Below are 57,671 nucleotides of genomic sequence, written 5' to 3' on the forward strand. Positions count from 1 at the left end.
CTTCGACGCCCTGATGGACGAGATGGGACGACTGCAGACCGAGCTCGACCACCGTCAGGCCTGGGACATCGACGCCCAGCTGCAGCAGGCCATGGAGGCACTGGGTTGCCCTCCCGGGGACTCTCCCGTCGACGTGCTCTCCGGTGGCGAGCGCCGCCGGGTGGCCCTGTGCAAGCTGCTCCTGCAGGCCCCCGACCTGCTGCTGCTCGACGAGCCCACCAACCACCTCGACGCCGAGAGCGTCAACTGGCTCGAGAGCCACCTGAAGAGCTACCCCGGCGCTGTCCTGGCCGTGACCCACGACCGTTACTTCCTCGACAACGTCGCCAGCTGGATCTGCGAGATCGACCGCGGACGTCTCCACCCCTACGAGGGCAACTACTCCACCTACCTCGAGACCAAGCGCAAGCGCTTGCAGATCGAGGGCCAGAAGGACGCCAAGCGCGCCAAGGTGCTCGAGCGTGAGCTCGAATGGGTGCGGTCGTCCCCCAAGGCACGTCAGGCGAAGAACAAGGCACGTCTGGCCCGCTACGAGGAGCTGGCCACCGAGGCCGAGCGCAGCCGCAAGATCGACACCGCCGACATCAACATCCCCGCCGGTCCGCGACTGGGCAGCGACGTGCTGCAGGCGATCGACCTCACCAAGGGTTTCGGCGACCGACTGCTGATCAACGACCTCGACTTCACCCTCCCGCGCGCCGGGATCGTCGGCATCATCGGTCCCAACGGGGTGGGCAAGTCGACGCTGTTCCGGATGATCGTCGGCGAGGAACAGCCGGACTCGGGCCAGCTGAAGCTCGGCCAGACGGTCAAGATCAGCTACGTCGACCAGGGCCGCTCGGGGCTGGACCCGCAGAAGAATGTCTGGCAGGTCGTCTCCGACGGGCTCGACTTCATCAAGGTGGGCAACTTCGAGATGGCTTCGCGTGCGTACGTGGCCAGCTTCGGTTTCAAGGGTCCCGACCAGCAGAAGTTGTCCGGGGTGCTGTCCGGTGGTGAGAGGAACCGGCTCAACCTGGCGCTCACCCTGAAGATGGGCGGCAACCTCTTGCTGCTCGACGAGCCCACCAACGACCTCGACGTCGAGACCCTCTCGGCTCTCGAGGACGCCCTGCTCGAGTTCCCGGGCTGCGCCGTCGTGATCAGCCACGACCGGTGGTTCCTCGACCGGGTCGCCACCCACATCCTCGCGTGGGAGGGCCACGAGGCCGACGAGGCCGACTGGTTCTGGTTCGAGGGCAACTTCGCCGACTACGAGGCCAACAAGATCGAGCGGCTGGGAGCCGAGGCGGCTCGTCCGCACGCCTCCAAGCACCGCCGCCTGCGCCGCGACTGAGAGCTGACGCCGCCCGTGCGCACCGGACTCGACGCCCTCGCCGAGCGCGATTTCGCGGAACTGCGGGGGCGTCGCGTCGTCGTGCTGTCGAACCCGACCGGTGTGATGGTGCGGGAGGGGCGTGTGCTGCACGGGGTCGACGCCATGGTGGCCGCGGGCGTCGAGGTGGTCGGCGTGTTCGGGCCCGAGCACGGCTTCCGGGGAACGGCCACCGCCGGTGAGTCGGAGGCCGATGCGTTCGACCCGGTGACCTCCGTCCCGCTGCTGGACGCCTACCACGCGGGTCCCGAGCACCTGGCCGAGGCATTGGTGCGGCTCGGAGCCCACGTGGTGGTGGTCGACCTTCAGGACGCGGGCGTCAGGTTCTACACCTACGTCTGGACGATGTACCGGTTGATGATGGCGGTCGCCCGCGTTCCCGCAGTGGCGATGCTCGTGCTCGATCGCCCCAACCCCTTGGGCCGGGCCCGCAGGGGAGGGCTGCTGGCTCCCGGTCTGGAATCGAGCATCGGCCGGAGGTCGATCCTGCACCAGCACGGCCTCACCCTGGGTGAGCTGGCCCGCGTGCTGAATGCCCATCACCTGCCCGAGGAGCCGGGTGGGACGAGCATTGACCTGTCCGTCGTGCCCGTCGAGGGCTGGGACGGCTCGGCACGTTCGTCCGGGGCTCCGGGATGGCCACTGTGGGTGGCACCGAGCCCCAATCTGCCGACTGTGGAGTCGTGTCTGGCCTATCCCGGAACCGGGCTGCTGGAGGCTGTCACGCTGTCGGAGGGGAGGGGGACGACCCGTCCGTTCACCCTGCTCGCGGCGCCCTGGGTGGACGACCGCTGGCTGGCCCGCCTGGACGAGGGCCGACACCCGGGCGCGTTGCTGCGCGAGGCCGCGTTCGAGCCGTTGGCCGTGCCCCACTTCGAGACCCATGCCGGCCGCCTCTGCCGAGGGGTCGAGGTGCATGTCACCGATCCCGACGAGTTCGACGCGGTCCGGTTCGGGGTCGACCTGCTGACCAGTGCGCGTGACCTCTACCCGGAGCTCACCCACCGCGGGGACCAGTGGCGATGGCTCGACCTGATGACCGGACGCAGGCAATTCGCCCGGGACCTGCTCGCGGGGGCGGGCACCGACGACCTGCTGGGAGGCTGGCTGCCCGACCAGAGAGCCTGGGATGAGCAGGTGGGCTCGCTCAGATGAACTCGAGCGGGTCGAACTCGTCGATCTCGATGATCCGCACCCGGGGCAGACGCTCACGGAACGCCGCCACGTCGTACTCCAGGTCGAAGAACTCCACCCCATCGATGCGACGCAGCGACGTGGCCAGGAACTCGCCGAACCCGACGATGCCCACCCGTCGATCCGGATCCTCGGCCAAGGCCTCCATCTGCGGGGCGAAGTCGGCGTCGTGGCTCACCAACATCACGTCGGCGGGTCGACCGGCCAAGGCCTCGGTCGTGCGCTGGATGGCGATGTCGACGACCTTGCCCTCACCCCGCAGCGGCACCGGACGGTAACCGATGGCCAGCAGGGCCTGCACGAACGAAGCCGGCAGTTCCGCCGGAACCGCGAGGAAGAACAGCCCCTTCACCGGCTGGCCCCAAGCCCGCTCGGTGTAGTCGAGCAGGGTGTTCCACCGGGGTCGCTCGTGGGGGTCCGGGCGGCGTCCCAGAACCGAGTTCCCCAGGGTCGCGTCGATGTTCTCGCCGTCGACCAGCAGGTAGGTGGTGCGCTCGCTCATGCAGGGAGCCTAGTGCGTGCTGTGCCCGCGCTCGCTGCGGTCAGACGGTTCAATCAGGGGGTTCAATCGTGCGGATCGTGTGTTCTGACGCCAGATGTTGCTCCAGGGACGGAAGAGTCGGCGCCAGCGCACACGATCGGCACGATTGGCCGGGGGAGCAACCCGCCCGGCACGAGGTGGCGGCGATCGGGAGAGTCCCGCGTCACGGGTCGTCCTCCCCACCCGGTGCCAGACTGGGACGATGGACCTGCAGTTCACCGCAGAGGTGATCGAGTGGCGCGGCCCTGCCCCCTTCTACTACGCGGTGGTGCCGAACGACGAGGCCGACCTGATCGCCGAGGTGGCCCAGTCGATCATCTACTGGGGGTGCGTGCCGACGATGGCGACCATCGGTCACCACACCTACAGGACGGCCATGTTCCCCAAGCAGGGCACCTATCGGGTCCCGATCCGCAAGAACGTGCGCGAAGACCTGGGCATCGGGGTCGGTGACAGGATCGAGGTCTCACTCTTCCTCGACGTGTGAGCGATGCTCGGCGCCCGGTGGATCCCTGCTGCCGAGTGCGCACTCAGCCCTGCTGCGAGGCGAAGACTCCTTGGCGGCTCCAGCGTTGCCAGGTCACGCCCCGTCCGGTGGCCATGCGAACCAGCGTGCGCACCAACGCACGGAACTCGGTCAGGTCGACCAGGTAGAACACCAACCACGCCATCGGTGCCAGCGGCAGCAGCGCCAAGGACTCCCTGCGTCGGGTGTCAGTGAGCACCTGCCACCCCACCACCAGCGTGAGCGCGCCGATGTAGACCAGCGCCGGACCGTAGTCCCCGACGGCGATCGTCCACGCCCACATCACGGTCACCAGAAGGGGTTCGGCCAACAACAACACCTCCGAGAGCAGGGCGACCGGCAGGATCAGCATCGTCAACACGCGCTTGCGTGGGAGGGCGGGGTTGAAGAACAGGTGTCGGTACTGCCGGAAGGTGAGGAACCGTCCGAACTTCCAGCGCAGGCGCTGTCGCACCAAGCCGTCCCAGTCGGCCGGAGCCTCGGTCGTCACGACGGCGTCGGGAGCGTAGACGATGCGGTGCCCGGCCGCCTGCAGTCGGGTCGACATCTCGATGTCCTCGGTGATGTTGTCCTCGTCGAACCCGGCCAGGGCCCCCGATCGTCCCCGGTCGATCAGCTCGTGCAGCACGTCGGCCCGGTAGGCAGCGGCCGCGCCCCCGACTATGTAGATCGAGTCGAGCACCGAGTCTGCCTTCTTGAAGTAGAACCCGTAGAGGTACTCCAGGCGCTGCACCAGCCCCAGCACGCCGGGCCGGTTGCCGATCTTCACGTTGCCAGCCACGGCCATCACCCGGGGGTCGTCGAACCGGCGGGCGAAGTTCGTGAGGGTGTCGGCTGCCACCGCGCTGTCGGCGTCAGTGGTGACGATGATCTCGCCCGAGGCCACGCCGAGCCCACGGTTCAGCGCCGAGGCCTTGCCGCCGTTGGGTTGGCTGACGTACACGAGTCGGCCCGGTCGTCCGGACGCCTCGTGCTCGGCCACCAGCGCCTGCATCACGGCGTGGGTGTCGTCGGTCGAGCCGTCGTTGATCACGACGACCTCGACATCGGGGTGGTCGCTGGCCAGCAGCGAGCGCACGGTCAGCGCGATGCCGACTTCCTCGTTCCAGGCGGGGACGAGCACCGAGACGCGCTGGGCGGGGATGGCGGCGCGGCGGGGGGCGCGACGACGGCGCCACCAGCTCTGCACGTCGAACCAGGGTGCGACGAGCAGCTGCAGGGCGTACTTGAGCAGGCTCGGCAGGAAGAGCAGGGTCAGGGCGATCTGCCAGGTCTCGGACGGCCTCGCGGCGCTCCGGTGGCCGAACAACACCAGCCATCCCAACGCCAACGTGATCCCGTATCCCAGCAGGTAGAGCAGAGCAGTCACGCCTCTCAGGATACTCTCAGACTTCGGCTTCTCCGATTCGAGCGACCGACCGCCCGTCCAGCGTCGCCCTCAGGAGTGGGTGAGCAGCAGCTCGGCCAAGGTCATCGCGCGTCGTTGGGTCAGGTCGTCGACCTGCTTGCGGCAGCTGAACCCATCGGCCAGCACGATCGCTCGGGGGTTGGCACGCAGCGCCGGCAGCAGGGCCGTCTCGGCCACCGCGACGGAGGTCTCGTAGTGTCCTCGTTCCACCCCGAAGTTGCCGGCGAGGCCGCAGCATCCCCCCAGGGTGGTGACGGTGGCACCGGTCCGCCCGAGCACGTCGGCGTCGGCCGACCAGCCCAGCACGGAGGCGTGGTGGCAGTGGGGCTGGGCCACGACCTCGTGCCCACTCAGGTCCGGAGCCTGCCAGTCGGGCGTCGACGACAGCACCTCGGCGAGGGTCCGGACGGCGCTGGCGACGATGCCGACCCTGGGGTCGTCGGGCAGCAGTTCGGGGGCGTCGGAGCGCCAGACAGCCAGACAGGAGGGCTCGGCCCCCACGATCGTCACGCCCGCCTCCGCGATCGGTGCGAGCACCTCGAGTGCGCCACGCAGTTGGGCGCGGGCTCCGTCCAACTGCCCCGTGGTGATCCAGGTCAGGCCGCAGCAGGCACGATCGCTGATCACCTCGGGCTGGTACCCGGCCCGTTCCAGCACCGCCATCAGCGACGCCACCTGGGTGCCCTCGAAGGCGTCGGTGAAGGAGTCGACCCACACGGCGACCCGCCCGTGGCGCCCCGGCACACCGCCGCCTGCGTCAGCGGTCCCAGAGCCGGTCGAGCGACCCCGGTGCGCCGCACGTCGCCGTTGCGAGCCCCCGGGGTTGAACCGCGGCAACGGACGACGACCGTCCACCCCGGCCAGCCGTTTGGCGAGCGATCCCACACCGGGCACGGACAGTGCCACGTTGGCCAGTGCCGAGACGCCCGGCACCACGTGCACCAGCGAGAGCCAACGGGGCAACTGGCCGAGGGTGTAGTGCGACAGGGGGCGGAGTCGACCCTTGTAGGACTCGTGCAGCACCCTCGACTTGTAGGCGGCCATGTCGATGCCGGTGGGGCAGTCACGCCCGCAGCCCTTGCACGACAGGCACAGGTCGAGTGCCTCGTGCACCTCGGGGGAACGCCAGCCCCCTGCGACCAGGGACCCGTTGACCATCTCCTGCAGTACCCGGGCCCGGCCGCGCGTGGAGTCCTTCTCGTTGCGGGTGGCCTGGTAGCTCGGGCACATCACCGCTCCGGGTCCCAGGGTCGCGGTCACACACTTGCCCACCCCGGAACACTGGTGCACCTCGCGCACGAAGTGGGGGTCACTGAGCCGCAGCGGTGAGCCGACGGTGGCCGCGACCCGAACGTCGGCGTCGACGGCGACGGGGTCGACGAGCACGCCGGGGTTGAGCAACCCACGCGGGTCGAACAGGGCCTTGACCTGCCCGAACAGTGCGATCGCCTCGGGGGAGTACATCGCGGGCAGCAGGGCCGAGCGGGCCCGCCCGTCACCGTGCTCACCCGACATCGAACCCCCGTGGCTGGCGACCAGGGCCGCGGCTCGCTCGACGAACTGCCGGTAGACGGCCGCCCCACCCTCTCGTTCGAGAGGGAAGTCGATGCGGACGTGCACGCAGCCGTCGCCGAAATGTCCGTAGGGCAAGCCGTGCAGGCCGAACTCCTGCAGCAACTGGTCGAACTCGCGCAAGTAGGCCCCGAGCCGTTCGGGCAACACCGCAGCGTCCTCCCAGCCCGGGTAGGCCGGATCGGCGAGGCTGACCCCGGCCAGTCCCGCCCCGTCCTCGCGGATCTTCCACAGTCGATCGGCTGCTGTCGGGTCGTCCACCACCCAGCCGTCGAGACAGCCCGAGGTGGCCAGCAGCGCCTCGGCGCGGGAGCGCACCTCGGCCTCGTCCTCGCCCACGAGTTCGACGAACATCCAGCCGTCGCCGGCGGGGAGTGCGGGGACGGCGGCCGGCCCCTTGGTGCGCGCCACCACGTCGACGATCCGCCGGTCCATGCCCTCGGCGGCCACGGGACGATGGGGCAGCAGCGCCGGCACCGCGTCGGCGGCGTCGGCCATCGACGGGTAGCCCAGGGCCACCACCGCCGCGTGCGGCAGGTCGCGGACCAGCCGCACGGTCGCCGAGAGGATGACGGCCAGCGTGCCCTCGGTGCCGGCCAGGAAGCGGGCCAGGTCGAACTTGCGCTCGGGCAGCAGGTGCTCCATCGAGTAGCCCGAGACCTGGCGGCCGAATCGTCCGAACTCGGTTCGCACCAGGCCGAGGTTGGCGCCCACGAGTGCCCGCAGGTCGGTGGCCAGACCACCCGTCGACGGTTCACCCGAGGTGACCGTGACGATCTCCCCGGAGCCGGTCAACACCTCAAGCGAGACCACGTTGTCGGCTGTTCGTCCGTAGCCCAGGGCGCGTGGACCGCATGCGTTGTTGCCGATCATGCCGCCGATGGTGCAGCGGGTGTGGGTCGACGGATCGGGCCCGAACCGCAGCCCCAGTGGCCGCGCCTGAGCCTGCAAGGTGGCGTGCACCACGCCGGGTTCCACGGTGGCGGTGGCCGCGTCCGGGTCGATCGACACCACCCGGTTGAGGTGGCGGGCGACGTCGACGACCAGCCCCGGCCCGACGGCATTGCCGGCGCAGGAGGTGCCCGCGCCGCGCACCGTCACCGACACCTCGGCCTCGAGGGCGGCCCTGACCACCTCGACGAGTTCGTCGCGCGTGCGTGGGAAGGCCACCGCGAGGGGCTCGACTCGGTAGAGGGAGGCGTCGGTGGTGTAGAGGGCCCGGGTGAGGGTCGAGTCGTCGACGCAGTCGAACCGGGCCAGGGTCTGCGGGACGGTGGCGCGGGTGGTGACGGTCATTGCCTCAGTCTGGCACCGCGAGGATGGCCTGCATGCAGCGTCCCAGTGCCACGAAGTCATCGGGATCGACGGCGTCGACCAGCACCCGACGTACCTCACGCACGTGACCGGGTGCTGCCCGTTCCAACAGTGCGTAGCCCTCGTCGGTCAGCGAGGCGATCACTCCCCGCCGGTCATCGCTGGCCTGACGACGGATCACCCACCCGTTGGTCTCCATCCGGTTGATGGCGTGGGTGAGTCGGCTGCGCGACTGGTGAACCATGGCCGCCAGGTCTGACATCCGGCGTTCCCGGTTCTCGCCCTCGACCAGCGACACCAGGATCTCGTAGTCGCCGAGGTCGAGACCGACCGTGCGCAGTTGGGCGTCCAGTTCGTCGTTGACCCGTGCCACACCGTGCAACCACGCCCGCCAGATCTGTTGCTGTTCATCGGTCAGCCAGACCACGTCCGCGTCGCCCCCCGCGCGTGGATCGCTGGGATCCAGTGCCTCGCTCATGGCGAGCATGCTATCTGCTGGCGACCCGGTCACCATCAGGCACCCCGCCTGAAACCCGTTGTGGCGCGCGGCTGACGCTAGGATGCCGACTGACGAACTCCGCCCCGCCGCGAGGAGAGAACATGACCCCCGAGCCCGCCGAGCCGACACCCTCCTCAGCACGAGCCAACTCCACCTTCGGAGACTTGGCCGAGCGGGACCGGTTGTTGGCCGCCTGCTCGCAGAACCTGGGCACCATGCTGGCCGATCGCACCCGGGCCACTCCCCACAAGGTGGCCTTCCTGGTGCCCGACCGGGCCCCCGTCGGCGTCAACCAGTGGCATGAGCTGACGTGGACGCAGACCCAGCAGCGGGCCCATGTGATCGCCGCCGGGCTGATCGGGCTCGGGCTCCAACCGGAGGACCGGGTGGCGATCGCCATGACCACCCGCATCGAGTGGGTGCTCACCGACCTGGGGATTGCGTGCGCCGGGGGAGCGACGACCACGATCTACCCCAACACCAACGTCGACGACGTCACCCACATCGTGGCCGACTCCGACTCGCACATCGTGGTGGTCGAGAACTCGGCCCAGCTCGACAAACTGCGCAAGGCCACCGAACTCGACCACGTCGTGCGCCACATCGTGATCCTGGACGACGACCGGTCCCTGGAGGACTCCGACGACAGGGTGATCACCTTCGACGACCTCGAGGAGGCTGGGCGCAGGGCCCTGCACGGCGACCACGACCTGGTCACCCGCACGGTCGCGGCCATCGCCCCCGACCAACTGTCGACGCTGATCTACACCTCGGGCACCACCGGTCGTCCCAAGGGGGTCGAGCTCACCCACCGATCCTGGACCTACGAGGGCGTCGCCATGCAGGCCACAGGCATCGTCCGGGAGGACGACCTTCAGTACCTCTGGCTGCCGCTCAGCCACGTCTTCGGGAAGTGCCTGCTGGCGGTCCAGCTGACCAGCGGGTTCGCCTCGGCCGTCGACGGTCGTCTTGACCGGATCGTGACCGGTTTGGGCGAGGTGCGACCCACCTTCATGTGCGGTGCCCCCCGGATCTTCGAGAAGGTGCGCTCGGCCGTGATGACCAAGGCCGCCCCCGGTTCGACCGTCGACAAGATCTCGCGCTGGGCCTTCGCGGTCGGCCGCGACTCCCGCCAGTACCGGCTCGCGGGCCGACGGCTGCCGGTCGGACTGAAGCTGAAGTACGCGCTCGCCGATCGGCTGGTGTTCTCGAAGCTGAAGAAGACGATGGGTGGCCGGATCCGGTTCTTCATGTCGGGCTCGGCCAAGCTCTCTGAGAAGGTGCAGGCGTGGTTCTACTCGGCCGGCATCACGGTGGTCGAGGGCTACGGCGCCACCGAGACCAGCGCCATCGCCTTCGTCAACGACCCTGCCACGCCCCACTTCGGCACCGTCGGGAAGGTCACGCCCGGCATGGAGGTGCAGATCGCGGATGACGGTGAGTTGTTGCTGCGCGGCCCCGTCATCGCCCGCGGCTACCACGGACGATCCGACGCCACCGCAGCCTCGTTCGATGACGAGGGCTGGTACCACACGGGCGACATGGGCGTGCTCGACGACGACGGCTACCTGTCCATCACCGACCGCAAGAAGGACCTGATCAAGACCTCCGGGGGCAAGTACGTGGCGCCACAGAAGGTCGAGGGCGCGGTCACGGCCGCGAGCCCACTGGTCTCGCAGGTGGTCGCCCTCGGCGAGAACCGCAAGTACGTGGTTGCCCTGCTGACCCTCGACGAGGCGGCCGTGAAGACCTGGGCCGAGCGGCACGGTCACGCTGGTTCCACCCACGCCGACCTGCTGGCCTCCCCCGATCTGCGGGCCACGCTCGACGACCAGATCGCGCACGCGAACTCCACGCTGGAGCGGTGGGAGACGGTCAAACGGTTCGAGGTGCTGCAGCGCGAGTTCTCGGTGGACGACGGCGGGGTCACCCCCAACATGAAGGTGCGCCGCAACGTGGTCGAGTCCCAGTACGCCGACGTGATCGCGGGCCTCTACGACGAGGACCCGGCCGACCTGTGACCACCACGATGCGGGTCGAGGTGCCCCTGCGGTGGGGTGACATGGACGCGCAGGCGCACGTCAACAACGGCATGGTGGCGGAGTACCTGCAGGAGGCGCGCGTCGACTTCCTGCACGCCGCGGGCGTGACCGAGATGCTCGAGACCGGGGTGGTGGTGATCTCACACCAGATCGAGTACCTCGCACCGATCACCTACTCGCCCAGGCCGGTGGTGGTCGACCTGGGCATCACCCACATCGGAGGCGCTCGGTTCGAGGTGGCCTACCTGCTGAGCCACGACGGGGTCGAGTGCGCCCGGGCCCGCTCGGTGCTGTGCCCCTTCGACCTCGCCTCCCAACAGGTGAGGCGGCTCTCCGCGGGGGAGCGGGGCTGGTTCGAGCGGCACCGCATCGAGGTCGAGCCCTTCCGGGATCTTCAGGCTCCGGCCCTGCTCGGGAGGGGGGTGGCGCACCCGCTCCGTCCCCGATGGTCCGACGTGGACCGTTTCGGGCACGTCAACAACGTGCGCCTGTTCGACTACGTGCAGGAGGCCCGGATCGCGGCGTCCAGTTGGGTGGACCCCTCGATGCTGCGCCACGGCAGCAGTCTCGACCCGGCCCACGCGGCCGAGGAGCACTCGCTGTGGTTGGTCGCCCGGCAGGACGTGGAGTACCTGGCCCAGATCCCCTATCGGGTCGAGCCCTACCGGGTCGACACGGGAGTGGCGAGGCTGGGCAACAGCTCGGTCACCTTCGCCGCCGAAGTGGTCGACCCCCTGGCGGAGGACCAGGTGCTCGTCCGGGCCCGGACGGTGCTCGTCTGTGCCGATGACGAGGGACGACCCAAGCAACTACCCGCCACCACGCGCAGCAGGCTGGGCCGCGAACTGGTGCGCGACTGACCCGTGAGAAGCTGCTCCCATGAGTTTCGCTGACCGGATCGATGCCCTCACCCCCGACGACCTCGTGGCCCGCGGCTCGGGCAAGTGGACGAGGTTCCCCGGCACCCTGGGCGCCTTCGTGGCCGAGCACGACTTCGGACTGGCCGACCCCATCGCCGAGGCCCTGCACCGGATGGTGGACGGTTTCAACTTCGGATACCTGCCCGACTCCCTGGCCCACGAGATGTGCGAGGCGACCGCCCACTACGTCCGGCGCTATGGATGGCAGCTGGAACCGCGGCACGTGACACCCCTGCCCGACGTGTTGTCGGGGCTCGAGATCGCCATGGACCTGATGCTGGCCGAGGGTGCCAAGGTGATCCTGCCGACGCCTGCCTACATGCCCTTCCTGACCATGCCCGGCAGGGCCAGGCGAGAGCTGGTCGAGGTGCCCATGCTGCGCACCGAGACGGGTTGGGAGTACGACTTCGACTCACTCGACAAGGTCTACGAGCAGGGGGACCTGCTCATCCTGTGCAACCCGCACAACCCCATCGGCAAGGTCGCCACCCGCGAGGAGCTCACCCGCCTGAGCGAGATCGTCGACGCCCATCACGGGCTCGTCTACAACGACGAGATCCATGCCCCGCTGGTGTTCGGCGAGGCGGTGCACGTGCCCTATCACGCCCTTTCCGAGGTCACCGCGGGCCACACCGTCACCTCGATGGCTGCCAGCAAGGCCTGGAACCTGCCCGGGCTGAAGGCCGCTCAGTTCATCGTGACCTCCCCGTCGCTGCGGGAACTGTGGGAGCCGATCGCCTTCGGGCGCAGCCACGGCACCGCCACCCCGGGCGTGGTGGCCACCGTGGCCGCCTACACCCAGGGGCAGCCGTGGCTGGACGAGGTGCTGACCTACCTCGACGGCACCCGCGTCGCCCTGGCCGATGCGATCGCGTCGAAGCTTCCCGGGGTCGGGCACGTCTCCCCCCAGGGCACCTACCTGGCCTGGCTCGAGACGGCCGACCTGGGCCTCGAGAACCCACAGCGATTCTTCCTCGAGGACGCCAAGGTCGCCCTCACTGATGGAGCGGCCTGCGGTGCCGCCGGAGTGGGTGACGTGCGGCTCAACTTCGGGACGGCCCGTCCGATCGTCCTGGAGATGATCGACCGCATGGCCCGAGCGCTGGAACAGCGGTGACCAACCACTGGTTGCCAACTCTTGCCGTGGCGGGCGCGGTCTGATTGGGTGACCACGTGAGTGACACGAGCAGCGAGGCTTCGGACACGGCACGCCAGTTCGCCGCTGGGATGCAGAAGCGCCCGACCATCTATGACGTGGCGGCCGCGGCTGGGGTGAACCCGTCGACCGTCTCCCGAGCCTTCTCGCGGCCCGGTCGTGTCTCGGACAAGACCGCAGCCCACATCCACGCCGTCGCCCAGGCGATGGGATACCGAGCCGAGGCCGTGTTCCGGGCCCCGTCCACGCGGCACACCCAGCTGTTGGCGCTGGCGGTCTCCGATGTCACCAACCCGTTCTTCTTCTCCATCATCCGCGGGGCGGAGAACGAGGCCACGGCCCGTGGCTACCAACTGCTGCTGGCCGACACCCAGGAGTCCCAGACCCGGGAGCAGGCCCTGTTCGACCGCTCGCTCGACAAGGTCGACGGCCTGCTCGTCGCCTCGTCACGCATCTCCGACACCGGCCTGCGGGCCGCAGCCCGGAAGGTGCCCACGGTGGTGATGAATCGCGTCGTCACTGGTCTTCCCAGTGTCATCGCCGACAACGGACGAGCCATGCGCCGGGCCCTGGAGCACCTCGCCTCGCTCGGCCACCGTCGGGTGGCCTATGTCAGCGGTCCGGAGGCCTCGTGGGCCAATGGTTCCCGCTACCGGGCCTTCCGGGAGGGGTGCTACGAACTCGACCTGATCGACCAGCGGGTCGGACCGGTTGCCCCCACGGTCAAGGGTGGGGCAAGTGTCACCGACACCTTGCGCGACAACGGCGCCACCGCGGCGGTCTGCTTCAACGACCTGACCGCGATCGGGGTGATCCGCCGGGCCAAGGAATTGGGCTGGAGCGTGCCCGGTGACCTGTCCGTGGTGGGCTTCGACAACACCTTCGCCTCCGACCTGGTGAGCCCCAGTCTGACCACGGTCGCGGCACCGCTGTCGGAACTGTCACGCCGTGCCACGGCCCTGGTGATCACCATGATCCAGCGTCCCTCGACCCCCCCGGTCGAGCCCCAGATCCTGCCGATCCAGTTGATCGTCCGCGAGTCGAGCGGGGAGCCGGGCTGACCCGGAGCGTCAGTCGGCCATACCGGTCCGATCCATCCCGTGGTTCGCGCGGCCGCCGCTGGGCGAAATCCACGCCAATTGGGGCACGTGAGGGGCCTGGCCGTCACGTGGCGTGACGAGGAAGCCGCTCAGCTGCCCGGATCGGCGCGGATCAACTCGGCCGGTGCCGGTAGAGCACCTCTCCGGCGTTCTCGATCACCACGGTGCCGGGCTCGGCCGCCATCGCCTCGAGGTCCATCTCGTCGGGGTCGAGATAGCCCAGGTTGATGGACTCGCACACCTCGCGGGGGATCCGCGTGGCCAAGGTCACCTTCACCCGACAGCTCTCGACCCCGGTCTCGGCGTCGTAGCTGCCGGCGCCGCGCAGGTGGGTGGAGTGGGCGAGCACTCCCCAGTGGACGTCCTTGTAGGTGTCCCACTGCTTCACGAAGAAGTCGCGGCAGTGGTAGCCGATCTCGTAGATCTCGGGGTGGGTCTCCGAGACCTCTGTGACGTGGGGGGCGTAGATGATCACCTCGCCCCCGTCGGCGACGGCCGGTTCCAGCTTGTAGAAGCCCTTGGCGGCCGTCCAGATGTCTTCGTAGCGAGGCATCATGCACGAGACCACCCGCTGGAAGGGGGTCTCGACGTAGGTGACGTGGGTCTGTGCGGCCACGTCGGCGGCGGCCCCCCAGGCATCCTCGGTGGTGCCGAAGGCGGCGGCCTCGATCAGACCGGTGCCGGACTCGACCACCAGCTTCAGCGCCAGCCGCGCTCCCGGGATCAGTCGCGCCCCCTCGTTGATCATCGCCCTCACCGGGGTGATGCCGCGGGTTCCGATGATCGCCGCGGAACTGATCAGGGCCCCCACCCAGTGGGTCATGTCGATGAATTCCTGGCTGGCCACGCCCGGGATGAAGTACTTGTTGCCACCCGAGATGCCCACCACCTCGTGGGGAAAGACGGGTCCCACCACGATGTTCACGTCGGCCTCGACCACGTGGCGGTTGAGCACGATGTCGGCACCCACGTCGAGCCTGCCCTCGGACAGTTCGCCGATGCGATCACCCTCGATCCGTCCGACCTTGACCAGCATGGTGGGGTCGGCCCATTCGTGGTTCACGATGGTCAGCCCCGGGTAGCGCTGCGCCAGCCCACCGGGTTCAACCCCGAACATGCGCTCGATCTCATCGGGTTCCATGTAGCTGTGCGTGCCGAGCGCGATCACCGCGGTCAGCGAGGCCACCCGGTCGATCAGGTGGCGGTGCAGGATCGTCGCCACCTCGGGCAGTGGCATCGAGCGCGTGCCGTCGGGCACCACCAGCACCACCTTCTTGCCGTCGAGGTCGACCTCGCCCAACTTGCGAGCGACGAACTCCTCCAGCTCCTCTTCTGCGACGTGCTGGTGGGGACCGCCGATCAGTTCGCAGGTGACGGGCCCGATCGGGGTCTCACTGGTCGCCAGGATGTCGCTCATGCGTCCAGTGAACGCCGTTGCGAGCGGGCGGGCAAGCAGGGGGCCGGGGACCGGCAAAGCTTGGCAACCCTTGGCAGTCACCCCTCCCGCTCGCGAGAGTTGGGGCCATGGTCTCCCTCACCCTTCACCCGGATCGGCTCTTCCCCGCGGAGCCGTCGACGCGCGACGTGGCGCGTCGGCTCTACGCGCAGGTCAAGGATCTGCCCATCATCAGCCCCCACGGCCACGTGCCGCCGGCCTGGATCGCGGACGACATCCCCTTCCGCGACCCCGCCTCGCTGCTGATCACCCCCGACCACTACGTCAACCGGATGCTGCACGCCAACGGTGTCGAGCTCTCGACCCTGGGCGTCAACCAGGGAGAGCTGGACGAAGCCGCCGCCCGCACCGCGTTCCGTGCGCTGTGCGAGCACTGGAACGACTTCCGGGGCACGCCCGTGAAGTACTGGCTGGAAGATGCCCTGGTCGGCATCTTCGGTGTCGACGTGGTGCCCTCGGCCCAGACAGCCGACCAGATCTACGACACCGTCGCCGCCTGGATCGCCCAGGACTCCTCGAGGCCGCGCGCCCTGATGGGCGCCTTCGACATCAGGTTCATGGCCACCACCGATGACCCGTGCGACGACCTCGTCCACCACCGAAAGCTCGCGGACGACGCGTCGTTCACCCGCCGCGTGGTGCCCACCTTCCGTCCGGACAAGTACCTGGAGCCGTTCCGGGACGACTGGAACGAGTTGACCGACCGTCTCGCCGAGGTCTCGGGCGTCGACATCTCCAGCTATGCGGGCTGGGTGGCGGCAATGGAGAACCGGCGCGCTTATTTCAAGGCCAACGGTGCGGTCTCGACCGACCACAGCCACCCCGACCTGGGCACCATCGTGCTGGAACCCTCCGAGGCGGAGCGGTTGTTCCGACTGGCCCGCGCTGGCCGGATCTCCGAGGACGAGGCCACCGTGCTGCGCCGCAACATGCTCACCGAGCAGGCCCGGATGGCCACCGAGGACGGGCTCACCATGACCCTGCACCCCGGGGTGGCGCGCAACCACCACCGGCCCACCTTCGAGACCTATGGCGCCGATGTGGGCTGCGACATCCCGATCGCGGTCGAGGCGACGCGGTCGCTGCAGCCGCTGCTCAACGCCTACGGGACGTCCAAGAACCTCAACCTGGTGCTGTTCACCCTGGACGAGACCATGTTCAGTCGGGAGTTCGCCCCTCTCGCCGGTTTCTACCCCTCGGTGTACGTGGGCGTGCCGTGGTGGTTCATCGATGCCCCCGACGCCATCCGTAGGTTCCGCAAGGCCACCACCGAGACGGCTGGCTTCTCGCGCACCTCGGGGTTCATCGACGACACGAGGGCCTTCTGCTCGATCCCCGCCCGCCACGACATGTCGCGTCGCCTCGACTGTGGCCACCTGGCCGAACTCGTGGTCGAACACCGCCTCACCGAGGACGACGCCCACGAGGTCGCCCACCAGTTGGTCGTCGACCAACCCACCCGAGTCTTCAAGCTCTGAATCAGCACCAGCATCACGGGGCGGGGGATGACCCCCTGCACCCCCACGGGAACGGGGCGGGGGATGACCCCCTGCACCCCCACGGGAACCAGACGGGGGATGACCCCTTTGCCCCCACAGAACCAGGCACCTCATACGGAAAGAGTCATCATGCAGCTTCGAGACAATGCGCAGTGGTCCCTCGTGGTCGCCACGTCGATGGGCATCCGCATCACCCCGGACCATGCCCAGCAGGTGCAGACCTCCGACCACTTCTTCATGCAGGCCACCTCGGCCGAGTCGAACGTGGCCTCGGTCTCGTCCTACCTCGGCGAGCCCACCAAGGTGCTCACCGCCTTCGTCGAGGGATCGCCGATCTCGGCCTTCATCAAGTCGAACCTGCGCGCGCGTGGCATGTCGTACGAGGGCCCGGATCGTCCGCAGGGCGACGCCTGGGGCTACCGGCACCAGTTCAACATCGCAGACTCCGGCTACGGTCTGCGTGGCCCCCGCGTCTGGAACGACCGCGCCGGTGAGGTGGGTCTGTCACTGACTGCCGCCGACTTCGACCTCGATCGCATCTTCGGTGACGAGGGCGTCAAGGTGTTGCACCTGTCGGGCCTGATCGCCGCCTTGTCTCCCGAGACCTCGCAGTTCTGTCTCGACCTGGCACGCGCGGCCAAGCAGCATGGCACCGCGATCGCGTTCGACCTCAACTTCCGGGCTTCCTTCTGGAAGGGACGAGAGGACGAGTTGCGGGCCGCCTTCACCGAGATCGCCTCCGAGGCCGACATCCTGATCGGCAACGAGGAGGACTTCCAGCTCGCGCTGGGCGTGGCCGGGCCCGAGGAGGGTGGTGCGGCGCTCACCGACAAGATCGATGGCTTCAAGGAGATGATCGGCCGGATCACCCAGGCCTTCCCGCATGCCTCGTATGTCGCGACCACCCTGCGAGAGGTGGAGACGGTGAACCGTCACCTCTGGGGGGCCGTCGTGTGGGCCCGGACTGAGGGCGACGGGGGCCGGTTCGCGGTCGCCGACCTGCGCGAGATCGGGGTCTACGACCGTGTCGGCGGGGGCGACGGTTTCGTCGGCGGCCTGCTCTACGGCATCCTCAAGGGCTGGCCGGCCGAGAAGGCCATGCAGTTCGGTTGGGCCACCGGAGCCCTGGCTGCGACCTCCATCACCGACTACGGCGCCCCGGCCGACGAGGACCAGGTGTGGTCGATCTGGAAGGGCAACGCCCGCGTCAAGAGGTGACCCACCTGCGCGACAGACCCAGCGAGACAGAAACCGACGCAGCCGAGGATCCCTGCCCCTCAGGGCGGAAGTCCTCGGCTGCGTCCGCTTTCGTTTCCGGGTCAGGCGGCGACGGCTGCCCGCAGCGCGGTACCCAGACCGGCATCCACCGATCCCCAGTAGCCAAAGAAGTTCTCCAGGACCGTCTCGTTGGCGATTGCCTTGCCCTGCCCGATCAGGGTGCTGAGGAAGCGGACGCGCTGCTCCTCATCGAAGACCTCGCGGTAGAGCGTGCCCGCCTGACCGAAGTCGTCGTCCTCGGGGTGCAGTTCATAGGCCGAGCGGACGAGTTCGCCGTCGGCCGCGAAGGAGTTGTCCACCGGGCCGGTCTGGTCTGACCACGAGTCGCCGAACGAGTTCGGGGCGTAGACCGAGGCCGCACCACGGTGGTCGACGGTCATGTTGCCCTCGAAGTTGTAGGAGTGAACCTCGGTGATCGGCTTGTTGACCGGCACCTGCTGGAAGTTGGTGCCGATGCGGTACCGCTGGGCGTCTGCGTAGGCGAAGTTTCGCCCCAGCAGCATCTTGTCGGGGCTCATGCCCATGCCCGGCACCATGTTCGAGGGCGCGAACGCCGCCTGCTCGATCTGGGCGAAGAAGTTGGTCGGGTTCTCGTTCAGGGTGAGTGTGCCCACCTTGATGCGCGGGTAGTCCTTCTTCGACCAGGTCTTGGTCAGGTCGAACGGGTTGAACCGGTAGCTCTTCGCCTCGTCGTAGGGCATCACCTGCACGTACAGGTCCCAGCTGGGGAAGTCACCGTTGCGGATGGCGTCGAACAGGTCGCGGCGATGGTGCTCTGCGTCCGCCCCGGCCAGGGCCTCGGCATCGGCCGCGGAGAAGTTGTGCACCCCCTGCTGGCTCATGAAGTGGTACTTGACCCAGAACTTCTCGCCGGCGGCGTTGACCCACATGTAGGTGTGGGAGCCGTAGCCGTTCATGGTGCGCCACGATTTCGGCAGGCCACGGTCACCCATCACATAGGTGACCTGGTGGGCCGACTCGGGGTTGAGGGTCCAGAAGTCCCACTGCATGGTGGCATCGCGCAGTCCGGAGTCGGGCAGGCGCTTCTGCGAGCGGATGAAGTGGGGGAACTTCATGGGGTCGCGCAGGAAGAAGACAGGGGTGTTGTTGCCCACCAGGTCGAAGTTGCCCTCGGTGGTGTAGAACTTCAGCGCGAAGCCCCGCACATCGCGCCACGTGTCGGGCGATCCGAGCTCGCCGGCGACGGTCGAGAAGCGCTGCAGCACACGGGTCTTCACCCCCGGCTGGAACAGGGCGGCCTTGGTGTGGGCGGTGACGTCCTCGGTGGTGACGAACTCGCCGAAGGCGCCGGCGCCCTTGGCGTGCGGACGACGCTCCGGCACATTCATGCGGTTGAAGTGCTGCAGGGTCTCGACCAGGTGGTGGTCGTGCAGCACGATCGGACCATTGGCTCCGACGCTCAGCGAGTTTCGATCACTCACGGCCGGGATACCGGCCTGGGTCGTCGACCCGGACTTCATCGGGGTGGTCTCGTCGGACATCATGCTCCTTCTGGTGGTACGGGATCAGTTCTCGAACGGCTGGGCGCGGTTGCCCGCCGGCTCGCAGGGGGACTCGTGCGGCACTCGCTGCACAGGCCTCGGTACAGGACCTCGGCCACCTCGATGGACATGCCGAGGTCATGGGGTGGGAGGATGCAGGGCACCTCGGTGCCCACGCAGGCAACGTCGGTGACCCGTCCGCACGAGGTGCAGACCGCGTGGTGGTGGTTGTCACCGAGGTCGAGTTCGTATCGGGCTGGCTGGCCCGGCAGGTCGAGGCGGCGCAACAGATGCGCCCTCGTCAGGTCGGCCACGATCACGAAGGCCGCCTGCCGGCTGATGCCCACCCCCGCACTCAGCTTGACGAGTTCGTCGGCGGTGACGTGGCGATGGTCGGCCAGTGACTCAATGACTGCTATCCGTTGGCGGGTGACCCGGAGTCCGCCGCGCTGCAGGAGCAGAGAGGCGGCAAGATCGGTGGTCATGGGTCCACGGTAGCGTCTTTGGACTCAGTCCAAAGAAAGGGTCCGACTTCGCTGGCAGGTTCAGCCGCGGGTGAACGTCTGGCGCCCGCGCCAGAAGGTCGCCACCACAGGATCGGGGAGCGATCGTCCGTGGTAGGGGTTGTTGCGCGCCAGCGAGAGTGACCGGTCGCGATCGACCACCGTGCGCGCGCTGGGATCGACCACCACGAGATTGGCCGGTTCGCCGACCACGAGCGGACGACCCTGCTGTCGTAGGGCGCCGATCCGCGCCGGGGTGTGGCTCATCCGATCTGCGACCTGGGCCCAACTGAGTCGTCCCTGGTCGACCATGGTCTCGACCACCACCGACAGCGCCTGCTCCACCGCGACCATGCCCGGCTTCGCCTCGGGGAAGGGCTTGTCCTTGTCGGATGGGCGGTGTGGTGCATGGTCGGTGGCCACCGCATCGATCGTCCCGTCGGCCAGCGCCTGCCGGACCGCCTCGACGTCGTCGGCCGACCGCAGTGGGGGATTGACCTTGTAGGTCGTGTCGCCGGCACCACCCTCGAAGGATTGACGAAGGTCGTCGACCGACAGCAACAGGTGGTGCGGCATGACCTCGGCTGTCACCCGGACGCCCCGGGCCTTGGCCCAGCGCAGCACCTCGACGCCCTCAGCGGTCGACACGTGGCACAGGTGGAGCCGCGCTCCGAGGTAACCGGCCACCTGCACGTCGCGGGCGATGACGACCGACTCGGCGATGCTGGGCCAGCCATGGAGGCCCAAGTCCCGGGAGACCTCACCCTCGTGGCAACAGGCGGACGACCCGGCCAGGGTCGGGTCCTGGCAGTGTTCGGCCAGGACGGCGTCGAAGGGCAGCAGCGCCTCCATCGCGGCACGCACAAGGTCGGCGGTGGGAACGGAGAATCCGTCATCGGAGAAGACCCGGACCCCCACGGCGAGCATCGAGTCGAGGTCGGCCAGTTCCTCACCCGCCAGCGCGCGGGTGACGGACCCGATCGCCACGACCTCCGTGCTCGGACCATGCTTCCCGGAGGCGGCCGCGAGTTCACGCAGGGCGCGCACCCGGGCCCCCGAGTCGGTGACCGGGGACGTGTTCGCCATGGCGAAGGTGGCGGTGTACCCACCCCTGGCCGCAGCGGCGGTGCCGGTGGCGATGGTCTCGGCCTCGGTCTGGCCGGGTTCGCGCAGGTGGGTGTGCAGGTCGACGAGTCCCGGCAGCGCCAGCAGGCCGTCCGCGTCGACCACCCGTGCGCCCGGTCCCGCCTCGGGGGCGATCAGCCCGTCGACCACGTGCAGGTCGCGACGGCGCCCGTCGGGCAGGGCGATGCCGGTGAACGTCCAGCTGCTGGGTTCGTCCATCATCGGTTCCAGTGCAGGGTCGCGTCCCAGGGGCGCTGCTTGGTGGTCACCCTCACCATCTCGGGCGAGCAGCCGAGGGCCGTGAGGAAGATGGCCATCCGCACGTTGACCCCGTTGTCGGTCTGGTGGAAGATCGCCAGCCCGGGCAGGTCGTCGACGTCGGAGGAGAGGTCGTAGGCATCGTGGCGTGAGTCACGCGGCAACGGATGCATGATCACGATGTCGAGGGCGTCGGCCTCCGCCAGCACCGACCGGTCGATGAGGTTGCCCTGGATGCTGGCGGGCACCTCACCGGTGATCCGTTCGCGCTGCACCCTGGTGGTGTAGACGGCGTCGGCTCCCCGCAGTGCCTCGACCACGGTGTCGCAGACCGTCAGGCGGTGGCCGGCCGAGGTGAGGTGGCGGGCCGTCTCGTCAGGCAGTTCCAGGCTCTCGGGTGCGAACAGCCGCACGGACACGTCACGGTAGACGGTCAGCAGCTTGAGCAGGGAGTGCACGGTGCGGCCGTGACGCAGGTCACCGACCACGGCGATCGTGCTCCCGTCGACGGTGCCGCCCCGCTGGCCCAGTTCCTTCTCGAGGGTGTAGAGGTCCAGCAGGGCCTGACTGGGATGTTCACCGGCTCCATCGCCGGCGTTGATGACCGGGACGACGCTGGCTGCCGCGAACTGGGCCACGGAACCCTCGTCTGGGTGGCGCACCACGAGCACGTCGGAGTACCCCGAGACGACGCGGGAGGTGTCCTCGATGGATTCGCCCTTGGCCATCGACGAGAACGTGAAGCCCGTGGTGGTGGTGACCTCGCCGCCGAGCCTGAGGAAGGCGGACTCGAAGGAGAGTCGCGTGCGGGTCGACGGTTCGAAGAACAGGCTGCCGAGGACGGCACCGTCGAGCACGCTGCAGACGGTCTGCCCGGTCGCCAACTGCCGGTCGCCGCGCCCCAGTTGTCGCTGGGCGATGGGGGCGACCGTGTCGGCCAGGGTGAACAGGTCTACCAGGGTGGGCCGATCGAACTGAGAGACGCTCAGCAGATGCTTCCCCTTGCCGAACAGCTCGCCCTCACCGTAGGGGTGGAGTGACCCGTTCGGCCGGGACTGGTCAAGGTCTGGTGCCGTCATGGCAGCCCTCCGTCTCGTCGCGCCAGTGAAGCTACCACGTGCATTACAGTGCAGCCATGATCTTCCTGCGCGTGCTGCCCGGCTGGCCGGAGCCCCAACCCGTCTCCGATCTCCACCTGCTGCTGATCACCGTGCTGGGTCCGTTGACGTTCGGGCTGGTGATCGCAGCCATCGCCTGGGCGCCTCGCATGATGAAGCGCAACCGGGCCGAGGCAGAAGCCGTTGGCCTGGGCGATCCCGCCCACGAGGCCATCGAGGCCCCCGTGGGCGCACGCCACGCTGAGATCACCAGCTGACCAACCCCCACTTCTCGATCAGCGCCGGCCCGGTCATCCCTGGGCCTGCACCCGCAGCGCCCTGGCGGTCGCGTCACGGCGTTCCACCACGGTGCGGCGCACCTGGTCCGAAGGCTGGCTCGAGGCCAGCCATTCGTCCACCCGAGCCACCCACGCCTCGTCCCCGTCGATCGGGAACAACCAGGTGAGGGCCGTCTGGGTGGAGGCGTGCCCGCGGTCATGCCATCCGTTGTCGCCCCGGCTGATCTGCTCGCACACCTCCAGGTACTTCTCGTAGTAGGGGGCCAGGACCTCGTCCTGGTCGTACTGGGCGAAGTTGGCCGCCAGCGTGCGGTGGGTGCCGTTGGGAATGGACGGTTCGTTGACGGCCCGCTCCCACGCGGCAGCCTTGGCCTCGGCTGTGGGACGCGCTGCGCGGGCCCCGGCCGCCAGTTCAGCACCCTGGATGGTGTGGTCTCGTTCCTGCTCGGCGGCGATCTCGTCCTCGCCGACGGCGCCCATCCGGGCCAGGGCGGTGATGATCTTCCAGCGCATGTCGGTGTCGACCGTCAGACCAGCCGGCACCTCCTCGCCGCGCAACCAGCCCTGCAGCAGTTCGGCGCCCTTCTCGGTGTGCACCGAGGCGATCAGGGCGTTCGCGAAGGCCAGCTGGTGGTCTGAGCCCGGCTCTGCCTGCTTCAGCAGGCCCGCGATCGAGGCCACCAGCGTGGAACGGGCGTCGGGCCGACGAGCGGTGGCCGTGTATCCCGTGGCTGCCAACTGTGCCTGCCGCAACAGTGATCCGACGGCAGTGAGGTCACTCTCGCGACCCACCCCCCTCGCGACCAGCGCGACGTAGTCGGAGGACTTCATCTCGGCGTCGCGGCACATGTCCCAGGCAGCACCCCAGATCAGTGCGCGGGCCAGGTCGTCATCGAGCACGTCGATCTGCTCGACGGCAGTGGCCAGCGAGCGCTCGTCCAGACGCACCTTGGCGTAGGTCAGGTCGCGGTCGTTGAGCAGCACCAGGTCGGGCTGCACGGCCCCGACCAGCGCATCCACCGAGGTGCGTTCGCCCGAGATGTCGAGTTCGACCCCGTCGCGTCGGGTGAGGCGGCCCTCGCGGGAGTCGAAGAGTCCGACGGCCAGCCGGTGCGTGCGCAGGGTCGGCCACTCGGCAGGAGCGGTCTGCACGATCTCGAAGCGGGTGAAGGCGCCGCTGTCGTCGACGTCGAAGTCTGCGTGGAGGGTGTTCACCCCGGCCCTCTCGAGCCACTCGCCGGCGAACCAGCTCAGGTCGCGTCCAGAAGCCTGCTCGAGGGCGCCGAGCAGGTCATTGAGTTCGGTGTTGCCGAACGCGTGCTCCTTGAAGTAGGCCCGCACCCCGGCCATGAAGTCCTGCTCGCCGACGAGGCTCACCAGTTGCTTCAGCGTCGAGGCGCCCTTGGCGTAGGTGATGCCGTCGAAGTTCTGCTCGACGGTCTCGAGGTCGACCATGTCGGCGGCGATCGGGTGGGTGGTGGGCAACTGGTCCTGGGTGTAGGCCCAGCCCTTGCGGGCATTGGCGAAGCTGACCCAGGGGTCGACGCCGCCGTACTTCGCGACGATCTTCGACTGGCAGTAGTGGGACGCCCATTCGGCGAACGACTCGTTCAGCCACAGGTCGTCCCACCACTTCATGGTGACCAGGTCGCCGAACCACATGTGCGCCAGTTCGTGCAGGATCGTGTTGTCGCGAGCCTCGTACGAGGCGGAGGTGACCCGGGAGCGGAACAGGTACTCGTCGCGGATGGTCACGCAGCCCGCGTTCTCCATGGCTCCGGCGTTGAACTCGGGCACGAACGCCTGGTCATAGGTCCCGAAGGCGTACGGGTGGTCGAACTCCGCCTCGAAGACCTCGAACCCGCGCTTGGTCGTGGTGAAGATGCGCTCCGCGTCGAGGGAGTCCTTCACCGACTGCCGACACAGGATGGACGCGGGGACCTCACCCGAGGTCGATGCGATGGTGTCGTGGACGACATGGAAGTCACCGGCGACGATGGCGGTGATGTAGGTGCTCATCGGGGGAGTGGGGTCGAAGATCCACTGGGCGAACTGGTGGCCCTCGGTGTCGTCGTCCAAGGCTTCGGGAGTGACGGCGGCCGCATTGGAGACCACGACCCAGTGAGCGGGAGCGGCGATCGTGAACTGGAAGGTGGCCTTCAGGTCGGGCTGCTCGAAGCAGGCGTAGACCCGACGTGCGTCGGCGATCTCGAGCTGGGTGTAGAGGTAGACGCGGTCGTCGGCGGGGTCGACGAACCGGTGCAGTCCCTCGCCCGTGTGGCTGTAGCGGCACACCGCCACGATCGTCAGTTCGTGCTCGCCCTCGGGGGCTTCGATCGGGTAGCGGTGGTCGGCGAAGGCGGCCGGGTCGAGGTGCTGCCCGTCCAGCTCCACCGAGAGCACGCGGTCTGCGATCAGGTCGATGTGGGTCTGCTGACCGGTGGTGTGGAAGGTGACCGTGGACGACGAGATGAATGTCTCGGGGTCACTGACATCGCGTCCGGTCAGGTCCACCAGCACGCGGTAGGCGTGGGTGGAGACCACGGACGACCGCCGCTGTGCGGTCTCGCGGGTCATGTTCGCAGGGTTCGACACTGGATCCTCCAGATTGGTGAAACGTACCCATCGAGCGTAGCGACTACGTGCTTTCGACGCGGGGGCGCCGTCGGCGACCCGCCGCAAATCACTCGCCGTCAGCGGAATTGCTTGTGCCGACAGCGGACCTCGGGCTTGGCTTGCGCCATGACGACCAATGTGGAGATGTACTTCGACCCGATGTGCCCCTGGGCCTGGATGACCTCTCGCTGGCTGCTCGAGGTGGAGCAGGTGCGCGAGGTGAACCTGACGTTCGGCGTGATGAGTCTTTCGGTGCTCAACGAGGGTCGCGACCTCGACCCCGACTACCAGGCGGCCATGCAGCAGGGTTTCGTGGGCGTGCGCGCCGCGATCGGGGTGCGGGAGCTCCACGGCCAGCAGAAGTTGCGGGAGTTCTACACCGCCCTGGGTACTCGCTACCACCTCGGCAAGGAGCCCCAGACCATCGACACGGTGCGAGCGGCCCTGGCCGAGGTGGGGGCGGACGAGTCGATCGCGGACCGGGCCACCACCGACGAGTGGGACGCCCTGCTGCGTGAGAGCCATGCGGCCGGGATGGAACCCGTGGGCAACGATGTCGGCACCCCCGTGGTCCACATCAACGGCAAGGCGCTGTTCGGACCCGTCATCTCCCCGGCGCCCAAGGGCGAGGAGGCAGGGAACCTCTTCGACGGGGTCGAGAAGGTCACCGCCTACGACGGGTTCTACGAACTCAAGCGCTCGCGGACCGTGGGCCCGATCTTCGACTGAGCCCGCTGACGAGCCACCGCACGCCAGCTGCCGGTGGCCGCCAATGACCAGGTCGCCACCAGCACGAGGCAGCAGGCGCGCGCGATGGTCTCCCATCCCATCAGGTGGGTCCCCAGCGAGAGAGTGCCGAGGGGGAAGGTCAGGGACCACCACGCCGGCGTGAAGGCCAGGCCCCGGGCGAAGGCGCGCACCGTCGTCCAGATGGCCCAGACGACGAGCGGCGCACCGAGCACCAGCATCACCCACCCATAGGCGTGGGCGAGCCGGGCCACCGACGACTCGCTGCCACCCACCACCCTCGCGATCGCCTGCGCGGCTGCCGTCGACTGACCGACGATGCCCAGCGGGATCCAACTGGTCGGGGCCGCCGACGTCGTCAGGGGAGTGCGTGCCCAGTGCTCGCGGTAGGCGAGGGCGAAGACGACCAACCCCAGACCCAGGGCGATCGCGAAGCAGCCGATCGACAGGGCCATGATCAGGCTGCGAGCACCCGGAACGCGGCCGGCCAGTGCCGCCCCCGTGGTGGCCGACACCATGGGCGCCACCACCGGCAGGCCCCAACTGAAGGTGGCGGGGCGGCCGTGCAGCGACCCCTGCACGGCATGGACGACGAAGCCCAACGCCGCCGCGAGACCCAGCACGGTTCCAACCGTCCACAGCAGCGCATCGACCTGCAGACGCGGAGTGACCGTCACCGTCGCCGATCCGACTGACAGCACACCCATCGAAACCATGCCCCACGCCATGAACTGCGTGGGGTCGCCCACGCTCGTCCTCATCACCGAGGAGCTCCTGGCAGCACGGGCCACGAAGCCCGCGGACAGTCCGACCAGCAGCAGCCAGGCCGTCACCACCAGGGCGTGGGAGGTGTACCGGGCGAAGCCGTGCTGGCCGAACAAGGTGTGCAGCAAGGTGGCGAGGATGCCGGTGCCCATCACGGCTCCGAACCAGGCCGGTCCGGCCCCGGCCAGTGTCGGGACGGGTGCACCGTTCAGGGCGCGTGGGTTCTGGACACTGGGAAGTGTGGAGGTGGTCACGCTCCAAGACTGACCGCTGGCCTGGCCGGGCGGTAGGGGCGAACTCACCATGGAGGCATATCCTGTGCACATGGCACAGACGTGGCCCGACCTGATGGCCCTTGACCTGCTGGTGGCGGTCGCCGAACACGGGAGCGTCGGCGCTGCGGCTCGGTCACGCGGAACCGATCAGCCCAACGCCACCCGCTCCCTGGCCAGGCTCGAGCGTCGCCTGGGGTGCACCTTGCTCGAACGCGGTCCGCGTGGATCGAGCCTCACCCCCAGTGGTCTCATGGTGCTTGACCATGCCCGGGCGGCGCTCTCCGCGGTGCGCGCGCTCGTGGACGTGACCGCCGCGAACGGGTCGCCGTCGTCCGCCACGATCCGGGTGGGGGCGAGCCAGACGATCGCCGAGCACCTGCTCCCCACGTGGCTCGCCGCCCTGCGTCAACACCACCCTGAGATCTCTGTCGACGTGCACGTCCACAACAGCCACGACGTGGTGGCAGACCTGCGCGCAGGCCGCGTGACCCTCGGTTTCATCGAGGACCCCACGGTCCCCAGGGGTGTCAACAGCCTGGTCGTCGCCCACGACGAGATGGTGCTGGTGGTCGCCCCGCACCACGTCTGGGCCCGGCGACGTCGTCCGGTGTCGCTGGAGGAGTTGTCCGCGACCCCGCTGATCACCCGTGAATCGGGGTCGGGTACCCGCGTCGCGCTGGACGAGGCCGTCGGCGCCCCCGTGACTCCCTTCCTCGAGGTGGCCAGCAATGCCGCGGTGAGGGTCTCGGTGGCCTCGGGCGCGGCCCCGGCGGTGCTGAGTCGGCTCGCCGTGTCCGACGCCGTCTCGGCGGGCACCCTGGTGGCGGTCCCGTTGGCGACGCGCATCAGGCGTCCGCTCCACGCCGTGTGGGCCGGAGCCCGACGGCTGCAGGGGCCCGCCGCCGAATTGCTCGCCACTGCACACCCCTGACACGTCGCCCCGTCGCGTCGGCGTCGATCCGGACGGCTGTGCGCTGTCCGGGCCAAATCTGTCGGGGGTGGCTGGCAGGATCACCCTGTGAGCACCGAGACACCAGACCTCGACCCCGCCAGCACCGAAGATCGCCACCGGTGGACCGATCTTGCGCAGCGCGTCGGTGACGCCCAGGAGGCCTACTACGGCACCGACTCGCCCACCGTCTCGGACGCCGAGTACGACTCCTGGATGCGCGACCTGCAGGATCTCGAGGAACGACATCCCGACCTGCGCACCCCCGACTCCCCGACCCAGCGCGTGGGTGCGGCCCGGGTCACGGAGTTCACCCCCATCGAGCACCGCCAGCGCATGGAATCGCTCGACAACGTCTTCTCGGCCGAGGAACTCGACGAGTGGATGGCGCGGGCCCAGCGACAGTTGGGTGCCGACCAGATCTCGTTCCTGTGCGAACTCAAGATCGACGGTCTGGCGATCAACCTCACCTACGAACAGGGGCGCCTCGTCAGCGCGGCCACCCGGGGCGACGGCCGGGTCGGTGAGGACGTCACCCTGAACGTGCGCACCATCGCGGGCGTCCCGCAGCGGCTCACCGGCGACGACATCCCCGACCTGATCGAGGTGCGCGGCGAGATCTTCTTCCCGATCGAGGCCTTCGCCGACCTCAACGCCTCGCTGGTCGAGCAGGGGCGCAACCCCTTTGCGAACCCTCGCAACGCTGCTGCCGGGTCACTGCGACAGAAGGATCCCGCAGTGACCGCGACCCGTCCCTTGCGCATGCTGGTGCACGGCATCGGGGCGCGACAGGGCTTCGACGTGCCCAGCCAGTCCGAGGCCTACGAGCGACTCCGGGCCTGGGGCCTGCCCACCCCGACATCGGCCGCCGTGGTGAGCACGGCCGCCGAGGTGCAGGCCTTCGTCCGACACCATGGCGAACACCGCCACGACGGCGAGCACGAGATCGACGGGGTGGTGGTCAAGGTCGACCAGATCGCCTCCCAGCGGGCCCTCGGGTCGACCTCGCGAGCACCACGGTGGGCCATCGCCTACAAGTACCCCCCCGAGGAGGTCAACACCAAGCTGCTCGACATCCAGGTCAATGTCGGACGAACCGGCCGAGTGACCCCCTTCGGCATGATGGAGCCGGTGGTCGTGGCTGGGTCGACGGTGTCGATGGCCACCCTGCACAACGGGTGGGAGGTCAAGCGCAAGGGCGTCCTGATCGGGGACACCGTCGTGCTGCGCAAGGCGGGCGACGTCATCCCCGAGATCGTCGGACCCGTGGCCGAGCTGCGCGACGGCACCGAACGCGAGTTCGTGATGCCGACCCACTGCCCCGCCTGTGGCAGTCCGTTGCGCCCCGAGAAGGAGGGCGACAAGGACATCCGCTGCCCCAATTCCGAGAGCTGCCCCTCCCAGCTGCGCGAACGGTTGTTCGCCCTGGCGACCCGGGGTGCCCTCGACATCGAGGCCCTGGGCTGGGAAGCAGCCAACGCCCTGTTGTCGGCGGGCGTGCTCACCAGTGAAGCCGGTCTGTTCGACCTGACGGCCGACGACCTGCTGAGGGTGGACTTCTTCACTCGCGCCGCGCGCCGCGGTGAGACTGTCGACGGCACCCCCAGAGTGCTGTCCGCCAACGGTGCGAAACTGCTCGACAACCTGGCCAAGGCCAAGCTCCAGCCGCTGTGGCGGGTGCTGGTGGCCCTGTCGATCCGGCACGTCGGCCCGACGGCCGCCCGCTCCTTGGCCACCCAGTTCGGATCCATCGAAGCGATCCGGGAGGCGACCCCCGACCAATTGGCTGCGGCCGACGGGGTCGGTCAGGTGATCGCGGAGGCCATCACCGAGTGGTTCTCCGTCGAGTGGCACCGGGCCCTGGTCGAGCGCTGGGAGGCCGCCGGGGTGCGCATGGCCGATGAACGCGACGAGTCGGTCGCGCGCACACTCGAAGGCCTGACCGTGGTGGTCACCGGCTCCCTGCAGCACTTCAATCGCGACGAGGCCAAGGAGGCCATCATCAGCAGGGGCGGCAAGGCTTCGGGATCGGTGAGCAAGAACACCGACTTCGTGGTGATCGGCGAGAACGCGGGCTCGAAGGCGGCCAAGGCCGAGGAACTGGGGCGCCCCATCCTCGACGAGGCCGGCTTCGTCCAACTCCTCGAAGGGGGCCCCTCAGCCCTGTGAAGGTCACGCCTGCACGGGTGCGGCAGCGTCCTCAGAAGTGCGAGTTGTTGAACGCCTGGTCGTCCACCTCGAAGAGGTCGTCGAGTCGGGCGATCGCCTCGGGCGTGCCGTGGACGCGCCCGGCTGCCGCCAGGGTGCTCGGCTCGACCACTCCGAAGTAGAGGCTGCCGAGTTCCTGCACGCCCAGGTGTGCGTCGGGTTCGTCATGGGTCCGCTCGACCGAGGCGGTGCCACCCTCGACCGTGATGCGGAACCGGCCAGCGGCGAAGCCGAGGTCGTCGGCCACGTCGATGACGACGGTCCCGTCGTCGCGCCAACCCCTCACCGACAGCGCCCTGACCGGGTCGAGCACGCGGAGCCACGTGCAGTCCCGGTGGCCCTTGACCTCGAGTCGTCGCGAGTCGACCAGTGCCCACCGCAAGGGGGAGTGCGGGTTGGCGACCCGCCAGGTCACCTTGCGGACGAGGTCATGGTGTCCCAGGTGGTCCCACAGGGCGAGTTCTGCCTGCGGGGTGAGTGCGACCAGGTCATTGATCACCAGTTCGTGATCGGTCCAGTCCCCGTACTCGAAGGTGGCCATGCCATCCAGCTCGCCGGCCTGCGACCAGTGGGCGACGGTGCGCAACTTGCGGTTCTCGCCACCCTGGTCGTAGTCCCAGGCGCCCGAGAGCCGGTCGCGGTAGAAGAGCTGCCGGTCATGGGCCCCGCGGGTGCGTTCGAGCGTCTTGCGGAACAGGGCATCCCGCTGGTCCATCACCCACTCCGATCGGGCGTCGACGATCTCGCAATGCCCGGTCGGCTGGTGTCGCAGGGCGAAGTCGTGGGTCACGTCCAGTTCCACGTGTTGGTGCAGCGACGAGACACCGAACCCGAAACGGCCGTAGATGACCGCCTCGGTGACCGTGAGCGAGGCGAAGGCGAGACCTCGCTCATGCGCCTCGGTCAGGTCGGCGGTCATCATCGTGCGCAGGATGCCGCGGCGGCGGTGACTGGCGCGCACCGTCACGTCGGAGATCAGGTTGGCGGTCTCCAGGTGCCCTCCGCCGGTGTTCACGAGGGCGTCGTAGCTCATGAACGTACCCACGGGGCCGGGGTAGGCGCCTTCGGGGAGGTCGGAGCGGTAGACCCCCCGGGCCCGCATGCCCTGTCGGTGCGCCTCGGAGTTCCAACGCTTCAGCTGCTCGTCGGTGAGCGATTGGCCGTGGAATCCGAGCGCCACAGCCTGCAGCCACGCGATGTTCTCAGGAGTCGGATCGTCGGTGGTGGGCAGCGTGCGCAGTTCGAGGTCGCTCATGTCGAGGACGCTACCGAACCGGCAGCGGCCACGACAAAGGCAGATGAGGCTGCCAAACTGGACACATGCGCGTTCATCTGGCCACCGACCATGCCGCTTTCGAGCTCAAGCAGTACCTCGCCGAGAAACTGGCCGATGCCGGCTTCGAGGTCGTCGACCACGGCGCCGAGGTGCTCGACCCCCAGGACGACTACCCGCCCTTCATCATCGCGGCGGCCGAGGCAGTGGCCGCCCAGCCCGGTGACCGCGGAATCGTCCTCGGTGGCTCCGGCAACGGCGAACTGATGGCCGCCAACAAGGTGAAGGGTGTGCGCTGCGCCTTCGCCAACACGGTGGAACTGGCCAGCCTCACCCGCCAGCACAATGACGCGAACTGCCTGGCCATCGGCGGACGTTTCACCCCGGAGGAACTGGCCCTCGAGATCGCCATCGCATTCCTGACCACCCCGTTCAGCTTCGAGGAGCGCCACCAGCGCCGCATCGACATGCTGACCACGTACGAGGTGACCGGCTCGATCGAGGCCTGAGGTGCCCGAGGGACACGTCATCCACCGTCTCGCTGACGCCCTGACGGCCGACTTCGGGGGACGCCCGGTGCGGGTGAGCAGCCCGCAGGGACGCTTCGCCGATGAGGCCTCCCACCTCGACGGGCACGACCTGGTCACCGCCGAAGCGTGGGGCAAGCACCTGTTCGTGAGCTTCGACGTCCCCCTGCCCTCGGTCGTGCAGATCCACCTGGGACTGATCGGGAAGCTGATGATCGGCCCCGACCGGGCCCCCTGGGGACAGGTCCGACTGCGGATCAGCGACGGGACGACTGCGGCCGACCTGCGTGGCCCGCAGACGTGCCGACTGATCACCGTCGAGCAGCAGGCACTCGAGATCGCCAAGCTGGGGCCCGACCCGATCCGTCCCGACGCCGACCCCGAGCGGGGATGGTCGAGGCTGCATGCGTCGTCCCGGCCGATCGCCGCCCTGCTGATGGACCAGCAGGTCGCCGCCGGGGTCGGCAACATCTACCGCGCCGAGGTGCTGTACCGACACCGGATCGACCCGTACCTGCCCGGCAACCAGGTGCCGCACGAGATCTGGCGTGCCATCTGGGACGACCTGGTGGTGCTGATGGCCGACGGTGTGGCGATGGGACGGATCGACACGGTGACGGCTGACCACACCCCCGAGGCGATGGACCGACCTCCCCGAATCGACCGGCACGGCGGCGAGGTGTACGTCTATCGAAGGGCCGGACTGCCCTGCCACGTGTGCGGCAGCGAGGTGCGCACCGAACCGCTCGCCGGACGCAACCTCTACTGGTGCCCCACGTGTCAGCACCGCTGACCGAGTCGCTCGCCTGGGGTGGCAGCCGGGTGCATCCGGTCGGAGGGGGTCTGGTCGACCTGGTCGAGACCGGTGCCGATCGCGAGCGGGTCATCGCCCGTCGACTGGGCGTCCGTTTCGACGACAACTGGAGCTTGGTCGCCGAACTCGCCGTCGACGACGAACTGGAAACCGTCTGGCTGTCCGGTTCAGGTGAGGTGGCCACCGTGCGCTGGGTGGTCGGTGGACGATTGCGCCTGCGGGTCCGGGTGGTCGACGCCACCGGAGCGCCGCTGGGCCGTGCCACGGGCGATCCCATCGCGCTCCCCGGGATCCGGCTCGGTCTCGACCACGACTCGGTCGTGCAGCGGTGGGGTGGGGGAGCGCGAGCGTTCCTGCTGGTCAACCGCGGCACCGACTGTCTGGTCGTCCGGCAGGTCGCCGGATTCACCCTGACCGACGCAGAGCCCGGCCTCCCGCTGTTCCAGGCCGGCACCGCGAGCACCTGCGAGTGGGCGGTCGAGCGGGTCGACGCCCCGACCAGTCTCCTGCGGCACCTGCCCGCCTGGTGGCCCGACCGGCTGGTCAGGAGCGCCGGGGAGCCCGTGCTGCTGGGCGATGGCTCCGAGCTCCCCCCCTCGCCCGGAGCAACCCAACACGTCACCGTCCCCGAGGAACGCGGCGAGACGGTCCTGACCGTGCTGACGCTGCCCGACCTGGACGACGTGCTCACCCGCGCCTTGACTGAGGCTGAGCAGTTGACGATCCCGACCGTGGTGCTGGCCCAGTCAGCACGTCAGTCGGGTCTGGCGAGACCATGGACGGACGACGACCTGCTCGGTGCCGTCGAGGAGGGCCTCGCACGCGGGTCGGTGAGGCCCCTGGCACTCGCCGCTGCTGCCCGGGAACTCGCTCACACGGGCTCGGTCGGCCTGTCGGAGGCAATCATCGACGCCCTGCCGCGCTTGGCTTCGGCGCCGGGTTCCGAGGTTGCCCGGCTGCACGCGCTGATGGCCCTCTCGGTGGTGGGCCATCCTGCCCGGGGCCCGAGCCTGAGTGCGGGGGAGCCGGGACCGGAACTCGACCTGATCACAGGAAGGGCCACCCCCGGCGCGCTGCGGTTGTTGGCGCGGCTGGGCTCGGGCCTCCCCGGCGAGGTCGACGCCGACGCCTTGTCAGTGGCGGTCGCAGTGGCACTGGCCCCGTTGGTTCCCGAACAGGTCACCAGTCTCAACAGGTGGGTCGCGCCGGTGGCCGAGTGTGCCCGGCAGGCCACCGCCGCGTTGCTGGCGGCCGAGCCCTCGCCAGAGGTGATCGCATGGCTCATGCTCGGGCAGCCGTGGTGAGCACTCGCGGGGCACCTCCGCAGTCATCGACCGCGTGACATTCTGGACGGCGTGACTCCGCGCGACCGCTTCGCCCCCGTGTTCATCAGCCGCGTCTTCTTCGTCGGTGTGACGCTTCTGGTGCTGGACACCTTCTTCCGCCACACACCCTGGGTGCGGTTGCTGCTCTCGCTCTACTCCACCCTGCTGGTGCCGGTCGACGGCTCCGGACTGGGTGCGGCGGCCTTCCTGCTGGTCCTCGGGGTCGGGCTGATGAGGCGAAAGCGACTGGCGTGGTGGATCGCGGTCGGCTACCTGGGTCTGCTGTGGCTGGCCACGGCGGTCGCGCTGATCGGTGTCGCCGCCCTCCACCTCCCATCCTTCGACCGTCCTGAGCGCCACGACATCGAGACCATCCCCGAACTGGTGCTCAGCGCGGTCGCCCTGGGTGGCCTCCTGGTCGTGCTGATCGTGCGCCGGCGGGACTTCTCGGCACGTTCGGCCCGGGGCAACCTGCGCAAGGCAGGGCTGGTGCTGGCGGTGGGACTGGTCACCTCGGTGCTGATCGGCTGGGTGCTCACCTGGCTGAGCGGTGGCCAGGGGCGGCCCCGAAGCCGCCTGCTCGCCCTGCTCAGCCGGATGGCAACCGGGTCGACCCCGCAGGGCGCGATCCCGCCACCGTGGGTCGCCACCATCGTCGGTGCGTTGATCGCCGCCAGCTTCTTCCTGGCGCTGCAGACCCTGCTGCGCAGCCAACGGTCCCGCGCCACCCTGGCCCTGGACGACGAGATCGCCATCCGACAACTGTTGGCCCGGCACGGCGGCGACTCCCTGTCGTACTTCGCCACCCGCCGCGACAAGCAGGCGGTCTTCTCCCCTGACCGCAGTGCAGCCATCGCCTACCGGGTCGAGGTGGGGGTGTGCCTGGCCTCCGGCGACCCGATCGGTGCCGTCGAACACTGGCCCGCCGTCATGAAGGCCTTCGTCGAGGAGGCCCGCACCTTCGGGTGGACGCCGGCGGTCGTGGGTGCCTCATCCACCGCCGCGCAACGGTGGGAGGAGGCGGGCATGCGCATCATCCGGGTGGGGGACGAAGCGGTGCTGACCCCCTCCACCTTCGACCTCGAGAGCCGGGAGCTGCGTGGGGTTCGTCAGGCGGCCCACCACCTGCAGCGTGAGGGGTGGACGGTGCGCGTACGTCGACACAGTCAGATCCCCAGCAGCGAACTGGGCCAGCTCTCCGACCTGGCCGACCAGTGGCGGGTCGGTGGTGAGGAACGCGGATTCTCGATGGCCCTGGGTCGGCTGGGGGATGACCTCGACGGTGACTGCCTCATGGTCGAGGCTCTCGCTCCTGCCGCCTCCGGTGGGTCTGCACGCACCATGGGACTGCTGTCGTTCGTGCCGTGGGGGCGAGACGGGGTCTCACTCGACCTGATGAGGCGATCGCCGCAGGCAGAGAACGGCGTCAACGAGCTCATGGTGGTGGGCCTGATGCACCAGGCCCGCGATCAGGACATCGCTCGGGTGTCGCTCAACTTCGCCGTCTTCCGCACCGCTTTCGAGGAGGGAGTGCAACTGGGTGCGACACCGGTGCAGAGGTTCAAGCGGCGGATGCTGCTGGTGGCCTCCCGGTGGTTCCAACTGGAACAGCTCTACCGCTCGAACGTGAAGTACAGCCCCACGTGGTCACCCCGCTACCTGGCAGTCGAGGACACCGTCGACCTGGGTACGGTCGGCCTGGCCCTGGGGATCGCGGAGGGCTATGTCGATGCGCCCCGGATCCTTCGCCCTCTGCCGCTCCCGGCTCAACCCCGCATCCGCTTGTCGGAACATCCCGGGCTCGCTGCTGCACTCGAGCCGCCGGCTCCCGAACTGCCCCAGGTGAGGGTGTCCGACCAGGTCTCCCACCGGATGAGGACCCGGGCGGGGCTGCTCGACCGAGGAGTCGAGCCCTACCCGGCCTCGTTCGTCCCCGACGCCGCGACGACCGCGGTGGTGCTGGCCAATCGCGGCGCCCACGTCACGGTCGCCGGCCGGGTGCTCGCCATCCGTGACCACGGCGGGGTCGTCTTCATCCGGCTGCAGGACTGGTACGGCGAGGCGCAGGTGCTGCTCGACCGAGGCCGGCTGGGGCCCGAGCGGCTTCGGGAACTGGTGGCCGTGGTCAGTCTGGGCGACCACGTCGGGTTCAGTGGCGAGGTGGCGCCGTCGAAACGGGGGACCCCCTCGCTCCATGCCGACAGCTGGACGCTCACCGCGAAGGCCCTTCGCCCGCTGCCCGACAAGTACTCGGGCATCAGCGATGCCGAGACCAGGGTGCGCCAGCGCTACCTCGACTTGATCACCAACCAGGCTGCCCGCGACCAGTTGCGCGCCCGCTCCCACGCCCTGCGCGCCGTGCGCGAGACCCTGCAGAACCGGGGCTACCTCGAGGTCGAGACGCCCATTCTGCAGACCATTCACGGTGGCGCCAACGCCCGGCCCTTCCGGACCCACATCAACGCCTATGACCTCGAGCTGTACCTGCGGATCGCCCCCGAGCTGTTCCTCAAGCGGTTGATGGTGGGCGGCGTCGACCGCGTATTCGAGATCGGGCGCAACTTCCGCAACGAAGGCGCCGATGCCACCCACAACCCGGAGTTCACGATGCTCGAGGCCTACCAGGCCTACGGCGACTACACCGTGATGCGTGGGCTCGCCGAGGAGATCATCGTCCAGGCCGCCCTGGCGGCCAACGGACACACCATCGTGCGCGGTACCGATCACCACGGCGTGCGCCGTGAGGTCGACCTGTCGCAGCCCTGGCGGGTGATGACCGTCAACGACGCGCTGTCGATGGCCATCGGCGAGACCGTGACGGCTGACACCACCCAGCGAGAACTCGTCTCGCTGGCCGACAGGCTCGACATTCCGACCGCGCCCAGCTGGACGAGGGGTGAGGTCGTCCTCGAGTTGTACGAGCACCTCGTGGAACACAAGACGGTGGCGCCCACCTTCTACTGCGACTTCCCTGCCGACGTCTCGCCCCTGACCCGGGGCCATCGCGAGGACGACCGGTTGGCCGAGAGATGGGACCTGGTGGCGTTCGGGGCCGAGATCGGTACGGCGTACTCCGAACTCGTCGACCCCGTCGTCCAGCGCCAGCGGTTGACGGCCCAGTCATTGCTGGCCGCCGGGGGCAATCCCGAGGCCATGGAGCTGGACGAGGACTTCCTGACCGCCCTGGAGTACGCGATGCCGCCCTCGGGCGGCCTCGGCATGGGCATGGACCGTCTGGTGATGATGCTCACCGACACCAGCATCCGCGAGACCATCGCGTTCCCCCTGGTGCGGCCACGGTCGAGGGTGGGGGACTGACGTGGCCGGCCTCGAACCCCACGGAGAAGTCGTCGACCTGGGTGGAAGGACGGTTCAGGTGAGGACGCGGGCCGGTGAAGGACCGCCGATCGTGCTGATCGCCGGGTGCGGACTGGCCATGCAGTTCTGGCGGGATGTCGCCGACTCCTTCGCCGGCCGCGAATGGTTGGTTTCCTACGACCGGCCAGGGATCGGCGGCACCCCCTGGCCGGGCACCCTCCCGACCCTGGCCGAGGAGCAGGCAACCCTGGTCGCACTCCTGGAGCGGTTGGGTTCGCCCGCGGTGCTCGTGGGCCACTCGATGGCCTCGTTCATCGTCGAGGCAGTGGCCCGCACCCGTCCCGATCTGGTGACCGGGGTGGTGATGGTCGACGGCTCCGTCGAATGGCCCGTGCGTCCCCCGAGGGACGGTACGGCCCGGTTCGCGGGGATGGTGGGCTCGGCGACCGGCTCGGCCCCGTTGGGGGCCGTGGGGAGTCTGGCATGGCACCTGGGTACCTGGGTGCAGAGCACGCGTGAGTTCCGCAACCTGCAGGGCGGGCGACTCTCACAGACCTACGCCGACCCCGACACCTTGGCCGCGGCCACCGCCGAGTCGTTCGCCTATGACTGGCAGGCGTGGGACCTGATCGAGCTGAGGCGTCGGGCAGCCTGGCCCGACGGTCTGCCGACGATCGTGCTCACGGCCGCCCATGAAGACTCACACCTGCGTCGCTGGACGAGGCGGTGGGTTCAGACCCAGGCACGGTGGGCCCGGCTGCTGGGAGCCCGCCACCAGGTCGTGACCGACTCCAGGCACCTGATGATGCTCGACCGTCCACAGGTGATCGTCGACGCGGTCCGCGAGCTCTGCGTAGGGTCGTCCGGGTGAACCACTGTTGCGCCCCAGCCGCCGATCGAGGGGGGTCAGGGCCCGGGCCCGTGGCGGCTCACTCGTCCTCGCCCGGGGTGGGGACGCGCCCGGGAGAGCTTCCCGCGAGTCTGGTGACCGTACCCGCAGGCGACTTCGTGATGGGATCGGACTCCGGGGAGGTCTTCGTCGTCGATGGTGAGGGTCCTGCGCGCCGGGTGCACGTCGATGCGTTCCGGATCGACGCCCACACCGTCACCAACGACCAGTTCGGGCAGTTCGTCGAGGCGACGGGCTTCGTCACCGAGGCGGAGCGGTACGGCTGGTCGTTCGTCTTCGCCGACCTGGTGCACCCCACGGCGCGGGCCCACGTGCTCGAGGGACGGGTACCGAGCGCCGGTTGGTGGCGGGGGGTGCGAGGAGCGCTCTGGAGCGCCCCCTTCGGACCCGGTTCGGACCTGGAGGGCCTCGGGGACCATCCGGTCGTGCACGTCTCGTTCAACGACGCCCTGGCCTACTGCGCCTGGGTGGGCGGACGACTTCCCACCGAGGCGGAGTGGGAGAAGGCGGCCCGGGGTGGGCTCGAGCAACAGCGGTTCCCCTGGGGAGCCGAACTCGAGCCGGGCGGCGAGCATCGCATGAACGTCTGGCAGGGGGAGTTCCCCGACCACAACACCAGGGCCGATGGCTGGTTCGCCACCGCCCCCGTGAACAGCTACCTGCCCAACGGGCACGGCCTGTACTGCACCTCGGGCAATGTCTGGGAATGGACAGCTGACTGGTTCTCCCCGTCCTGGCATCGACCCGATCGTCCCCAGACGAGACTCAACCCCCGCGGACCCGACACGGGCGCCGACCGGGTGACCAAGGGTGGCTCGTACCTGTGCCACGCCTCGTACTGCCACCGGTACCGCACCTCGGCTCGAACCCACACCAGCCCGGACTCATCGCTCGGGCACACCGGCTTCAGGGTCGCTGCCGACATGGCCGGATGATGGCGACCATGGGACCGGACCCCGCTTGGTTGAGGCGCTATCGCAGTACCGGCGCCGACCTCCCCTGGGGCAACCCGGAGCGCGCCCACGGGGTGGCGATGGAGGGGTACTTCTGGCGGATCACCACGCCGTCACGGGTGGTGGTGGCACTGATCGGGGTGAACCGCGGGCCCCGCGGCCCGTGGTCAACGGTGGGTGTGGCGACCTCCTCGTTGGGGTCGGGGACGGGTTTCGTGCCCGGCCGGCTCGTGACCACTGCCCTCGAGGATGGTCGGGCCGACCCGAACGGGCTCGGGGCGCACAGCGGTGACGTCTTCCACGGCACGGATCGCCTGCTGCGGGTCGACCTGCCTGGTGCTCACCTCGAGGCGACGATCGAGCCCGACCTGCGGTGGCCGCGTCCGGTCTGGGGCGGGTCGAGCGTCTTCCATGTCGTGCCGGCCCTCAACCAGTACTGGCACCCCTGGCTGTTGGGTGGGCGCGCCACCGGTCGTGTCACGGTGGCCGATGACGAGTTCGATTTCACCGACGCCCAGGTCTACGGGGAGAAGAACTGGGGCCGCGGCGGCTTCCCCGAGGCCTGGTGGTGGGGGCAGGCCCACGGATTCCCCGATGAGGGTGCCTGCGTGGCGTTCGCCGGTGGCCAGGTCAGCGCCGGCCCCCTGCACACCGAGGTCACGGGACTGGTCGTCCGATTGCCCGACGGGAGGGTCGTGCGGCTGGGGGACCCCGTGGTGACGCCCGTGCGGGCGACCGTCGGCGACGATCGCTGGCAGTTGAGCGGACGATCCTCCCGCTGGCGCATCGACGTCGACGCCCACGCCCCGGTGGGTCAGGCGCACGTGCTCCCGGTGCCGCTGCCGCGCGAGCAGCGCAACACCGCTGGCGCCCTCGAACACCTCACCGGTGACCTGCGGGTGGTCGTGCGGGAGTGGGGACGGGTGGTGTGGAGCGCCGACTCGGCCATGGCTGGACTGGAGCGGGGTGGGTTGGCGCTGGCTCAGGGCGAGTTGGCCAGGAGAGGCGGGCGTCCCACCCCGGCTGGAGCACCCTGAATCCCCGTCTGACGAGGCAGGACGAGGTGTGGACGAGTCCACGTCGGCAACCTCCTCCGCGCGACTCCGGGGCGCACGTGCGGTGTTAGCGTGCCAGGGGTGGGGGAGGCCCGGCATCCCCCGGGGGGCTGGGGATCATGGCTGTCGACCAATCCGACCAGGTGCACGATCTGGGGCGGTGGCGTCCGATGGTGGCGCTGGCGAGGGTCTCGGTGCTGATCGTGGTGTGCCTGATCCCGATCCAGGCCGCCATCTACCTGCTCAGCCCACCGCCTCAGACGGTGCTGGAGTACTTCTCGCTGTTCCAGCGCAACCCCCTGCTGGGGATGCTCGACCTCGACCTGCTGCTGACGCTCGACTACCTGGTGATGGTGCCGCTGTACCTCGCCATGTTCCTGGTCGTGCGGCCCCACGCGCCGACCCTGGCCACACTCGCGCTGATCGCTGGTCTGGTCAGCGTGACCCTGTTCGTCGTCTCCCGCGACGCGACCTTCTCGATGTGGGCGCTGTCCTCGCAGTACCAGACCGCGACCGAGGCGGAGCGCCCTGCGCTGGTGGCGTCGGGCCAACTGCTGCTGACCCTGTACAACGGCGGGACCTTCGGCACCAGTTATCTGCTCGGAGCCACCAGCACGCTGCTGTTCTCGTGGCCGATCTGGCGTCACCGCCTGCTCGGCCCGGCAGTCGGCCTCGTGGGACTGATCACGGGCGCCATCATGGTGGTTCCGCCGAACGTGGGGCCCGTCGGTCTGGTGGTGTCATTGCTGTCGCTGGTGCCCACCATGGTCTGGCTGGTGCTGCTGGCCCGTGGCTTCACGCGAACCCTCCACGCGCTTCCCGTGCGCTGAGGCACCCCTCCCCGTCGTGCGGACGTGACCGGAACCGGACGACCCCGGGTTCAGCGGGTGGGCTCGACCGGCGCCCCGCCCCGGGCGGCCGATGCCTTCACCATGTCCCACAGGCGGGACATGCGCAGCCCCAGTTCGGCCGGCGAGGGATTGTCGATCACGCCTTCGCGCACCTCGAGCACGGTCTGCCAGGGCCCCACCGCACGGGGCACCTCGACCTCCTCGGCCGGGACCCGGGGATCGGTCTGCAGCAGCAGTCGTTCGCCCCAGACGCCGGTGGTCAGGATCCCCTTCGTCCCGAACACCTTGACGTCCGACTCACAGACGGTGATGGTGTCTCCGCACCCGGCCAGGGTGACCATGGCACCGGTCGCGGTACGGGCGCTGATCGAGCCGAGCACGTCGACGGGAAGGTCTGTCTCGTCCAGCCAGGCGCTGACCTTGGTGAAGTCGGCCCCGGCCAGGTCGCTGACGGTGTTCAGCATGTGCGCCCCGGTGTCGAACATGAACCCACCACCCGACTGCTCGGGGTCGGTGCGCCACGTGCCGGTCTGCTCGGCCTTCCAGCCCTGCCACACGGACGCGTGGATGCCAGTCACGGTGCCGATGGCGCCGGCGTCGATCAGCTCACGGGCCTTGCGCACCTGCGGTGAGAGGGAACCATTGAAGCTGATCACCAGCAGTCGTCCGGTCTCGTCACGCACCCGGATCAGGTCGAGGGCTTCCGCCTCGGTGCAGACCATCGGCTTCTCGAGCCAGACGTCGATTCCGGCCTCGAGACAGGCGACGGCCAACCGGTGGTGCAGGTTGTGGGGGGTCGCGATCAGGGCCAGATCGACTCCGAGCTCGGGGTCGGCCAAGGCCTCGTCCAGACTGGTGTACACCGATGGTGCAGGAAGTCCGGCGGCCTCGAACTTGGCCAGGCCAGCCTCGATCGAACTGGGCAGCGGGTCGACGAGCACCACCTTGCCCAGCGCTCGATCGGCGTCGAGCCGGGACAGTTCGATCATGGTGTCGAGGTGGTGGCGGGCCATGCCGCCGACTCCGACGACCATCACGGTGGGTGCGCTCACGAGGTTCTCCTGCAATCGGCTCTGATCGGTGCTTGGGGTGGACGGCCGGTCGGGCCGGCCTCACCGGGCTCCAGTCTGCCGGGCTGTCCCGGGTGGCGCAGCGAGGTCCGCGGATCTGGATAGACTGGGCGACGCCGTGCGACCGGGTCGCTCGGAACGGGGCGTAGCGTAGTGGCTAGCGCGCCTGCTTTGGGAGCAGGAGACCGCAGGTTCGAGTCCTGTCGCCCCGACCATCGCTCCCGATGCGTGGGGGCCCTCAGCCGACCACCTCAGCCACCGGACGATGCTCCATGCCGAAGGCCTCGGCAACTGCCGGGTGCACGACTCGTCCGGCGTGGGTGTTGAGGCCACCGGCCAGGGCAGGGTCACCACGCATCGCCTCCTGCCACCCGTGCTCGGCCAGCTTCACGGTGTAGGGCAGGGTGGCGTTGGTGAGTGCCCACGTCGACGTGTGCGGCACCGCGCCCGGCATGTTGGCCACGCAGTAGAAGATCGACTGCTCGATCGTGAAGGTGGGGTCGGCATGGGTCGTGGGGCGTGAGTCCTCGAAGCAGCCCCCTTGGTCGATGGCCACGTCGACGAGCACCGACCCCGGCTTCATCTGCGCCACCATCTCGTGGGTGACCAGCTTCGGCGCCCGAGCGCCCGGCACGAGCACCGTGCCGATCACGAGGTCGGCCTCCAGCACCTGGTGGCGCACCGCCAACTCCGAGCTGGCCAGTTGGGTCACCCGGTTCTGGAACCGCCAGAAGGTCGACCGCAGCTTGTCGAGGTCGGTGTCGAGGATGGTGACGTCGGCACCCATGCCCATCGCGATGTTGGCCCGTTCTGCCCGGCCGTGCCACCACCGAGGATGACCACCTTGGCGTTGGCGACGCCACCCACCCCTCCCATCAGCAGCCCGCGGCCGCCGTGGGTGCGGGTCATCGCCATGGCCCCGACCTGGGGGGCGAGGCAGCCGGCCACCTCGCTCATCGGGTAGAGCAGGGGAAGCAGACCCGACGGCAGTTGCACGGTCTCGTAGGCGATGGCGGTGGTGCCGGCCGCCAGCAGGGCGTCGGTGCCGGCCCGATCCGCTGCCAGGTGCAGGTAGGTGAACAGCATGAGGTCGTCGCGTAGTCGGTGGTACTCCTCGGCGACGGGCTCCTTGACCTTCACGACCAGGTCGGCGAGGGCCCACACCTCGTCCGGGTCGTCGACCAGCCGGGCCCCCTGGGCGATGTACTCCTCGTCGGCGATGGACGACCCCAGGCCGGCTCCGGACTGGATGATGACCTCGTGGCCGCGGCGCACCAACTCGTGCACTCCCACCGGCGTGATGGCCACTCGGAACTCGTTGTTCTTGACCTCAGTGGGCACTGACACGCGCATGGTCGAGCCTTCCTCGCCGAACGGCCTCGCTCGCCAACGCTGGTCGAGCAGGTCGCACGCTACTCCCGAGGTGGGCGCCGCACCACAGCGCCAGCAGGGTCAGCCCGTGTGGCCGGTGGCGACGATGGACTCGAAGTCCAGTTCCTCGTCATGGGGGTCCACGGACGCGCGCCGCGGAGCCAGGGAGACGACCTCTCCGTGACGCGCCACGACGGCGTCGATCTTCAATTCCCGACGGATACGGCGAGCGAAGACCGATGCCACCTCGGGCTCGCCGTGCACCACGAAGACCTGCGTGGGCCGCGGGTTGAGCGCGGCCAGCCAGTCGATCAGGTCGGACGCGTCGGCGTGCACCGAGAACTCACGGTCGCGCACCACCTCGGCCCTCACCGGCACGTAGTGGCCGTGGATCTTCACCTGCGGTCGGCCGTCCTCCAGCTGACGGCCGCGGGTGCCGACGGCCTGGTAGCCGGTGAGCACGACCGTGTTGCGCTCCGAGGGCAGCAACCTGGCCAGGTGGTGCAACACCCGCCCGCCCTCGGCCATGCCGGAGGACGAGACGATGATGCAGGGTTTGCGGAAGTGGTCGAGCTGGGCTGACTCGGTCGACGACCGCAACGCCTTCAACTTGGGCAGCCCCCTGAAGTCGGCGACCGTGACGCCCTCGCGCAACTCGTCGAGATGGGTCGTCGAGTACACCTCGAGCGCGGCCAGGCCCATGGGGGAGTCGACGAAGACGGGCACGTCCGGGATCCGCCCGGTCGCGAACATCTGGGTGAGTGCGCGCAGCACGATCTCGGTGCGGTCGATGGCGAAGGCCGGCACGACCACTTGCCCACCGCGGTCGATCGTCCGTCGGATGGCTGCCGCGAACCCCTCGTGCTCCTCCCCCTCGGGCTCGGGGTGTTCGCGATCCCCGTAGGTCGACTCACAGAGCACGAAGCGGGCCCCCTCCGGTACCACCCTGGGCTTCAGCAGTGGGTGGTCGTGCCGCCCGAGGTCGCCCGAGACGAGCACCTCGGACTCACCGGCCCACACGTTGATGCTGGCCGAGCCCAGGATGTGGCCGGCCCTGGTCCAGGTGGCGGCGATGCCGTCCCCGAGGTCGACGAGGCTGCCGTACTCCACCGTGCGGAACAGGGCGATCGCCCGCTCGGCGTCCTGGCGGGTGTACAGGGGCTCGGCGGGCCGGTGCTTGCTCCAGCCTCCCCGGTTGGCGTCGTCGGCCTGCTGCTCCTGCAACTTGGCCCCGTCGCGCAGCACGATCGCGGCCAGCTTGGCGGTGCCCTCCGTCAGCCACACCGATCCCGTGAACCCCTCTCGGACGAGCCGTGGCAGGTACGTCGAGTGGTCCGCGTGGGCGTGTGTCAGGAGCACGTCACCGATCCGGGAGGGATCGAGGGGGAAGGGTTCCCAGTTGCGCTGACGCCAGTCCTTCTCGCCCTGGAACAGGCCCGCGTCGACCAGCAGGTGGCGCTGACCGAGGCTGAGCAGGAACTTCGAACCGGTGACGGTTCCGGCGGCCCCCAGGAACTGCAGGGTCATGGCTGACAAGGGCTGGCTTCGGCGACTCATGCTTCAGCATCTCGCCGAATCGCGGTCTTCGCGCGCGCTTCGCCGCAAGAAGCCGGTGCGCGTCGGCGGAGGCGCGTCCAGGCTTCCCGAAGACCCGACGTGGACCCCTCGGATGGAACGATGGGGGCGATCAGGAGGCGCGATGACGAGGTGGCAGGAGGTGGACGACTTGGGTCTCGACGAGGAGTTCGACGAGCTGGATCCGATGGCGGCGCCGGTGAGTGGATTCACCCCACCCGACCAGGACCTGGTGGACCAGGACGACTGGCAGGGGGACGACGAGGTCGACGTGCTCGCCGAGGGGCGTGGCCCCTGGGAGCCCTCCCATGGCTTCCCGGACGGCTACGGAGTCGTCCGCGTCTGGGTGGACGACGACAAGCGGATCACCAAGGTGCGGCTCTCGCCCAGCTGGCGCGAGAAGTTGGGTCGCACCCCGTTGGTGATGGCCTTCGCGTCGTCCTTCACCTACATCAACAGCAACGGCCGCGACGACAGCCCCACCGATCTCTTCCCCGTGGACGAGCGTGAGGCCAGCCGCCCTTTCTCGTGGGAACAGATCGACGAGTTGGCGCGTCGCACCGAACAATTGACCGAACGTCTGGGGGCCCTCGGCCCTGAGGCGGAGGGGCAGTGGCGGGGCACCGAGGCAGTGGGGGAGTCGCCCGACAAGTTGTGCGCCATCCGCCTCGAACTCAACGGTGATCTCGGCAGCATCCAGTTCAACGAGCGCAAGCTCGCGCAGTCCCGGGTACGCGAGGTCACCGATGCGGTGGTCAAGGCACACGCGGCGGCGCTGGCGAACTTCCAGCCCGCCCAGTACGAGCCCGGGGAGGCCGATCGACTCACCGGTGAACTGCAGGGGCTTCGCAATGAGGCATTGGCGATGATGAGACGAGGATTCAGGTGACGAACCATCCGGACGAGCGCGGCGCCGATCAGCACATCAGGCGTGCGCAGCAGAGCGGACATGAGGGCTACCGCGCAGATTCCGACGACGAACTCGGCGAACTCGACGTCTACGAGGCGCTGATCGACCCGAATGGAGCCGCCGGTGGCAAGGGCCCGGGGCAGTCGGGAGGCTCGCCGATGATGATGCCTCCGGGCGCCGTCGGTGGGGGCCGCGCTGGTGCGGGCTCCGGTGGCGCGAGTGCTGCCGGGCTGGGTGGCACGGGAACCGGTGCCCCAGGGGTGGTTCCCGGCGTCGCCGGCTACGGCGCCGGTGCGGGCGCAGCAGGGTCGGGCCTCGGTGCCGGCGGTGCTGGTGCCGGCCTGGGATCCGCAGGGGTCGGTGGTGGGTTGGGTGCCTCGGGTCTCGGCGGTGGCTCGGGTCTCGGTGGTGGCGCGGGTCTGGGTGCTGGCGGCGCAGGCCTGGCCGGCGGCTGGGGCACCTCAGCGGCCGGGGCCGGCACAGGCGGCGGCGTCGACACCGACGGGGACGGCATTCCCGACTCCTTCGCCGACGGTGGCATCGACACCGATGGCGACGGCATTCCCGACCAGTACCCGAACACCGGGGTCGATGACACGTGGACCTCGTCCGGGCTGTCCGGTGGCGACGCAGGGGGCAGCGGGGTGCCCGGCGCGGGATGGACCGGCACGGACACCGCTCCCTTCGATACCGGTGCCGGGTCCGGCGCAGACATCGGCTGGGCGGATTCCGGCTCGACAGGTGCCGGGCTGAGCGGGTCCGACGTGACCGGCCCCGCATCCGGCTTGTCCGGGTCGGGGTTGGCCGGGTCGGGGATCTCGGGCGCCGGAACAGGCTCAGGACTCAGCTCGGGCGGGGGACTGGGCGGAGCCGGCGGAGGGGCAATCCCGTCCGGGGGTGCGGGCAGTGGGAACATCACCGCCGACCCCGACTCGATCTCGAAGACCGCCAGCGGCTGGAACCAGCTCTCGACCGACATGGGCACGACGTCGCAACAGCTCCAAGGGCTTCAGGCCACCTCGGACGAGTTCGGATTCGCGGGAACCATCGTCAGCCCGGAGTACTCCAAGCTGCAGTCCGACATGACCAGCTGGTCGACCAACGGTTCGAAGAGCTTCGCGACCATCGCGGAGCAACTCGCCAAGGACGCCCAGGGGTACCGCGACAACACCACCGAGGCCCAACAGGCTTCGTCAACGATCAACCAGTGAAACCGGTCCGTGCTACGACACGTTCCGGCGACGCCATCCACGCGTTGGCCCTGCCGACGCACAGCAGTTGAGGAGTTCGCATGGCTGACCCGACCCAGACCGTCGAGGTGACCCTCGCCGAGGGTTACTCGACGACCAAGACGTACCACGGCGTGCCGGCCATCCGCAGTGTGCTGCAGCGGATCGACGGTCTCTACGGGGAGTGCAAGAGCAAGGACCACACCGAGGCCCAGCAGGGTGCGGACGCGGCCGCCTGTGCCGACCGCGGTGACTTCGAACAGAAGGTCAATGCGCTGGTCACCGAGACCGACGGCCTGCTGACTGCGATCTGGGCGACCTTCACCAGCTCCATCGAGACCAAGTCGCAGACGATCGATGCGCTGATGTCGAAGGCCAAGAAGTGGAGCCAGGTCGGCACCACGCTCGACGGCTACCAGACCACGATCGACAAACACCTCAAGGCCGACGACTGGAACTCCAAGGGCGCCCGTACGTTCAAGGCAGCCCTGCCAACCCAGCAGAAGGCGATGTACGAACTCGAAGAGCTCTGCTACCGCGCAGACACCGTGATCACCAGTTCCGCAGCGGTCAATGCAGGCATCTTCGAGGCCGTGTACCAGTCCTTGGTGTTGGTCGAGACGGCTGTGAAGCAGGCCGCCGGCAAGCCGGTCAAGAACCTCGAGTTCTGGTCTGACTCCGGATCGTCCGACAGCTCGAACGGCTGCGTCTCGTTCTACTACTACCAGCGGACGACGACGGCCAAGGCCAACTTCTCGGCACTGCGCACCTGGCTCGACTCGTTCATCACGACTCGGGGCGAATGGAGCGGGTCTGCCCAACAGGTCGCCTCCGACATTCCCACGGTCACCTCCTCGGTGGTGAACCTCAAGGAGGGCGGCGCGTGGCCCGACCCCAAGGCACAGGTGACCGGCGATGCCAATGTCGACGACCAGACTGGCACCAGCGGCAACACCCACTCGTCCACCTCGACCTCGGGCGGCGGCGGTGGCATCGACCTCGACAACCAGGGCGGCATCTTCGGCTGAGCCCGTGGGCCCTGCCGACTGTTAGCGTGACCGCGTGACGAGCATTCACCGCGTCGGGGCCGCGCTGGCGGCCGTGGTCCTGCTGGCTTCGTGCACCACCGGGGGCAGCAAACCCGGGGCCGACCGGGTTCTGCAACTGACGTCCGATCTGGGCATCCAGAAGGTCGGCTGGGCGCAGGTCACCTCCGACCAGGTGTGGGTGCGCTCGGTCAAGGATGGCGCGTGGCAGACCGCGACGCTCACCGGCAAGACGTCCCAGGTGCAGGGGACGGAGTCGTCCGACTTCGGCTGGAAGCAGGTGGCCCCAGCCGAACTCAAGGTCTCCGACCTCGAGCAGGCCATGACCCAGCACGAGCAGCAGTGCCAGCAGGGCCTGCAGGGCCAGGTCGGGGCCACCACGACCGGTGCCCTGTTGTCGCTCGTGACCTGCAACCAGAAGGTCGTGAGCACTGCCGTGAGTGGTGCCGAACTCGCCCCGATCAAGCAGTGGGACGCCGTTGGCATCGACACGGCCTTGAAGGACGTGGCGGCCGTGCAAGGGCCTCAGGCTCGTCACCTCTCCTTCTCCACGCCCAAGTCGGGCACGGTGGGGGGCAAGCTGCTGGTGAGGGACATCGGTGCTCCCGTGACCGGTGTCGACGGCAAGCCGTGCATGGTCACGGTCACCCGCTTCGGCACCCCCGACGAGGCGCTGGGCACCCTGGACTGGGCAGGCTGCGACCAGGCCGAGCCCTTCGGTGACGGCACCTTCGCGCGCAGTGAGGTGTCAGGAGCCGCCATCGAGCAGGGCCTGACCAAGGCGGCCTCGGTGATGGGCATCGACCCGACCGACATCGGCTCGTTCGACGTCTTCAGTCAGAAGGGTGTGCTGAGGGTCCAGGCCAGCGCTGGTGACGGTGTTCCGGCCAAGGCCCCGAGCGTCACCGTTCCCCTCGGGTGACCGTCGGCTGACACGCGTCGGTGACAGCTTCGGATTGGCCCGCCCGATGCGCCAGCGGCTATGCTGGGCGGCGCCCTTCGGGGCATGCGGATGTAGCTCAATGGTAGAGCCCTAGTCTTCCAAACTAGCTACGCGGGTTCGATTCCCGTCATCCGCTCAGGTGTGGAAGACCTGACCAGGAGAAGTTCCGATCGGGTTGAGCAAGGATCCCGGAGGCCGACAGCCTCCGGGATCCTGTGTTTTTGCGGCGAGGGTCCTTGACCATCGCTGAACAAGCGTTCAACATGGTGAACATGAGTTCAATGACGCGGCCGGGGGACCTCACCCCGCAGGCACGCATCCGCAACGCCGCCCTCGAACTCTTCGGTGACCAGGGCTACGACCGCACCACCGTGCGGCAGGTTGCACAGCGGGCCGGCGTGTCGGCCGGATTGGTGATCCACCACTTCGGCAGCAAGGAAGGGCTGCGCCAAGCGTGTGACGACTGGGTGACCGCCGTCATCCTCGACGAGAAGTCGATCGTCAGTTCGGGCGGCTCGCTGCCGCAACTGCAGGTGTACCTCTCCGACCATCCCGAGCTCGCCCCGATCATGAACTACCTCGTCGCGTCCCTGAAGCAGGGTGGGGAGATGGCGGGCTCGGTCTTCGACCGGCTCTGCGCAGTCACCTCGCAACTGCTGGACGAAGGGATCGCCGCCGGCACCATGCGTGAGCCCAGTGACCGGGAGGCCGCCATCGCCACCATGGTCGCCTTCTCGACCGGCGCCTCGGTGCTGGGGCCGCTGATTGCTGCCCGACTGGGCGGCACCACCCTGCTTGACCCCGGCGTCTACCCGCGCTATGCGGTGGCCGCCCTCGAGCTGTTCACCCACGGCCTGCTGACCGACAGTCACCTGCTCGACCAGGCCCGTCCCGTCCCACCTGAGAGGCAAGCATGACCACAGCCATCGAGATCACCGACCTGACCAAGACCTTCGGGCCCGTCACCGCCCTCGACCAACTCACCATGGTGGTCGCCACCGGCGACATCCACGGGTTCCTGGGGCCGAACGGATCGGGCAAGTCGACCACCATTCGGGTGCTGCTCGGTCTGCTCCGGGCCGACTCGGGTACGGCCCGACTGTTGGGGGGCGATCCTTGGCGCGACGCCCCCGTTCTGCACCGCAGGCTCGCCTACGTGCCCGGTGACGTGAACCTGTGGCCCAATCTGACGGGGGGAGAGGCAATCGACCTGATCGGACGCGCCCGGGGCGGGCTCGACCGCAACCGCAAGCGCGACCTGATCGAGCTGTTCGACCTCGATCCCCGCAAGCGGGGCCGCAGCTACTCCAAGGGCAATAGGCAGAAGGTCGCCCTGATCGCGGCCCTGGCCAGCCCCGTGGAACTCCTGCTGCTGGACGAACCCACCTCTGGCCTCGACCCGCTGATGGAGCGGGTGTTCACCGACCTTCTCCGCTCCGAGGCGTCCGAGGGTCGAACGGTGCTGCTCTCGTCCCACATCCTCAGCGAGGTGGAGGCGCTGTGCGATCGGGTCTCGATCATCAAGGCGGGCCGGATCGTCGAGTCCGGAACCCTGTCGGAACTTCGCCACCTGCACCGCACCGAGGTGGTGGCCGACCTTGACGGCGACGTCCCCGCCGACCTCTCGGCCCGTCCCGGGTTGCACAACGTCGAGATCGACGGATCGAGATTCCGCGCGCAGGTCGACGACGACGCCCTCTCGGCCCTCCTCGCCACGCTGGGGGAGGTTGGGGTCACCGCCCTGACCTCGAACCCGCCCTCGCTCGAGGAGCTCTTCCTGGCGCATTACGACACCTCACCCGTTCCCGGCCAGGAGATGGGACCCCACACGTCCGACCGTGCGCGGAGTCCCCGTCACGCGGGCAGGAGGGTGTCGGCATGACCACCCTCTCGCTGCCGGGTCGGCCGTGGTGGTCGCCCATGTCACAGTCGGGCATCGGCGCGACCACGGCCATCGCGTGGCGACGCAGCCGGTTGTACTGGGTGTTGTGGGTGCTCGCCCTGCTCACCCTGATGCCGCTGACGGTCACGAAGTACCACGACCTCGTACCGCCGGGCTCCAGCCCGGAGCAACTCATGGCCACGCTGGGCTCGAACCCCACCATGCGGGCCATCCTCGGTGTTCCCCACGACCTGTCCACGGCGGGTGGCTTCACCATGTGGCGGGTGGGCGCCTTCACCGGATGGACGGCGGCCTTCGTGGCCGCCTTCGGGGTGATCCGCGGCACCCGGGCCGACGAGGAGGAGGGGCGCACCGAACTGGTCCGCTCCGGTGCCGTCGGACGGCACGCCATTCTCGGGGGCTCACTGCTCGTGACGATGGTGGCAACGCTCGTCCTCGGTGTTCTGATCGCCCTCAGCATGGTCGGTGCTGGTACTCCGGCCAAGGGCTCCCTCGCAGCTGGGCTCGGTGTGACCGCCATTTCCTGGGTCTTCGCAGGGGTGGCGGCAGTGTGCGCCCAGGTCTTCGAATCGGCCAGGTCGGCCCGGTCCTGGGCGGCGGGCATCGTTCTGGGCGGACTCTTCCTCGTCCGGGCCGTGCTCGACGGATCGTCGTCCGTCAGGGTGCAGGCCTGGCGGTGGTTGATCCCCCTCGAGTGGCCGCAGTTGGTGCGTCCCTACGCGGACGAGCGGTGGTGGGTGCTCCTGCTCCCAATGGTGCTGAGCTTCCTGCTGATCGGCGTGGCGTTCTCGTTGGAGTCGCGACGCGACTTCGGTTCCGGGTTGCGCGCCACCCGACTCGGACGAGCCGACGCCGCGCCCGGACTGGGCGATGCTGCCGGTCTGGCCAGACGCCTGCACCGCACGGGGGTGATCGGCTGGAGCCTGGGGGTGCTGGTCTTCTCCTACGGGATGGGTTCGATCGGGAGCCAGATCGACGCGATGCTGGCGAACAACCCGCAGGTCGCCGAGATGATGGCGAAGCTCGGCGGAACGGGCGAACTGAAGAACGCGTTCTACATCGCCATGCTCGGGATCATGGTGACCGTCGTCTCGCTGGCTGCAGTGCAGTTCCTCTCGCGTCTTCATGCCGAGGAGCTCACCGGACACGCCGAGGTGCTGGCCTCGACGGCGACCTCCCGATGGGCCCTCGCCCGCAGTCATCTGGGCATCGCCCTGGTCGTGCCGGTCGTGCTGGCGCTCGCCAGTGGCGTACTGGTGCCGCTGGCTGAGGCGGCGAAGCTCGGCCGCTGGTCAATGATCGGTGACTACCTCGGGGCGGCCGCCGTGCTGCTGCCGGGTCTGTTGTTGGTGCTCGGCATCGCCATGGCGCTGCTGGGGTGGGCGCCGCGCTGGTTCTCGCTGGCGTGGGTGGCGGTCGGGTGGTCGATGTTCTGCAGTTGGCTGGCGCCCCTGTTCGGCCTGCCCGAGTGGCTGATCGATCTGCAACCGTGGGGCCATCTGCCACGGCTGCCCTCCGACCCGCTCGACCTGGTGCCGGTCATCATCGAGACAGTGATCGCCGTGGTCCTGCTGGCGGGGGGACTGGTCGGCTTCCGGCGACGCGATCTGCTCAGCCGCTGACCGGCAGTGCGGTGACCGGCGCCTAGTGGGGATTCCAGATCGTGACGTAGAGGCCGGCCAGGCCGGCGGCGGTCATCACCGCCACCGTGAACCAGCCGAAGAAGGTGGAGAGTCGACCGTTGCGGTACTGGCCCATCAAAGTCCGACTGTTCGAGATGAGCATCACCACGACCAGGAAGGGGGCCGCCGCGATGCCGTTGATCGTCGCGCTCAGCACCAGCAGCGAGACCGGGTTGTCGGAGAAGTAGGAGATGGCGATCCCTCCCACGGTTCCGGCCCCGATCAGGCTGTAGAACACCGGCGCCCGGCGCACCGACAGGTCGAATCCCCAGGGCTTCCCCAGTAACCCCGCCAACGCGATGGACCCAGAACTGGCCAGAACGGGCACGGCCAGCACGCCGGTCGAGACGAAGCCGATGGCGAAGATGATCGAGGCGGACTGTCCCGCGATGGGGGCGAGCGCTGCGGCGGCGTCTGAGGCCGTCTTGATCGTGGCCGGACCATTGCGTCCGATGGTGGAGGCCGTCGACACCATGATGGCGAACATTGCGGCCGTGCTCACCAGCATTCCGACGAAGACGTCGATCCGGGCGAGGAACAGGTTGCGCAGGGCGGCCTTCCTCGGCCGTTGCGGGAGCGGCTGGGACGCGTGGGTCGTGTCGGACTCGGCGCGCATCTCCTCGACCCTGTGGCCGCTCTGCCAGAAGAACATGTACGGCGAGATGGTGGTTCCCAGGACCGCCACCACCAGCCCGATGGAGGTCCAGTTCCACGTCATTCGGAGGCCGAGCGTGCCGGCGGCCACGGCGCCCCAGCGAACGTTCGCGACGAACAGCACCCCCACGTAGGCGAACAGCACCAGGCACAACCACTTGAACACCTTCGCCAGTCGTTCGAAGGACCCCCAGGCGAGCGCGGCGGTGAGCCCGGCGCCGGCGACGGCGGCCCACACGTGGTCACGACCGGCGTGGAGCAGTTCCATGCCCGACCCGATCGCGGCCAGGTCGGCCGCGACATTGAGGCAGTTGGCAACGATCAGCGCCACGACCAGGACGCCGACCACCCAGCGTGCCGCCGTGGGGAATCGCCGACGCACCAAGGTGCCGAGGCTGTCGCCAGTGGCGAGGGCCGTCCGGTCGCAGATTTCCTGCACGGCGTACATCAGCGGAAGGCTGGCCGGGGCCGTCCACAACATGCCGACGCCGAGTGCCGCGCCGGCCTGCGAATACGTGGCCACCCCGGATGGGTCGTCATCGGCCACGCCCGTGACCAGCCCCGGCCCGAGTACACCCAGGAAGGCGCGGGGTCCGGTCTTGGGCCGGGGCGAAGAGGGCGGCTCGCCGGAAGGCTTGGACGAGGATGGCGGCAGCGCCCGGTCCGGCGCGGCGGTGGCGGGGGAGGCCTCACCCGCCAGGTTGCCGCCCTGCTCGAGGGACTCAGGAATGTCAGCACTGGGTTCAACTCGGGTCACGCCGCCACCTCCGACTGCAGGTCCGGCGGGACGGCCGGGACTGGATCGAGGCTACGTCGCCGCGCAAGCACCGTTGCCGAGTTCGCAGTGCACCCCCCACCACAACCGGCGAGGTGGCCGGCTCCGGTGAGCGGATGGCCCCGGTTGGTGAGCGACCGGGGCCATCGCTAGGATTGTCAGGAATGCGTTCGCCCCGGTGGTGTGCGCTGCCCCAGTACACCATCAGGAGAAATCAGTGCCGAGCACCGTTGAGAAGCTGTCCCCGACCAGGGTGAAGCTGACCGTCGAGATCCCGTTCGCCGAGCTGCAGCCCAGCCTCGACAAGGCCTACAGCAGCATCGCCGAGCAGGTGAACATCCCCGGTTTCCGCAAGGGGAAGGTTCCCCCCACGGTCATCAACCAGCGATTCGGGCGAGGCATGGTGCTGCAGGAGGCCATCAACGATGCCCTTCCTGAGGCATACGGGAACGCCGTGAACGAGGCCAAGATCGTTCCCTTGGGTCAGCCCGACATCGAGGTCACGAAGCTGGAGGACAACGACCTGGTCGAGTTCACCGCCGAGGTTGACGTCCGCCCCGAGTTCGAGGTGCCCGCCACCGACGACATCGCGGTCGAGGTCGAGCCGGTCGAGGTCGATGACGCCGCCGTCGACGAGCGCGTCGACATGCTGCGCCAGCGTTTCGCCACCACCAAGGAGGTCGACCGCGCCGCTGCCGAGGGCGATGTCGTGGTCGTCGACCTCGAGGGCACCCGCGACGGCGAGCCCCTGGAGGACGCCACCGCCGATGGCATCAGCTACAAGGTCGGTGCGGGCGGCATGCTCGACGGCCTGGACGAAGCCGTCACCGGTCTCAAGGCGGGCGAGTCGAAGCAGTTCACCTCGACCCTGGTCGGAGGCCCCCTCAAGGGTCAGGACGCCGACATCAAGGTGACCGTGCAGAAGGTGCAGGAGCAGGAGCTCCCCACCCTCGACGACGAGTTCGCCCAGATGGTCAGCCAGTTCGACACCATCGACGAGATGATGGCCGACCTGCGCGACTCCTTGGTGCGCATGGCCCGCCTGGAGCAGGCCGCCGCTGCCCGTGACAAGGTGCTCGAGGCCGTGCTGGCCAAGGTCGAGATCCCCCTTCCGCAGGGGCTGGCCGACTCCGAGCTCGAGGCGCGTCGCAACCAGATCACGCAGCAGCTGACCCAGGCCGGCCTCACCCTCGAGCAGTACCTCGAGGAGGCCGAGGACGAGACCGCCACCGATGAGGAGGCCTTCTGGGCCGACATCGAGCAGCGCTCGCTCGACGCCCTCAAGGCACAGCTCGTGCTCGACCAGGTCGCCGAGAACGACGAGGTGGGGGTCGAGCAGCAGGAGCTCACCGAACTGATCATGCGCAAGGCTCAGCAGTCGGGCACCAGCCCCGAGCAGGAGATGCAGCACATGATGGAGCACAACCACCTGCCCGAGTGGATGGCCGAGATCCGTCGCAGCAAGGCCCTCGCCCGGCTGGTCGATGCCGCCACCGTGACCGACACCTCGGGTGCCGTCATCGTGCTGTCGGCCCTCAACCCCGATGGGTCGCTCAACGAGGACGTGCAGGAGGCGGCCGAGGAAGCCGTTGCCGAGAAGAAGCCGGCCAAGAAGCCTGCCGCCAAGAAGGCTGCTGCCAAGAAGCCTGCCGCCAAGAAGTCCGACAAGGCCGACGCCGAGGCGGATGCCGCCGACGCCGAGGTCGACACCGACGCGCAGGCCTGATCTGCCGAAGGCCCCGAACCGGGCATACTGAGAGGCGCCGTCCCGCTGGGGCGGCGCCTCTGTGCTGGTGGCCATCCCGACCCTCCCCGAAGGACGACCGTGAACTTCCTCACCCGACTGGTGCGCTCTGCTCGTGGCGGGACAGCGAAGAAGCAGCCGCTGGAATTGACCGCGATGCCCGACCCCGAGGGCTTGGAGCCGGTGCAGCCGGCCAGTGCGCAGTCACCCGTCGAACCTGCGGCGACACGCTCGTCCTCGGTCGAGATACCGGTGGCCCGGGCAGCGTCGAACGCCGGTGAGGCGTCAACCGTCGGGAGTCGTCCGGGCCTGCCGCGCTTCCTGATGGTCGTCATCGGCGTCGCGGCGACCGGGCTGGCGCTCACGTTCATGCGCGACCTGCAGACCCTGATCACTCCCATGTTCTTCGGGCTCAACCTGATGATCACGGCCTACCCCCTGCACCGCAAGCTGGTGCAGTGGAGGGTGCCCAGCTGGCTCAGCGCGACGGTTGCCGGCCTGGTCGTCTTCCTGGTGCTGCTGCTCTTCGTGGCCGGTTTCAGCTGGTCGGTCGCTGCGATGGTCACCAAGTTGCCCGACTACCAGGACCAGTTCGTGCAGCTCTACCAGGACGGGATCAACCTGTTGGCCCGGTTCGGTTACTCCGAGGACTGGCTGGTGCAGCAGGCCAAGGGCATCAACCCCCAGAGCGTCTTCAACGTGCTCGGTTCGGTGGTGAACTCCACCAGCGGGGTGCTTTCGATGCTGGTGGTGATCATGACCGCGATGATCTTCATGGTCATGGACACCCCCGACATGGCGCGCAGGATGGCGGTGGCCCGCCAGAGCCACGGCCGCTTCATCGGGGCCCTCGAGCACTTCTGCGAGGGCATCCGCAAGTACTGGGTGGTCACCACCGTGTTCGGACTGATCGTCGCGGTGCTCGACCTGGCGGTGCTGCTCGGACTCGGGGTTCCGTTGGCGCTGGTGTGGGCCCTGTTCAGCTTCCTCACCAACTACATCCCCAACATCGGCTTCGTGATCGGGTTGGTTCCGCCGGCGCTGCTGGCGCTGTTCCAGTCCGGCCCCAAGTCGGCCATCGCAGTGGTGGTTGCCTACTCGGTGCTGAACTTCGTGGTGCAGTCGATCATCCAACCCAAGATCGCCGGGAACGCCGTCGGACTCGGCCCGACGCTGTCGTTCATCTCGCTGCTCCTGTGGACCTGGGTGCTGGGGCCGCTCGGCGCCCTGTTGGCGCTGCCCAGCTCATTGCTGGTGAAGGCGCTGCTGATCGACGCCGATCCTTCGGCCCGCTGGGCCAATGCCCTGATCTCGTCGCGGATCGAGGACGCGGAGTCACCGGCCACCGCCGTCGATCCCGAGCCGGTCACTGCGCGAGCCTGAGCGAACGCCAACAGCGAAAGGACCGGAACCCACTCCGGTTTTGTCGGGTCGGCACGGTAGGTTCGCGGTGTGAACAACACATCGCATCTGCCCCTGATCCCGGCGCCCGTCGGGCAGGGCCCCCGTGCCGCAGCGG

Annotated in this window: 46 protein-coding genes, 2 tRNA genes and 1 pseudogene (2 of these 49 cut by a window edge); 33 read left to right on the forward strand and 16 right to left on the reverse strand. The window is 68.9% G+C overall.

Going from position 1 to position 57,671, the window contains the following annotated elements:
• Window positions 1-1,336: the 3' portion of an energy-dependent translational throttle protein EttA gene (gene ettA / locus H507_RS0111600; RefSeq protein ID WP_022910870.1), read on the forward strand. The gene continues 347 nt to the left of window position 1, outside the view; only the last 1,336 of its 1,683 coding nucleotides appear in the window; its start codon lies beyond the left edge, outside the window; the stop codon is at window positions 1,334-1,336.
• 15 nt (window positions 1,337-1,351) lie between these two features.
• Complete coding sequence (locus tag H507_RS16505) at window positions 1,352-2,530, forward strand: exo-beta-N-acetylmuramidase NamZ family protein (protein WP_022910871.1); 1,179 nt, start codon at window positions 1,352-1,354, stop codon at window positions 2,528-2,530.
• Here H507_RS16505 and H507_RS0111610 read toward each other — a convergent pair.
• Complete coding sequence (locus H507_RS0111610; protein ID WP_022910872.1) at window positions 2,523-3,071, reverse strand: NYN domain-containing protein; 549 nt, start codon at window positions 3,069-3,071, stop codon at window positions 2,523-2,525. The two genes, H507_RS16505 and H507_RS0111610, sit on opposite strands and share 8 nt — an antisense overlap.
• A 241-nt stretch (window positions 3,072-3,312) precedes the next feature.
• On the opposite strand from H507_RS0111610, the gene H507_RS0111615 reads away from it, so the two are divergent.
• Window positions 3,313-3,597, forward strand: a complete 285-nt coding sequence (locus H507_RS0111615; protein WP_022910873.1) for a DUF1905 domain-containing protein — start codon at window positions 3,313-3,315, stop codon at window positions 3,595-3,597.
• A 43-nt stretch (window positions 3,598-3,640) separates the two neighbouring features.
• On the opposite strand, the gene H507_RS0111620 is transcribed toward H507_RS0111615, so the two are convergent.
• The 3 genes from H507_RS0111620 to H507_RS0111630 form a co-directional block, all read right to left on the reverse strand.
• Window positions 3,641-5,005, reverse strand: a complete 1,365-nt coding sequence (locus H507_RS0111620) for a glycosyltransferase family 2 protein (RefSeq protein WP_022910874.1) — start codon at window positions 5,003-5,005, stop codon at window positions 3,641-3,643.
• A 69-nt stretch (window positions 5,006-5,074) separates the two neighbouring features.
• Window positions 5,075-7,912 carry an FAD-binding and (Fe-S)-binding domain-containing protein gene (locus H507_RS0111625; RefSeq protein ID WP_022910875.1) on the reverse strand — a complete coding sequence of 946 codons (2,838 nt, stop codon included), beginning with the start codon at window positions 7,910-7,912 and terminating at the stop codon, window positions 5,075-5,077.
• A gap of 4 nt (window positions 7,913-7,916) precedes the next feature.
• On the reverse strand, window positions 7,917-8,408 hold the full coding sequence (locus H507_RS0111630; protein WP_051139811.1) for a MarR family winged helix-turn-helix transcriptional regulator: 492 nt from the start codon (window positions 8,406-8,408) through the stop codon (window positions 7,917-7,919).
• Between the two features lie 122 nt (window positions 8,409-8,530).
• On the opposite strand from H507_RS0111630, the gene H507_RS0111635 reads away from it, so the two are divergent.
• From H507_RS0111635 to H507_RS16515, 4 genes are read left to right on the forward strand one after another with little or no spacing between them, the layout of a single operon-like run.
• Window positions 8,531-10,450 (forward strand): AMP-dependent synthetase/ligase, encoded by a 1,920-nt coding sequence (locus H507_RS0111635; protein WP_022910877.1) that lies wholly within the window; start codon window positions 8,531-8,533, stop codon window positions 10,448-10,450.
• On the forward strand, window positions 10,447-11,331 hold the full coding sequence (locus tag H507_RS16510; RefSeq protein ID WP_022910878.1) for an acyl-CoA thioesterase: 885 nt from the start codon (window positions 10,447-10,449) through the stop codon (window positions 11,329-11,331). Before H507_RS0111635 ends, H507_RS16510 begins: the two co-directional genes overlap by 4 nt.
• A gap of 19 nt (window positions 11,332-11,350) precedes the next feature.
• A complete protein-coding gene (locus tag H507_RS0111645; protein WP_022910879.1) occupies window positions 11,351-12,508 on the forward strand; it encodes a MalY/PatB family protein in 1,158 nt (385 codons plus the stop codon).
• 56 nt (window positions 12,509-12,564) lie between these two features.
• Window positions 12,565-13,608, forward strand: coding sequence for a LacI family DNA-binding transcriptional regulator (locus tag H507_RS16515; RefSeq protein ID WP_022910880.1), 1,044 nt, complete (start codon window positions 12,565-12,567; stop codon window positions 13,606-13,608).
• A gap of 151 nt (window positions 13,609-13,759) precedes the next feature.
• On the opposite strand, the gene H507_RS0111655 is transcribed toward H507_RS16515, so the two are convergent.
• Entirely contained in the window at window positions 13,760-15,064 is a 1,305-nt protein-coding gene (locus H507_RS0111655; RefSeq protein ID WP_022910881.1) for a lactate racemase domain-containing protein, read from the reverse strand.
• Window positions 15,065-15,171: 107 nt separating this feature from the next.
• Between H507_RS0111655 and uxaC the strand changes: the two genes are divergently transcribed.
• Window positions 15,172-16,581 (forward strand): glucuronate isomerase, encoded by a 1,410-nt coding sequence (gene uxaC / locus H507_RS0111660; RefSeq protein WP_022910882.1) that lies wholly within the window; start codon window positions 15,172-15,174, stop codon window positions 16,579-16,581.
• A gap of 150 nt (window positions 16,582-16,731) precedes the next feature.
• Entirely contained in the window at window positions 16,732-17,820 is a 1,089-nt protein-coding gene (locus H507_RS0111665; protein ID WP_022910883.1) for a PfkB family carbohydrate kinase, read from the forward strand.
• Between the two features lie 101 nt (window positions 17,821-17,921).
• On the opposite strand, the gene H507_RS0111670 is transcribed toward H507_RS0111665, so the two are convergent.
• Genes H507_RS0111670 through pyrB form a run of 4 tightly spaced genes read right to left on the reverse strand, consistent with a single transcriptional unit; the run spans window position 17,922 to window position 22,347 of the window.
• Window positions 17,922-19,382 (reverse strand): catalase, encoded by a 1,461-nt coding sequence (locus H507_RS0111670; protein WP_022910884.1) that lies wholly within the window; start codon window positions 19,380-19,382, stop codon window positions 17,922-17,924.
• A complete protein-coding gene (locus H507_RS16520; protein WP_022910885.1) occupies window positions 19,382-19,867 on the reverse strand; it encodes a Fur family transcriptional regulator in 486 nt (161 codons plus the stop codon). Before H507_RS16520 ends, H507_RS0111670 begins: the two co-directional genes overlap by 1 nt.
• A 60-nt stretch (window positions 19,868-19,927) precedes the next feature.
• Entirely contained in the window at window positions 19,928-21,229 is a 1,302-nt protein-coding gene (locus tag H507_RS16525; RefSeq protein ID WP_022910886.1) for a dihydroorotase, read from the reverse strand.
• Window positions 21,229-22,347 carry an aspartate carbamoyltransferase gene (gene pyrB, locus H507_RS0111685; RefSeq protein ID WP_022910887.1) on the reverse strand — a complete coding sequence of 373 codons (1,119 nt, stop codon included), beginning with the start codon at window positions 22,345-22,347 and terminating at the stop codon, window positions 21,229-21,231. Before pyrB ends, H507_RS16525 begins: the two co-directional genes overlap by 1 nt.
• 56 nt (window positions 22,348-22,403) lie before the next feature.
• Between pyrB and H507_RS0111690 the strand changes: the two genes are divergently transcribed.
• Window positions 22,404-22,643: a hypothetical protein gene (locus H507_RS0111690; RefSeq protein ID WP_022910888.1), complete on the forward strand. Its 240-nt coding sequence runs from the start codon at window positions 22,404-22,406 to the stop codon at window positions 22,641-22,643.
• A 33-nt stretch (window positions 22,644-22,676) separates the two neighbouring features.
• Here the strand turns inward: H507_RS0111690 and pepN are convergent, their stop codons facing one another.
• Window positions 22,677-25,241: an aminopeptidase N gene (pepN, locus tag H507_RS0111695; protein WP_040438362.1), complete on the reverse strand. Its 2,565-nt coding sequence runs from the start codon at window positions 25,239-25,241 to the stop codon at window positions 22,677-22,679.
• A gap of 165 nt (window positions 25,242-25,406) precedes the next feature.
• On the opposite strand from pepN, the gene H507_RS0111700 reads away from it, so the two are divergent.
• Window positions 25,407-26,009, forward strand: a complete 603-nt coding sequence (locus H507_RS0111700; RefSeq protein ID WP_022910890.1) for a mycothiol-dependent nitroreductase Rv2466c family protein — start codon at window positions 25,407-25,409, stop codon at window positions 26,007-26,009.
• On the opposite strand, the gene H507_RS16530 is transcribed toward H507_RS0111700, so the two are convergent.
• Window positions 25,964-27,046: a TDT family transporter gene (locus tag H507_RS16530; RefSeq protein WP_022910891.1), complete on the reverse strand. Its 1,083-nt coding sequence runs from the start codon at window positions 27,044-27,046 to the stop codon at window positions 25,964-25,966. The genes H507_RS0111700 and H507_RS16530 overlap by 46 nt on opposite strands.
• A gap of 70 nt (window positions 27,047-27,116) precedes the next feature.
• Here H507_RS16530 and H507_RS0111710 point away from each other — a divergent pair, with 70 nt between their 5' ends.
• Window positions 27,117-27,998 (forward strand): LysR family transcriptional regulator, encoded by an 882-nt coding sequence (locus H507_RS0111710; RefSeq protein WP_022910892.1) that lies wholly within the window; start codon window positions 27,117-27,119, stop codon window positions 27,996-27,998.
• An 87-nt stretch (window positions 27,999-28,085) separates the two neighbouring features.
• On the forward strand, window positions 28,086-30,185 hold the full coding sequence (gene ligA, locus H507_RS0111715; RefSeq protein ID WP_022910893.1) for an NAD-dependent DNA ligase LigA: 2,100 nt from the start codon (window positions 28,086-28,088) through the stop codon (window positions 30,183-30,185).
• Between the two features lie 31 nt (window positions 30,186-30,216).
• Here ligA and H507_RS16535 read toward each other — a convergent pair whose 3' ends face one another.
• Window positions 30,217-31,479: a GNAT family N-acetyltransferase gene (locus tag H507_RS16535; RefSeq protein ID WP_022910894.1), complete on the reverse strand. Its 1,263-nt coding sequence runs from the start codon at window positions 31,477-31,479 to the stop codon at window positions 30,217-30,219.
• Window positions 31,480-31,544: 65 nt separating this feature from the next.
• On the opposite strand from H507_RS16535, the gene H507_RS0111725 reads away from it, so the two are divergent.
• The 8 genes from H507_RS0111725 to H507_RS0111760 all read left to right on the forward strand — a co-directional run bounded on the left by H507_RS0111725 (window position 31,545) and on the right by H507_RS0111760 (window position 41,229).
• Window positions 31,545-32,006, forward strand: a complete 462-nt coding sequence (locus tag H507_RS0111725) for a ribose-5-phosphate isomerase (protein ID WP_022910895.1) — start codon at window positions 31,545-31,547, stop codon at window positions 32,004-32,006.
• Between the two features lies 1 nt (window position 32,007).
• On the forward strand, window positions 32,008-32,817 hold the full coding sequence (locus tag H507_RS0111730) for an Fpg/Nei family DNA glycosylase (protein ID WP_022910896.1): 810 nt from the start codon (window positions 32,008-32,010) through the stop codon (window positions 32,815-32,817).
• Complete coding sequence (locus H507_RS0111735) at window positions 32,802-34,142, forward strand: hypothetical protein (protein WP_022910897.1); 1,341 nt, start codon at window positions 32,802-32,804, stop codon at window positions 34,140-34,142. The genes H507_RS0111730 and H507_RS0111735 overlap by 16 nt, the downstream gene beginning before the upstream one ends.
• 51 nt (window positions 34,143-34,193) lie before the next feature.
• Window positions 34,194-37,481: a bifunctional lysylphosphatidylglycerol synthetase/lysine--tRNA ligase LysX gene (gene lysX, locus H507_RS0111740; protein ID WP_022910898.1), complete on the forward strand. Its 3,288-nt coding sequence runs from the start codon at window positions 34,194-34,196 to the stop codon at window positions 37,479-37,481.
• Window positions 37,482-37,539: 58 nt separating this feature from the next.
• Window positions 37,540-38,352 carry an alpha/beta fold hydrolase gene (locus H507_RS16540; RefSeq protein ID WP_157438975.1) on the forward strand — a complete coding sequence of 271 codons (813 nt, stop codon included), beginning with the start codon at window positions 37,540-37,542 and terminating at the stop codon, window positions 38,350-38,352.
• 113 nt (window positions 38,353-38,465) lie between these two features.
• The gene (locus tag H507_RS0111750) at window positions 38,466-39,326 is read left to right on the forward strand and encodes a formylglycine-generating enzyme family protein (protein WP_022910900.1); all 861 of its coding nucleotides are present in this window, start codon (window positions 38,466-38,468) and stop codon (window positions 39,324-39,326) included.
• Between the two features lie 8 nt (window positions 39,327-39,334).
• Complete coding sequence (locus H507_RS0111755) at window positions 39,335-40,381, forward strand: tocopherol cyclase family protein (RefSeq protein WP_040438533.1); 1,047 nt, start codon at window positions 39,335-39,337, stop codon at window positions 40,379-40,381.
• A gap of 137 nt (window positions 40,382-40,518) precedes the next feature.
• Window positions 40,519-41,229, forward strand: a complete 711-nt coding sequence (locus H507_RS0111760) for a DUF4386 family protein (RefSeq protein WP_022910902.1) — start codon at window positions 40,519-40,521, stop codon at window positions 41,227-41,229.
• Between the two features lie 50 nt (window positions 41,230-41,279).
• Here H507_RS0111760 and H507_RS0111765 read toward each other — a convergent pair whose 3' ends face one another.
• A complete protein-coding gene (locus H507_RS0111765) occupies window positions 41,280-42,302 on the reverse strand; it encodes a Gfo/Idh/MocA family protein (protein ID WP_022910903.1) in 1,023 nt (340 codons plus the stop codon).
• 157 nt (window positions 42,303-42,459) lie between these two features.
• Here H507_RS0111765 and H507_RS0111770 point away from each other — a divergent pair.
• Window positions 42,460-42,535 (forward strand) — tRNA-Pro (locus H507_RS0111770).
• A gap of 23 nt (window positions 42,536-42,558) precedes the next feature.
• Here the strand turns inward: H507_RS0111770 and ald are convergent.
• A pseudogene (gene ald / locus H507_RS16545) lies at window positions 42,559-43,673 on the reverse strand (alanine dehydrogenase).
• 99 nt (window positions 43,674-43,772) lie between these two features.
• A complete protein-coding gene (locus H507_RS16550) occupies window positions 43,773-45,248 on the reverse strand; it encodes an MBL fold metallo-hydrolase RNA specificity domain-containing protein (RefSeq protein ID WP_051139791.1) in 1,476 nt (491 codons plus the stop codon).
• A 142-nt stretch (window positions 45,249-45,390) separates the two neighbouring features.
• Here H507_RS16550 and H507_RS0111785 point away from each other — a divergent pair, with 142 nt between their 5' ends.
• The 8 genes from H507_RS0111785 (at window position 45,391) to H507_RS0111820 (ending at window position 52,919) form a co-directional block, all read left to right on the forward strand.
• Window positions 45,391-46,155 (forward strand): hypothetical protein, encoded by a 765-nt coding sequence (locus H507_RS0111785; protein WP_022910905.1) that lies wholly within the window; start codon window positions 45,391-45,393, stop codon window positions 46,153-46,155.
• Window positions 46,152-47,387, forward strand: a complete 1,236-nt coding sequence (locus tag H507_RS17460) for a cell wall anchor protein (RefSeq protein WP_022910906.1) — start codon at window positions 46,152-46,154, stop codon at window positions 47,385-47,387. Before H507_RS0111785 ends, H507_RS17460 begins: the two co-directional genes overlap by 4 nt.
• A gap of 80 nt (window positions 47,388-47,467) precedes the next feature.
• Window positions 47,468-48,433 carry a hypothetical protein gene (locus H507_RS0111795; protein WP_022910907.1) on the forward strand — a complete coding sequence of 322 codons (966 nt, stop codon included), beginning with the start codon at window positions 47,468-47,470 and terminating at the stop codon, window positions 48,431-48,433.
• Window positions 48,434-48,467: 34 nt separating this feature from the next.
• Window positions 48,468-49,373, forward strand: a complete 906-nt coding sequence (locus H507_RS0111800; protein WP_022910908.1) for a hypothetical protein — start codon at window positions 48,468-48,470, stop codon at window positions 49,371-49,373.
• 86 nt (window positions 49,374-49,459) lie between these two features.
• Window positions 49,460-49,530, forward strand: a tRNA-Gly gene (locus H507_RS0111805).
• 136 nt (window positions 49,531-49,666) lie between these two features.
• On the forward strand, window positions 49,667-50,311 hold the full coding sequence (locus H507_RS16565; RefSeq protein WP_169512709.1) for a TetR/AcrR family transcriptional regulator: 645 nt from the start codon (window positions 49,667-49,669) through the stop codon (window positions 50,309-50,311).
• Window positions 50,308-51,276: an ABC transporter ATP-binding protein gene (locus H507_RS16570; RefSeq protein ID WP_022910910.1), complete on the forward strand. Its 969-nt coding sequence runs from the start codon at window positions 50,308-50,310 to the stop codon at window positions 51,274-51,276. The genes H507_RS16565 and H507_RS16570 overlap by 4 nt, the downstream gene beginning before the upstream one ends.
• Complete coding sequence (locus H507_RS0111820) at window positions 51,273-52,919, forward strand: ABC transporter permease (protein WP_022910911.1); 1,647 nt, start codon at window positions 51,273-51,275, stop codon at window positions 52,917-52,919. Before H507_RS16570 ends, H507_RS0111820 begins: the two co-directional genes overlap by 4 nt.
• A gap of 22 nt (window positions 52,920-52,941) precedes the next feature.
• Here H507_RS0111820 and H507_RS16575 read toward each other — a convergent pair whose 3' ends face one another.
• Window positions 52,942-54,390: an NRAMP family divalent metal transporter gene (locus tag H507_RS16575; RefSeq protein WP_022910912.1), complete on the reverse strand. Its 1,449-nt coding sequence runs from the start codon at window positions 54,388-54,390 to the stop codon at window positions 52,942-52,944.
• Window positions 54,391-54,625: 235 nt separating this feature from the next.
• Between H507_RS16575 and tig the strand changes: the two genes are divergently transcribed.
• The 3 genes from tig to H507_RS0111840 all read left to right on the forward strand — a co-directional run.
• A complete protein-coding gene (tig, locus tag H507_RS0111830; protein WP_022910913.1) occupies window positions 54,626-56,134 on the forward strand; it encodes a trigger factor in 1,509 nt (502 codons plus the stop codon).
• 174 nt (window positions 56,135-56,308) lie between these two features.
• On the forward strand, window positions 56,309-57,535 hold the full coding sequence (locus tag H507_RS16580) for an AI-2E family transporter (RefSeq protein WP_084707819.1): 1,227 nt from the start codon (window positions 56,309-56,311) through the stop codon (window positions 57,533-57,535).
• A gap of 93 nt (window positions 57,536-57,628) precedes the next feature.
• Window positions 57,629-57,671 carry the 5' end (the start) of an ATP-dependent Clp protease proteolytic subunit gene (locus tag H507_RS0111840; protein WP_281166943.1) on the forward strand. 587 nt of this gene lie beyond the right edge of the window, so only the first 43 of its 630 coding nucleotides appear in the window; it begins with the start codon at window positions 57,629-57,631; the stop codon falls past the right edge of the window.

Source organism: Aestuariimicrobium kwangyangense DSM 21549 (assembly GCF_000421525.1).
GTDB lineage: Bacteria > Actinomycetota > Actinomycetes > Propionibacteriales > Propionibacteriaceae > Aestuariimicrobium > Aestuariimicrobium kwangyangense.

Excerpts from the sequence above, each read along its gene's own strand:
- H507_RS0111625 (WP_022910875.1), bottom strand. The coding sequence starts at position 7,912 with ATGACCGTCACCACCCGCGCCACCGTCCCGCAGACCCTGGCCCGGTTC.
- H507_RS0111700 (WP_022910890.1), top strand. The coding sequence starts at position 25,407 with ATGACGACCAATGTGGAGATGTACTTCGACCCGATGTGCCCCTGGGCC.
- H507_RS0111690 (WP_022910888.1), top strand. The coding sequence starts at position 22,404 with ATGATCTTCCTGCGCGTGCTGCCCGGCTGGCCGGAGCCCCAACCCGTC.
- H507_RS16565 (WP_169512709.1), top strand. The coding sequence starts at position 49,667 with ATGAGTTCAATGACGCGGCCGGGGGACCTCACCCCGCAGGCACGCATC.
- H507_RS0111655 (WP_022910881.1), bottom strand. The coding sequence starts at position 15,064 with ATGAGCGACATCCTGGCGACCAGTGAGACCCCGATCGGGCCCGTCACC.
- H507_RS0111615 (WP_022910873.1), top strand. The coding sequence starts at position 3,313 with ATGGACCTGCAGTTCACCGCAGAGGTGATCGAGTGGCGCGGCCCTGCC.
- H507_RS0111710 (WP_022910892.1), top strand. The coding sequence starts at position 27,117 with ATGGCACAGACGTGGCCCGACCTGATGGCCCTTGACCTGCTGGTGGCG.
- H507_RS16550 (WP_051139791.1), bottom strand. The coding sequence starts at position 45,248 with ATGAGTCGCCGAAGCCAGCCCTTGTCAGCCATGACCCTGCAGTTCCTG.
- H507_RS0111725 (WP_022910895.1), top strand. The coding sequence starts at position 31,545 with ATGCGCGTTCATCTGGCCACCGACCATGCCGCTTTCGAGCTCAAGCAG.
- H507_RS0111630 (WP_051139811.1), bottom strand. The coding sequence starts at position 8,408 with ATGAGCGAGGCACTGGATCCCAGCGATCCACGCGCGGGGGGCGACGCG.
- pepN (WP_040438362.1), bottom strand. The coding sequence starts at position 25,241 with ATGACCCGCGAGACCGCACAGCGGCGGTCGTCCGTGGTCTCCACCCAC.
- H507_RS0111760 (WP_022910902.1), top strand. The coding sequence starts at position 40,519 with ATGGCTGTCGACCAATCCGACCAGGTGCACGATCTGGGGCGGTGGCGT.
- H507_RS16535 (WP_022910894.1), bottom strand. The coding sequence starts at position 31,479 with ATGAGCGACCTCGAACTGCGCACGCTGCCCACCACCGACGATCCGACT.
- H507_RS0111645 (WP_022910879.1), top strand. The coding sequence starts at position 11,351 with ATGAGTTTCGCTGACCGGATCGATGCCCTCACCCCCGACGACCTCGTG.
- H507_RS0111755 (WP_040438533.1), top strand. The coding sequence starts at position 39,335 with ATGGGACCGGACCCCGCTTGGTTGAGGCGCTATCGCAGTACCGGCGCC.
- H507_RS0111610 (WP_022910872.1), bottom strand. The coding sequence starts at position 3,071 with ATGAGCGAGCGCACCACCTACCTGCTGGTCGACGGCGAGAACATCGAC.
- H507_RS16580 (WP_084707819.1), top strand. The coding sequence starts at position 56,309 with ATGCCCGACCCCGAGGGCTTGGAGCCGGTGCAGCCGGCCAGTGCGCAG.
- H507_RS0111820 (WP_022910911.1), top strand. The coding sequence starts at position 51,273 with ATGACCACCCTCTCGCTGCCGGGTCGGCCGTGGTGGTCGCCCATGTCA.
- H507_RS16570 (WP_022910910.1), top strand. The coding sequence starts at position 50,308 with ATGACCACAGCCATCGAGATCACCGACCTGACCAAGACCTTCGGGCCC.
- H507_RS0111785 (WP_022910905.1), top strand. The coding sequence starts at position 45,391 with ATGACGAGGTGGCAGGAGGTGGACGACTTGGGTCTCGACGAGGAGTTC.
- H507_RS0111670 (WP_022910884.1), bottom strand. The coding sequence starts at position 19,382 with ATGTCCGACGAGACCACCCCGATGAAGTCCGGGTCGACGACCCAGGCC.
- H507_RS16525 (WP_022910886.1), bottom strand. The coding sequence starts at position 21,229 with ATGGACGAACCCAGCAGCTGGACGTTCACCGGCATCGCCCTGCCCGAC.
- H507_RS16520 (WP_022910885.1), bottom strand. The coding sequence starts at position 19,867 with ATGACCACCGATCTTGCCGCCTCTCTGCTCCTGCAGCGCGGCGGACTC.
- H507_RS0111795 (WP_022910907.1), top strand. The coding sequence starts at position 47,468 with ATGGCTGACCCGACCCAGACCGTCGAGGTGACCCTCGCCGAGGGTTAC.
- H507_RS0111635 (WP_022910877.1), top strand. The coding sequence starts at position 8,531 with ATGACCCCCGAGCCCGCCGAGCCGACACCCTCCTCAGCACGAGCCAAC.
- uxaC (WP_022910882.1), top strand. The coding sequence starts at position 15,172 with ATGGTCTCCCTCACCCTTCACCCGGATCGGCTCTTCCCCGCGGAGCCG.
- pyrB (WP_022910887.1), bottom strand. The coding sequence starts at position 22,347 with ATGACGGCACCAGACCTTGACCAGTCCCGGCCGAACGGGTCACTCCAC.
- H507_RS0111665 (WP_022910883.1), top strand. The coding sequence starts at position 16,732 with ATGCAGCTTCGAGACAATGCGCAGTGGTCCCTCGTGGTCGCCACGTCG.